Here is a 56,170-nt window from a genome sequence, read left to right as displayed (position 1 = left end):
CTGCCTGGCGCCGAGCGTGGGATCGGGTGATTCCGTTCTTCGCCTTTCCCTCACCGATCCGCCGTGTGATCTACACCACCAACGCGATCGAGAGCATCAACGCCCGGCTGCGCAAGATCATCAAGACACGCGGGCACTTTCCGAGCGACGAGGCGGCCACCAAGCTCATCTGGCTGGCCCTGCGCAACATCACGGCCGACTGGGGACGGGCAGCCAAGGACTGGAAGGCGGCAATGAATCAGTTCGCGATCCTCTACGAGGACCGCTTCACGGATCATCGCCTAAAATGAAAACCGCGTTTCCAACTCAGGAAGCAATTCAGAGCGCCTCACACACAGAAATTCTGACACTCCCGCGCAGCGTCATCCGCCGAATACCCGCCTCCATGAACGCCACCCGGCAGAAGACGCTTCGCTTATCCGCCCTCCCCCCACCCAACGGACAAATCCTTCCCCATGCGCACCGAAGGCAAGCTGAGCAAATGGAATGACGACCGCGGCTTCGGGTTCATTACCCCGAACGAAGGCGGGCCGGACGTCTTTATCCATATATCGGAATTCCCGCGCGATGGCGATCGCCCGAACATTGGCGAGCGGGTGAGCTTCGAGACGGATTTCAGCAAGGACGGCAAACCCCGCGCCGTCAATGTCCGCTGTCCGGATCGCGCGCCCGTGCGCCGGACCTCGCGTGAAGCCACGCGCGGGCATGGGCGGCCGGGCCTGTTCGGGAAGCTGATCCCGCTGATGCTGGTGATTGCCATCGGCGCGTATGGCTACAAGGCCTTTAGCCGTTACGACGGCTCGTTTTCGGCGGCGCCGGAACCTATCGCCACAACGGATACGCCCGCCGCGCCGGCAAGATTCCATTGCGATGGTCGAACGCACTGCTCGCAGATGACGTCTTGCGAAGAGGCGACCTTCTTTTTGCGCAATTGCCCGAACGTGAAAATGGATGGCAACCACGATGGCGTGCCGTGCGAAATGCAATGGTGCGGCTGATAGCCGAGCGCATTCCGCTTCGCCGCAACCGGGCGACGGACGCGGCGCAACGCTCGACACAGTCAGAAACATGCCCCGCCATGTCGAAATCGTGGCGCACCGGTCGACCACAAGACGGCAGCCCATGATGCTGCCGCTTGTTCAACCCCTCAGGAGCATGAACCATGACCCGGATGATCTTCGTAAATCTGCCCGTCACCGACCTTGCCGCGGCAATGGCCTTCTACACGGCACTCGGCTTCAAGAACAACCCGCAATTCACCGACGAGACCGCCGCCTGCATGGTGTGGAGTGAGACGATCAACGTCATGCTGCTCACGCACGAGAAATGGCGCACGTTCACCCAGCGCCCGATTCCGCCGGCGAGCTCAAGCGAGGTAATGCTCGCGATCTCCTGCGACAGTCGGGAGGCGGTAGACGCCATGAACGCAGCGGCGGCGGCCAACGGCGGTACGGCAGACATCAATCCGAAGCAGGATCTCGGCTTCATGTACAACCGCAATCTGGCGGACCCGGACGGTCACGTGTGGGAGGCGATGTGGATGGATATGAGCGCGATGCCGGCGGGCTGAACGGGAGCAAACGTAGCCCGGATGCAGCACAGCGAAATCCGGGAAACACCGCTTGTCGGAGGAAGCCGTGCCCCCACCACCGCCCATCCCGGATTCCAGCCTTTGGCCTGCATCCGGGCTACGCAAAAATATTCCATATTGATATTTTCGGGGCTGCGGCTATGCTTTCGCGATGGTTCTGTATCGTCGTAACTACGTTCCGGGCGGGTCGTTTTTCTTTACGGTGACGCTTCGCGATCGTCGGGTGGATACGCTGGTGCGCGAGATCGATGGATTGCGCGCGGCGTTCGTGCGCACCATGGCCGCGCGCCCGTTCACGCTGGATGCAATGGTGGTGCTGCCCGACCATCTGCATGCGGTGATGACGCTCCCCGACGGCGACACCGATTATTCCGGGCGGTGGCGGGCGATCAAATCGGAGTTTGTACGCGGCCTTCGAAAGCGCGGTCGCGCGATTGCCGAGAACGCACGCGGCGAGGCCATGCTGTGGCAGACCCGCTTCTGGGAGCACACCCTCCGGGATGAAGACGATCTGCGCCGCCATGTGGACTACATCCACTTCAATCCGGTGAAACACGGGCTGGTTAAGCGGCCGACCGACTGGCCGCATTCGTCGATCCATCGCTACATTGCCGACGGTCGCCTCTTGGCCGACTGGGGCACTGACAAAATCGGGCACGGCCCGTAGCCCGGATGCAGCGCAGCGGAATCCGGGATCACCGGTTGCTTCGCCACCGTGCGTCGATTCCTGACATCCTTGCCTGCTCGGCCGCCGATCCCGGATTCCGGCCTTCGGCCTGCATCCGGGCTACATCATCACAACCCTACTTCCCGTGATGCACAAACGGCGCATCCGCCCCCCACAACTGCATCACCCGCGCATCGCGGCCGCAGCTTTCGCGGTAGAAGTTGTAGGCGTCCACCTGTGATTTGGGGCCGCGGCGGGTGAATACCCAGCCGCCGCCCTTGTAATAGTCCTGGTGGTAGTCCTCGGCGACGGTGAAGGGCGCTGCGTCGAGGATAGGGGTGACGATGGGCTTACCGAGTTCTTTCTGGGCGGCGTCGAGCTCGGCCTTGGCGATGGCGCGCTGTTCGTCGTTGGCGACGAAGATGGCGGTGCGGTAGCTGCTGCCGCGGTCGCAGAACTGGCCGCCAGGGTCTGTGGGGTCGATGGAGCGGAAGAACAGGTGGATGAGCCGCTGGTAGCCGACCACGTCGGCGTCGTAGCTGATCTTGACCGCTTCGTAGTGACCGGTGGTGCCACCGGTGACCTGTTTGTAGGTGGGGTTGTCGGTGTGGCCGCCGGTGTAGCCGGACACGGCTTCGACCACGCCGGGCACGGACTCGAAGTCGGATTCGACACACCAGAAGCAGCCGCCGGCCACCACCATGGACTGGATGTCGCGGGCGTGGGCGGCGGCGGAAAGGCCGAGAGCAAGCGTCAGGCCGAGGGCCAGACGGAGCTTGCGGATTCGTGGGTTCGACATGGGCGTTCTCCTTGCCCTATGAGACCGTCCGGCCGCCCTCGACCTTACAGTGCCGCCTCAATTCCAGGTCCGCCAAGCACGTACCTCCCACCAGCCAGCGCCGCAGACTGATGCTTCCTCAACACAGCAGGGACACATCATGTTTTCGCTACAGGACAAGATCGCGATTGTGACGGGCGCCAGTTCGGGCATTGGCCGGGCGGCGGCGCTGGCGTTTGCCGGGGCCGGTGCGCGGGTGGTGGTGACGGCGCGGCGGATCGATGCGCTGGACGCGCTGGTGGACGAGATCGGCGCGGCCGGCGGCACGGCGTATGCGCTGGCCGGCGAGGCGGCGGACGCGGCGTTTGCGCAGCATCTGGTGGATGCCACGGTGGACCGCTTCGGCGGGCTGGACATCGCCTTCAACAACGCGGGCACACTGGGCGCCATGGGGCCGACGCCTGAGCTGCCGCTGGCCGGCTGGCACGAGACGCTGGCGGTGAACCTGTCGAGCGCCTTCTACGCGGCGCGGGCGCAGATCCCGGCGATGCGGCGGCGCGGGGGTGGCGCACTGATCTTTACCTCGTCGGTGGTGGGCAGCACGACGGCGTTCGCGGGCATGGCGGCCTATGCGGCGAGCAAGGCCGGGCTGGTGGGCCTGGTGAAGGCGCTGGCAGTGGAGTGCGGCCCTGACGCGATCCGCGCCAACGCGATCCTGCCCGGCGGCACGGACACGCCGATGGGGCGGACGGTGGCCAATTCGCCCGAGGCGCTGGCGCAGATGACCGGCTTGCATGCGCTGGGCCGGCTGGCGCAGCCGGGGGAGGTCGCCTCGGCGGCGCTGTACCTGGCCTCCGACGCGGCGGCCTTCGTCACCGGCTCGGCGATGTTTGTGGATGGCGGGGTGTCGGTGTTCCGCGGCTGAGCGTGGCGCGCGCCGACCCGGCGGCCGGCGCGCGCCAACGCCCTCACCACACCAGCCGCAGGCTGGCGTAGATCAACGGCTCGTGGCGATAGCGGCCTTCGTGGAACTCGGTGTAAATCTCGCCCAGGTTCTGCATCACCAGCGCGAATTCGTTCTCGGCCCCCGGCGGACCGAAGCGTTTGGCGAGGCGCAGGTCGATGCGGTCACGATTCGGCACGCGGTCGCCCTGGTTGAGCCAGTACATGTCGTCGTTGTGGTAGTAGCCGAGGCTGGCGCGCCAGCGCTCGGGCAGTTCCTTGATGAACAGCAGCGAGGTGGTCGCCTGCGGGGCACTCAGTTCGATGTCGCGGTCGACCAGGTCGTCGCTGGCGTTGAGGGTGATGTAGGCCTGCGAGAACACGACCCGCCCCCAGCCCTGCTTGCGCCAGTCGACGGTGTATTCGCCGCCCTTGGCGACGAAGCTGCCGAGGTTGAGGAAGCGCTTGGTCTTGGCGCTTTGATACGTCAGCGCGTTGGCGGCCGACCAGTCTGCCGGCGGGAAGACGCCGACATCGCTGCAGCGCTCCTTGGAGGGCACCGGCACGGCCGCCGTCGGCAGCCGACAGCTCTGGCTGTCGAGATAGCCCGAGTAGGCTTCTCGGAAGACGCGCACATCGACCGCCAGCCCTTTCATCGGCCGGGCGACCAAGCCGATCTCGAAAAAGCGCATCTCTTCCGGGTCCACCGGCTGCGCGGCGTTGTAGCCGATCTGCACCACCGCGCCGTCTTCGCGCAGCGTTTCGAGGCCGTGGGACTCGATCAGCGAAGGTGCCCGATAGGCCTTGCCGGCCGACACGCGCAGCGCGGCATCGGGGCTCACGGCCAGGTTGAGCGCCAGGCGCGGCGAGAACAGCTTGCCGCTGTAGTCGTGGTGCTCGTAGGTGCCGCCCAGGTTGAGCGCCAGCGCATCGGTGGCCTGCCAGGTGAGGTTGCCGAAGGTCTGCCAGTAGGTGGCGGTGAGCGCCGCATCGGTGTCGAAATAGGCGGCCGAGCGCACCCGCTCGTGGCGCACGCCGGCGCCGATCAGGGCCTGCACCGACGGCAGGATCTGACCGCTCAACTGCGCTTCGAGGTTGTGGGCGCTGACGTCGATGTCGCGGTCGGCATGGATGGTGCCGTCGCGGCCTTCACCGAGGCCGCGGACATCGATCTCCCACGCCCGGCGCGCCTGCTGGCCCTGGTAGAAGTACTGCAGCGACAGCTCGGAGGTGGTGCTGTAGCTGCGTGTCCAGGCGGCATGCACCGTCTGGTTGCGGATGTCGCCATCCTGCACCGGGTCGAGCTGGAAGTTACGCAGTCGCGTACCCATCTCCGGGTAGCCCCGTGTGTCCACGCCCTGGCTGACACCGAAGTTCAGGCTGAGGCGGTCCTGCGGATTGATCTGACTGACCAGTTGCAGGTTCAGAGCCTCGCGCGAGAACCCCTCCTGCAGCTCGTTTTCGCCATTGCTGCGGACAAAGGATTCGAAGGTCGTGGCGCTGCGGGTCGATGCCGACAGCCGCCAGGCCACGGGCGAATCCGCGGGCCCGTTGACGCGCACGCCGTGGTCGTAAAAGCCGTCCACGCCAAAACGCGAGATCACGCTGTAGCCGTCTTCAGTCATCGGCGAACGGGTGATGATGTTGACAACCCCCTGGAAGGCGTTGGCGCCATAGGCCCCGCCGTTGGCCGAGCGCACCACCTCGATGCGCTCGATGTCGTCGATGCGGATGGTGAGGTTGTCCCACTGGGTGTCGCCCCAGATCGGGTTGTTGACCGTGCGCCCGTCGATCATCACCTTGATGCGCCGGTCGTAGGCGTCGCCGATGCCGTGGTTGGCCACGGTGGGCGAGCCGCCGGGCCAGTCGGCCACCTGGAAGCCGGGCACCAGGCGCAGCAGGTCGTGGATCTCGGTAAAGCCCGAGGCCTCGATCATCTCGCGATCGATCAGCGTCACCGGTGCGGGCGCGAGCATGGGCGACTGGGCCAGGCGCGAAGCGGTCAGCACCAGCGGAATGTCGTCGAAGAAGGCGGCGCTGTCACTGGCGTGAAGCGCACCTCCGGGGACCGACGCAAGCGCGCCGAAAGTCATAAGCACGCGACAAAAAAACGTGTCGCACACGCAACGGCGATTCAAAGGGCCTCCCGAGGGGACTCATGGTGTTGTTTTTTCGGCCAAGGTTCTCACGCGCCTTCGGTATGGTCAATGGCAGCCATCAGCGCTGACGCCATCATCACGCCGACGAATAACGTCAGCGTCATTACAACTTTCGGCAGAACACGACACCATGAGGCCTTGTCGTGCTCTCCCGTATTGGGCACCCAGGCACTGCCACTGGTCGGTTCGTGCGTATCGGGCCGAGACCGGCGGCACGGCCAGGGCTGTGGGCACATGTCTGGCCGAGCGTTGTATTCCTCAAACCACGGCATGGCATTTCTCTGGTCGCCAAGGCGCACCCAGCCGGATCAACACGCCTTGGCCGTGCCGCCCACAGGGCAGAACGCGTCCATCGGACAAATTCCCCCACCGCTAGAACCACCCCTCGACCTTGTCGCGGCTGGGCACGCCGCCGGCGTGGACAACCTGACCGTCGATCACCACCCCGGGCGTGGACATCACGCCGTAGCCCATGATGGCCGGCAGATCCTCGACTTTTTCCATCGTGATATCGACGCCGTGCGCCTTGGCCACGGCCTCGATCAGGGCGACCGTGTTCTTGCAGTTGGCGCAGCCGGTGCCGAGCACTTTGACGTTTTTCATTTCACACTCCTTCGCATTCACAAGACCCAGTTGAAAACATAGCCGACGAGCAAAATGCCGGTGGCCACCACGCCGGCAAAGGTGGCGATCAGGCGCGGCTTGAGCGCCTTGCGCAGGATGATCATCTCCGGCGCCGACAGCGCGATCACGCTCATCATGAAGGCCAGCACGGTACCCAGCGCCGCGCCCTTGCCGATCAGCGCCTCGACGATGGGGATGATGCCGGCGGCGTTGGTGTACATCGGCACACCGAGAATCACCGCGGCCGGCACCGCCCACCAGGCGTCGCGCCCCATGAACGAGGCCATGAAGTCTTCCGGCACATAGCCGTGGATGCCGGCACCGAGCGCGATGCCGGCGAGGATGTAGGGCCACACCTTGCCGACGATGCTGCGCACATGGTCGCGCCCGGCCTCGAAGCGCGCCACCCAGCCCATCGACTCGCCGCTGAAGCTCGCCGTCTGGCCGTTCTGCAGCTTCTGCACCCAGTCTTCGAGATGGCGTTCCATGCCCAGCTGGCCGATCACCAGCCCGGCGAAGATCGCCACCGCCAAACCGAGCCCAAGGTAGAGCGCCGCCACCTGCCAGCCGAACATGCCGAACAGCAGCACCAGCGCGATTTCATTGACCATCGGCGCCGAGATCAGGAAGGAGAAGGTCACCCCGAGCGGCACGCCCGCCGACACGAAGCCGATGAACAGCGGCACCGCCGAGCAGGAGCAGAAGGGCGTGACGATGCCCAACGTGGCCGCCAGCACATTCCCGACACCGACCCGCTTGCCGGCCAGCAAGGCGCGCGTGCGCTCAGGCGCAAAGAAGGTCTGCACGATGCCCATCACGAAGACGATGCCGGTGAGCAGCAGCAAGACCTTGGGCGTGTCGTAGAGGAAGAAATGCACCGCCTCGCCCAGCCGCGTCTGGCGCGTGAGGCCGAGCAGGGCCAGCAGCGCGTCGGCGAAGGCGGTCAACTGGCTGTAGGCCAGCACCCACAGGGCGCTGGCCAGCATCACGGCCAGCGTCCAGTTCAGCAGTCGGGGCTGGGGTCGGGTCTGCGTGTGCATGAGCGATCTCCTGAGATTGCAAGATGCGCGCCGCCACCATCTTCCGGCACCGGCGGCATCTCCATCACCTCTCTCTTATATTGTGCGCTCCTGAAAATTCGCTCTATTGATCTGAAGCCAACTTTCGTCGCGTAGACTGGTCGCGGACATCTCGCTTCGACGCCCCCGGATCTCTCTCATGCGGACCTTCAACCTCGGCATCGCGGTCGGCCTGTTTTTCGGCCTGAATCTCGCCCTCACCCCCACGCTCGGCCCCACCGGCGGCGGGCTGGCGCTGGTGGCGACGATCGCCTGGCTGTGGATGACCGAGGCGCTGCATGTGAGCGTCACTGCCGTGCTGGTGCCGCTGCTGGCGGCGGTGAGCGGGGTGCTGCCCTTTCATGCCGCGCTGGCGCAGTTCGCCGACCCGGTGATCTTTCTCTTCCTCGGCGGCTTCGCGCTGGCCGCCGGCCTGCAGCAGCAGGGGCTGGACCGCTGGATGGCGGCGCAGGTCATCCGCCGCGCCGGCCACCGGCTCGACCGCGCCGCGCGCTGGCTGTTCGGACTCACCGCCTTTTTGTCGATGTGGATCAGCAACACCGCCACCGCAGCCATGATGCTGCCGCTGGCGCTCGGCCTGCTCGCCGCGCTGCCCATCGAACGCCACCGCCCGGCCTATCTCTACGTGCTGCTCGGTGTGGCGTTTTCGGCCAACATCGGCGGCATCGGCACCCTGGTGGGCAGCCCGCCCAACGCCATTGCCGCGGCCCAGGTGGGCCTGGGCTTTGCCGGCTGGCTAGTGTGGGGGCTGCCGCTGGTGCTGGTGCTGATGCCGCTGATGGAGATCGCGCTACGCGTCGCGCTCAAGCCCGATCTGTCGGTCGAGGTCGAGCTGCCGCCAGAGCAGGCCACCTGGCGCGCGCCGCAAAAGCGCATGCTGGCCGTGTTCGGCACCACGGTGCTGCTGTGGGTGTTCGGCACGCCGATCAACGCCTGGCTGGCCATGGGCCGCGGCTACGATGCCGCGGTGGCGGTGCTGGCACTGGTGATGCTGCATGCGCTGCGCCTCACCGAATGGAAAGCGGTCGAGCGCGGCACCGAATGGGGCGTTCTGCTCTTGTTCGGCGGCGGCCTCACGCTCAGCCGCGCGCTGTCGGAGAGCGGCGCGGCGGCCTGGCTGGCGGCGCAGCTGGGCGACCCGCTGGCCACCCTGCCCGCCTTCGCCTGCCTCGGCCTGATGATCCTCTTCGCCCTGCTCATCACCGAGCTGACCAGCAACACCGCCAGCGCCGCGCTGCTGGTGCCGCTGTTCATCGGTCTGGCGCCGCAGATCGACGCCACGCCGGTGGCGGTGCTGGTGGCGGTGGGCACCTCCTGCGCCTTCCTGTTGCCGGTGGCCACCCCGCCCAACGCCATCGTTTTCGGCAGCGGCCTGGTGCCGCAACGCCAGATGATCCGCGCCGGGCTGTGGGTGTCGGTGCTGGTCTATCCGGTGCTCGTGGCGGTGGGCGCGCTGGTGCTGTCAATGGTGTAGCCCGGGTAGAGCGAAGCGAAACCCGGGGTCGGTCATCACGCGCTGATTGCAGCCTCTTGCGGGATCAATCACTGCTCCCGGATTTCGCTTCGCTCTATCCAGGCTACGCGCTCTGTGGGTATCGGTGCCGGTGTATCCGGTGGGGCGATGGTGTTGTAGCCCGGATTCCGCGGCGCTGCATCCGGGCGACGCGTGCCTACGCCTTGCCGATCAGGGCCAGGTAGGCGCGGCGCGTGTCGGGGGAGACGGCCGCCAGCACCTGCTCGTAGGTGGTTTTGTGGCGAGCCAGCAGGCGGGCGGAGGCGACGGCCTTGCTGCGGCAGAACCAGTGGCAGGTATGCTGCATCAGGAACATTTCGGCGCTCAGGCGGAAGGCCTTGGCCTTGGGGTCGAGCCCGTCGGCGTTCTGGATGGCGCGGTCGATGCCGCGGGCGTGGATGGCGAAGGCCTCGCGCAGGGGGAAGCTGGCGGCGGGGAACAGCCGATCGGCAAAGGGAATGGCCAGCGGAAAGGTGCTCACGCGCGCGGCGGCGGGCTCGACGCGGCCGATGTCGGCGGCCAGGCGCTGGAACTGGGCGTTGAGGTCGACTTCCTTGGCCGCCATCAGCCCCCACACCTGTTCGCGGCGGACCGGGTCGTCCGCATCGAGCGCGCGCAGGTAGCCGTCCGACAGGCTCTCCATCAGGTGCTCGATCTGGTAGTTCTGCAGGTGGCTGCCGAGCAGGGCGATGCGCCGGCGCTGGTCCTGGGTCTTGAGGGCGAAGGCGCCCAGTGCAATGACGATGAGTAGCAGGTAGGTGTCCATGCCGGCATTGTCCGGGGCATTGGCGCCGCGGGCAATGCCGGCATCACGCGGCGTCGTAGCGGCCCATCATCGGCTTGACGCTGATGCCGTGGAGGATGATCGACAGCGTCACCACCACCAGCGTGAGGTGGATCAGTTCGAGCGCGAGCGCCTCCGGCAGCCCTTGCTGGATGGCGAACATCAGGTAGTAGAGCGAGCCGATGCCGCGCACCCCGAACCACGCCGCCATGCGCCGCAACGACCATGGCGTGCGCGTGCCCGCCAGCCCGATCCACACGCTGAGCGGCCGCGCCACCAGGAACAGGAAGGCGGTGAAGCCCACCGCCCGCCAGCTCCAGGACTCGACGAACAACATGCCGCCGATGAGCAGGATGAGCACCAGCTCGGAGAGCCGTTCGAGGTGCTCCTTGAAGATCAGCGATGCTTCGCTCAGCGGCGCGCCGGGCTGGCCGGCCGCCCGCTCGGCCAGCTTGCGCTCGGTCTGGCGCAGGGCGACGGCGGAGAAGAACACGGCCAGAAAGCCCCAGGCGTCCACCAGCACGCTCAAGCCATACACCGCGCCGATCAGGCCCAGACCGAGGAAATCGCCGAGCAGCTCGACATCCGGCCGCGCGCGGCGGAAGCGGTCGACCGCCAGCGCCAGCGTCGTGCCGCCGGCCACGCCGATGGCCACCCCCGCGCCGGTCGCCCACAGCACGTCGACCAGCACCCAGCGCACCCCAGCGTCGCCCAGCTCGTGCAAGCCGAGCAGGCCCAGCCCGAGCATCGCGAAGGGAAAGGCGCTACCGTCGTTCATGCCCGCTTCGCAGGTGAGCGTGAAGCGCAGGCGGTCGCGGTCGCCGGGGTGGCGCACCTGCACGTCGGTGGCCAGCACCGGGTCGGTCGGCGCCACGATGGCGCCGAGCAGGATCGCTGCGCCCAAGGGCAAGCCCAACGCCGTCACGCCGAAGCCGGCCACCAGCGCGACCGTGACGGTCATCGACACAAAGGCCAGCAGCATCGGCGTGCGCCAGCGGGCAAAGGAGAAGGGCACCGGCATTTTCACGCCGGCGGCAAACAGCGAGACCAGCGCGGCGGCTTCGGTGAGAAGCTCGAACAGCGCGGACTGCTTGAGGGGGTTGAAATGGAACAGCGCCAGCACGGACGGGCCGGCCACCAGGCCGACCGCGAGGTAGAGAAGTGCCGAGGTGGCGGGGAGGCGGCGCAGCACTGTCGCGCCCAGGCCCATCGTCAGCAGCAGGGCGCCCACCAGCAGGAACCAGTTGGCGTTGGTCATCGAAGTCATGACGTCTTATCAAATCCAGATCATGGGTTCATCATCCTATGTGAACCCACGCGTCACCGACATGCATGGCCGACGCCAACCGGCGACGGCAACCGGAAACCCCACGATGCGACTGCTGTTGATCTTCCTGCTCCCGCTGTGGCTGGCCGCCTGCACCACGCCCGCCCCGCCCCTGCCCGCCGACACCCGCGCGCCCGTGGCACCGCTGGCGGTCGCCACACCGGAAGCGGCGCACTACCGGGTGGCGGGCGAACGCTCCGCTGTGCGCTTCGTGGTCTACCGCGCCGGGCGGCTGGCGACGCTGGGGCATAACCATGTGATCGTGGCACGGCAGATCGAGGGCGAGATCGCGCTGGCGCCGGATCTCACCCGCACGCAGTTTTCACTGCGCCTGCCGGTGGCGGCCTTCGAGGTCGACCCGCCCGAGGCGCGGCGTGATGAGGGCGAGGACTTCGCGGTGCAACCCTCGGCCGAGGCGGTGGCCGGCACCCGGCGCAACATGCTGGGCGAGCGCGTGCTCGATGCCGAGCATCACCCCGAGGTGAGGATCGACGCGGTGGCCGTGCGCGGCGCCCTGCCCACGCCGACAGTGACGGTGCGCCTGACGCTGCGCGGCGTGGCGCGCGATGTGGACATGCCGGTGACGGTGGCGCGGGATGGCGACTCGTTCACCGCCACGGCGGATTTCGACATCCGCCAGACCGATTTCGGCATCACCCCGATGTCGGTGCTCGGCGGCGCCTTGCAGGTGGCCGATGCGGTGACGGTGCGCATGCGGATCGTGGCGACACGCCAGCCGTAGGGCGGAAAAGCGAAGCGCCTTCCGCCACATCGACGGTTGAGCCTTCACATTCGGCGGAAGGCGCTTCGCTTTTCCGCCCTACGGCGCCAGCCGGCGTGAGGCTTTGGGGTCGCGGAAGAGCAGCGGCGCGGCGGTGCCGGCGCCGGGCAGTTGGGCGCGCGCCACGGCGTCGAGCACCACCTGATGCTGCGGGGACTTGTCGCACACCGGGTCGGTGGCGGCGGGATCGCCAGCCAGCATGAAGGCCTGGCAGCGGCAGCCGCCGAGGTCTTTTTCCTTCTCGGGGCAGGCCTTGCAGGTATCGCTCATCCAGCCGTCGCCGCGGTAGCGGTTGAAGCCTTCGGAGTCGTACCAGATCTCGCCCACGCCCATCTCGCGCACGTTGGGAAAGCTCAGGCCGGGCAGCATTTTCGCGGTGTGGCAGGGCAGCGCGGTGCCGTCGGGGGTGACGGTGAGGAAGACATTGCCCCAGCCGTTCATGCACTTCTTGGGGCGGTTTTCGTAGTAGTCGGGCACCACGAAGAAGATGCGGATCTTGTCGCCGAGTTTGGCGCGGTATTCGTTGGTGATGCGCTCGGCGCGCTCGAGCTGTTCTCGCGAGGGCAGGAGTTGGTCGCGGTTGAGCTTGGCCCAGGCGTAGTACTGGCTGTTGGCCAGTTCCAGGTACTCGGCGCCCAGTTCGACCGCCATGTCGATGATCTGGCCGATGTGGTCGATGTTGAGGCGGTGGATCACGCAGTTCATCACCATCGGCCAGCCATTGCGCTTGATGCGCCCGGCCACCTGTTGCTTGAGGTCGAAGGTGCGGGTGTGCGAGAGGAAGTCGTTGAGTTCCTTCGTGGTGTCCTGGAAGGAGAGCTGGATGTGGTCCAGCCCGGCCGCCTTGAGCGCCTCGGCACGGTCCTCGGTGAGGCCCACGCCGGAGGTGAGCAGGTTGGTGTAGTAGCCGAGCCGGTGGGCTTCGGCGACGAGGATTTCGAGGTCGTCGCGCACCAGCGGCTCGCCGCCCGAAAAACCGCATTGCACGCTGCCCAGCGCACGCGCTTCGTTCAGCACGCGCAGCCAGCCTTCGGTGTCGAGTTCATCCTCGGCCCGGGTACGGGCGAAATCGACCGGGTTGTAGCAGAAGGCGCAGTGCAGCGGGCAGCGGTAGGTGAGCTCGGCGAGCAACCATAGCGGCGGGCCGGGGCGGTCGGTGGCGGTCATGGTGTCGTCCTTTGCCGTAGGGCGGAAGCGCCGCAACGCGGCATCATCCGCCGCTTCGACGTTGAGACGGATTGGCGGATGACGCTTCGCTCTTCCGCCCTACGGGTGTTCATGTGTCCGCCACCCACCGCTGTTGCCGCGCCATGTCGAGAAAGGCGCGCACCTCGGCCTCCAGCCCGGTCGCCTCGAAGGTGCGCTCCAGCTCGGCGACCAGCGCCGGCACGTCGCGGCTGCCGTCACAGCGCTTCAAAATCTCCGCCGCGCTGGCGTTGAGCTTGACCATCCCCTCCGGGTAGAGCAGCACCCAGGCCTGCTGCGCCTCTTCCCATTGCATGCGGAAGTGGGCGGACAGGCGGGGGTGGTCGGCGTCGGTGTTCATGCTTTCGGTCCGCGAATCTCGATCTCGCACGCCTGCAGCATGATCGCATCGGCCAGCGACCACAACACGTCGAGCTTGAACTGCAGGATGTCGAGCGCACGCTGCTGCAGGGCGCGGTTCTGGCCGAAGTAGTCGAGCGTGAAGCGCAGGCCGTGGGCCACGTCGCGCCGCGCCTGGGTGAGGCGGTTGCGGAAGTACTGCAGGCCGCCGGTTTCGATCCACGGATACTTGTCGGGCCAGGTGTCGAGGCGCTGCTGGTGGATGTGCGGGGCGAACAGCTCGGTGAGGCTGGAGGCCACGGCGTCCTGCCAGGGGCGCTGGCGGGCGAAGGTGACATAGGCGTCCACCGCGAAGCGCGCCGCCGGCGACACCAGCCGCTCGGAGACCACATCGTCGCGGCTCAGGCCGACCGCCTCGCCGAGCCGGATCCACGCCTCGATACCGCCGTCGTCCTGCACGCCGCCGATGGCGTAGCCGTCATGGTCGAGAATGCGCTGGATCCACTCGCGGCGGATGTCGCGGTCGGGGCAGTTGGCGAGGATGTTGGCGTCCTTCACCGGGATCGCCACCTGGTACAGATAGCGGTTGGCCACCCAGCGCTGCAGCTGCGCCTGGGTCAGCTTGCCCTCGGCCATCATCACGTGGAAGGGGTGGTAAATGTGGTAGCTGGTGCCCTTCTCGCGCAGCCGGGCTTCGAACTCGTCAGTGCTCCACGGCGCCTCGCCGGCAATGGCGGCCAGGTGCGGGGTGGGGATGTCGTCGTGCTTCATGCGGACTCCTCGGGCGCCTTACAGCGCGATCTCCATCCCGTCGAAGGCCACTTCGATGCCATGGCGCGCCAGCTCGGCGCGCTCGGCGCTGTCTTCGTTGAGGATGGGGTTGGTGTTGTTGATGTGGATGAGGATCTTGCGGGTGCTCGCCGGCAGGCGGTCGAGCCATTCGATCATGCCGTCGGGCCCGGACTGCGGCATGTGGCCCATGGCGCGCGAGGTCTTGGCCGAGGCGCCGAGGCGGATCATCTCGTCGTCGGTCCACAGCGTGCCGTCCACCAGCACCACGTCGGCCGCCTGCATGGCCGCCCACACCGCGTCTTCCATCTGCCCCAGGCCGGGCGCGTAGAACAGCCGGCGGCCGCTGCGGGTGTCGGTGATGGTCACGCCGATGTTGTCGCCCGGCTCGGGCCGGTCACGCCGCGGCGAATACGGCGGCGCGTTGCTGGTGAGCGGCAGCGCGGTGAAGCGCAGGCCGGCGATGGCGTCGATGGCGAAGTCCTGCCCGAGGGCGATTTCGTGCCAGTCGATGCCGCAATAGTGTTCGAGCACGCGAAACAGCGGGTTGCCGGTGCTCAGGTCGTCACGCACCGGGCGGGTGCACCACAGCGCATGCGGCTGGCGGTGTTCGCGCAGCATGTAGAGGCCGGTGGTGTGGTCGATCTGCGCGTCGATCAGCACGATGGCGGCAATGCCGGTGTCGCGCAGCGCCCGGCCCGGCTGCAGCACCGGGCAGCGCTGGATCTGCGTGAGGATGTCGGGCGAGGCGTTGAACAGCGCCCAGTGCTCCTCATCGCCGCTGACGATGATCGACGACTGGGTGCGCGCCGTGGCGCGGATCGTGCCGTTGCGCAGGCCCGCGCAGTTGGGGCAGTTGCAGTTCCACTGCGGAAAGCCACCGCCGGCGCCGGCGCCGAGAACGCGTAGTTTCATGATGTGTCACCGAAGGGACCGCGAGCGCTGCCCGCGGCCCCGGCCGGGCTCAGCGCGCGGCGATATACATGGTGATTTCGAAACCGAAGCGGAAGTCGGTGGCGGTCGGGGTTTCCCATTTCATGATGTGTCTCCTGAGGTTGTAGGCGTGTCGCGGCAACTTGGCGCCACGTGAGCCCAGCATGCCGGCCCGCGGCCATTGCCACATCCGTGGAATGTGGATCGGTGCCTACAGATTTTCATGAGGCGGACACCACACCGATGGCGGGTTGAAACCCGCCCTACAACAGTGAAGACAATCGCCGCGCCGCGCACTAGCATGAACGCCATGGCCCCCACACCCGATCCCTGGTCCGTCTTCGCCCTCGACGTCGGCGACGGCCACCGCCTGCATGTCGAGCAAAGCGGCGCGCCCGACGGCCTGCCGGTGGTGTGTCTGCACGGCGGGCCGGGCAGCGGCATGGCCGCCGCGCACCGGCAGTTCTTCGACGCCACGCGCTACCGCATCATCCAGTTCGACCAGCGCGGCTGCGGCCGCAGCACCCCGCGCGGCGCCCTGGCGCACAACACCACCGCGCATCTCGTGGCCGACATCGAGCGCATCCGCCAGCACCTGGGCATCGACCGCTGGCTGGTGTTCGGCGGCTCCTGGGGTGCCACGCTGGCGCTCGCCTATGCCGCCGCGCATCGCAGCGCCTGCCTCGGCGTGATCCTGCGCGGCGTCTTCCTCGCCTCGGCCGACGATCTGCGCCGCTTCTTCGACGAGGGCCAGCGCCACGCCCCCGCCATCCATGCCCGCCTCGCCGCCCTCGCCCCGCCAGGCGCGCGCGCCAAACTCGCCCATTGGGTGCCCACCGCCCTGCTCGCCGCCCGCCCCGCCGACCAGGCCGCCCTCGTCGGCGCCTGGATGGCCTGGGAGAACGCCCTCGACAACGGCCCCGCCGCCCCCTTCGCCCCGCCCACCGGCGAAGCGCTGGCCGCCGCCATCGACAAATACCGTGTGCAGGCGCACTACCTGCAGCACGGCTGTTTTCTGGAAGACGGCTGGTGGCGACACGCCGCTGCCGCGCTGGCCGGGCTGCCGGTAGCGATCCTGCACGGCACGCTGGACCGCATCTGCCACCCGGACAACGCCCGCGCGGTGCACGCCGCCTGCCCCGGCAGCACGCTGCAGCTGATCGACGGTTGCGGCCACAGCCCGTTTGCGCCGGCCATGGCGGCCGCGCTGGTCGAGACCACCGGGCGCTTCGCCGCTGGCCGGGGGGAGCCCCCTTCGAGCCTGCTCGCGATCAATCGATTGTCATGAATTGGGCGGATGAGAAAAAGCGACCCCCAATGACATCAGCAAAGGCTTAAAGACTCAGCCCTCAGCCCCCCGGCCGCACAAACCCCGCCCGCGCCACCTCGACCCGTTCGCGGGTCACGCAGCCTTCGACATGGTCGTTGATCAGCCCCATGGCTTGCAGGAAGGCATGCACGGTGGTGGGGCCGACGAAGCGCCAACCGCGTTTTTTGAGTGCCTTGGACAGCGCGATCGAGGCGTCGGAGGTGGAGGCGGTTTGGGGCTCGGCCAAGGTGGCAGGATCGGGTTCGAAGCGCCAAACGTAGGCGGCGAGCGAGCCTTCGTCGGCGACCAGTTCCTGCGCACGCCGAGCGTTGTTGATCACCGCTTCGATCTTGCCGCGATGGCGCACGATGCCTGCGTCGGCCAGCAGGCGGGCGACGTCGCTCTCCGTGTAGCCGGCGATGCGGTGGAAATCGAAGCCGTCGAAGGCGCGGCGGAAGTTGTCGCGCTTGGCGAGGATGGTGCGCCAGCTCAGGCCGGACTGGAAGCTCTCCAGGCACAGCTTTTCGAACAGGCGCCGGTCGTCATCCACCGGAAAGCCCCATTCGGTGTCGTGATAGGCGAAGAACTCGGGCGCAGCGCCGCACCAGCGGCAGCGCGGTTGGCCGTCGGGGCCGGGAATCGTCTTGCTCATCGTCGCTCTCGTCGTGTGAGGTCGTGTCGGGTCGTGGCCTCAGTCGAGCAGAAAGCCCAGCCGCGCATCCGCACGATTGGGCGCGATCTCGAGAATCTCGGCGCGCACCACGCCGGCGGCCACGAAGGGGTCCAGGCCCACGCGGGCGTCGAGGTCGGCGCGCGATACGCCATGGGCGAGCAATGCGCCGCCCGCGGCGGGTTTCAGGCTGCCCACCAGCAGCAGCACACCGTCGTCGATGCCCTGCTGAATCCAGGCATTGTGGGCGGCCATCAGCTCGGCGGCGCGGGCCTTGTTGTCGGAAAAGCGCAGCAGTACCACGAACATGGTCGGGCTCCTTTGACAGAGAGTGAAGGTCGCGCCGGGCCGCTCAGGCGCGCCCCAGCGTGGTATCGAGCCAGTCGCACAGGGCATCGACTTCCCGGCGAATGAAGGCTTCGTCATGAAAGGCGGCGGCGAGCGTGGCCACGCCCTGGCTGCGGGCGAGCACATGCAGGGCCAACGCGTCGGCCTCGGCGGCGTGGCCGAGCTGCTCGAACTGGCCGCGCAGCCATTCGCGAAACAGCGTGAAGATGTCCGCGGCCGCCGCCTGGGCCACGTGATCGAGCTTGGCCAGCTCGCCGCACAGCGTGCCCACCGGGCAGCCGTAGCGCATGATCTTGGCGCGGTTGGCGAGCAGGATGTGGATGAAGCTGCGAATGCGCGCCGCCGGCTGCGGGTCGGCCGCCTCCCACTGCGCCAGCATCCGGCGGGTGTTGGCCAGGCGCAGCGCGATCACCGCATCGAGGATCTCGTCCTTGGTCTTGAAGTGGTAGTAGAAATTGCCGCGCGAAATCTGCACCGCGCCGGCGATGTCGGCAAAGGAGGTGCGCGCGTAGCCGTGCTCATAGAACAGCCGGTCGGCGGCCTCGACGATCTGTTCGCGGGTGGAGGGAGATGTCATCGTGCGTGCATTAGGACGGTTGACCTAATGCACAGTAGGACATCCGTCCTAAGACGTCAAGCGCGCCACCAACTCAAACCGCCACCTTGCGCCGCGGCGCCCAGGCGCCCAACCCCGCGCCAGCAGACACCACCACAATGCCCACCCCGGCCAGCAGCGAGATCGGCTCGTCCAGCAAAACGTAGGCGCCGATGGCGGACACCGCCGGCACCAGTGCCAGCGCCATCGACGCGCGGCTGGCACCGAGCCGCGCAGTGGCATAGGCATACATGCCGGCGGCCAGCAGCGCCGCCACCATGCCCTGGTAGATGCCTTGCAGCACGAGGTCGCCCCAGCCGGCAGACTGGATCGTCTTGGGCAGCCAGAGAACATAAATCGGCAGGTAGATCGCTGCCGACATCCCGGCAATGCCGACCACCGCATTGCGCGCGCCCGGCTGCCAGCGCCGCACCAGCAGGCCGAATATTGCCCACGAGGCCGCCGCGCACAGAAACAGCACATCGCCCAGCCACTGCCCGCGCGCCAGCGGCGCGAACAGGCTCTCGGCGCTGATCAGCACCAGCCCCGTAGTCGTCAGCAACAACGACAGCACGATCTTGCGCGAGCGCTGCAGCCCGGTGGTCAGCGCCAGCAGCACCGCCGTCCAGAACGGAATGCCGCCATTGACGAACACCCCCGCATGCGTGCTCGGTGCGAAGACGAAGCCCGAGTAGGCAAACAGCGCATAGCCCAGGCCGCCGAAGAGCGCCAACGTGAAGTAGCGTGGATAGTGCGCCACCGGAATGTCGCGGATGAAAAACGGCAGCGTCAACGTGGCCGACACGGCGTAGCGCAAGGCCGCCATGTCGAAGGGCGTGAATGCGCCCGTGCTGCCGAAGCGCGACACGATGTTGAACCCCGACCAGCACAACACCACCACCACCGCTGCGGCCACGCCCTTCCAGGCATCGGCGGCGCTCACGGCGGGGTCGTCGGCCACACCGGGGCGATGTTCGGGCGGTTGTGCCGCCGCTTGCGCAGCCCGCGTCATGACTGGGCCTCCATGTCGTCAGCGACAGCCGCCGTGGGGTTCCAAACCGCGCACACGGCCAGGAAAAGGATCGACGACATCGCCAGCGTCGGATGACGCAAGCGCGGCCCGCAGGCGCGGACCGGGGCGGAGTTGCAGGGGAGCATGACGCGTCTCTGTGGTGTGCCCGAGCATCCGGGCGGTTCAACGACCCGGCCTGCGGCCATGCTCGAACAATGCGCGGCGCATCCGGGGACACCGCGAGTAGATCACGCCACCACGGGCCACGACAGGCTCAGTCTGGTCGACATTTAGGCAAAACAGTTCGGGCAGACACCCACGACATACGACGGACGGTGGAAGTCAAGACCTGGCCACAGCGCAGCCCCCCCGCCGACGACAGGCAGACAAAGCCGGCACGATTGCACCAGGGCCATCATGCCGTCATGAGCGGCGGGGCCGGCGCGAACCGAATAACCAGATCTTCGACATGGTCTTTGGCGACACCGTTCCTATACTGAATTTTCAACGCATCTGGCGAAGGCCTGGCGGGGTGGCGTGTCGCGAACAGGCCCCGCGTGCCGTGTGTCGTGCCGTTTCACGGAGGAGAACAATAATGAGTACATGCGCAACGGGTTTGTCGTGCGGCGCAACGATCGCGGCATTGGCGGTAGCCATGCCGATGCCGGCTTGGTCCGCGCCGCCCGCCGACTGGGCCAAGGTCCCGGTGCACACCGTCAAGCTGTTCTACCCGGGACAGGCCAGCTACGACTGGGTCAGGAGTCCAGCCCACCGACGTGCCGACAAGAGAGTCAAGGCGGGAGAACCCTGTATGTCGTGTCATGAAGGCGAGGAGGACGAACTCGGCAAGACGATCGTCAAGGGTGGACGACTGGAGCCCACACCGATCGCCGGCAAGGTCGGTTCGATCGATCTCAAGGTCCAGGCCGCCCACGACGCCAAAAACCTCTATCTCCGATTCGAGTGGAAAACGCAGATGGATCGCGCCGGGCAGATGCACGACTACATGCTGTACGACGGCGAGAAATGGGCCTTCGTCGGCGGGCCGCGCTCGAAAGACAAGGTACGCACCGGTGCCGAGCCGCCGCTGTATGAAGACCGCTTGGCGATCATGATCGACGACGGCAAGATTCCGCTGTTCAAGCATCAGGGCTGTTGGCTGAGTTGCCACAACGGCATGCGCGACATGCCCGACGAGGCCACCAAAGCGCAGGTACAAGCACATGCCTTGCTCGGTGGCGCGCTGAAACAGACCGACGTGCGCAAATACCTACCCAACACGCGTACCGCCGAGATGGCGGGATGGGACAAGACCAAGCCGGCCGAAGAGATCGCCAAACTCAAGGCCGCGGGCGAGTTCGTCGACCTGATGCAGTGGCGCGGCGCGCGCAGCAACCCGGTGGGCATGGCCGATGACGGCTATGTGCTCGAATATCGCCTGTTCGACGCCGGCAAGGGGCCATTCAGCTGGAACGTCGACCGCAAAACGATGACCCCGAAGTTCATGTTCGACGCGAGCAAGGTCGGGCTCAAGGCGATCACGATGGACGACATCGGCAGCGCCGCAAAACCGCACGCGATCATCCGTGAGGAAAACGCCGTTGCCTACGACCCGAAAGCGGGCTGGAAGAAAGGCGACGTCCTGCCCGGACGGATACTTTCCCGCGCCGACGCATCGGGGTCGGCGGCAGACAACGCCGACGCGTGGGGGACCTGGAAGGACGGAACGTGGACCCTGCTGTGGACCCGAAAGCTCGACACCGGCCATCCGGAGGACGACAAGATCCTCAAGGCGGGCGGCGTCTATACCGTGGGTTTTGCAGTGCATGACGACAACGTCACCACCCGCTTCCACCACGTTTCATTCCCGCTCACATTGAGCGTCGGCGCCGGAGGCACGATCCCGGCCGTGACGGTGCCGTGACCCGACAACAGCCCGGTTGCCGCGGCAGTGTCACCCGACACGACCCGCCGCGGCCGCGCCCTTTCAGGCATCAGCGGTGCTCACGGCGGGGTCGTCAGTCACGGCGCCTGCCCCAATGCCTGCGGCACGCAGACGAAGCCGGCGCCATTTGGCGACAGACGCTTCGCCTGTCGGCCTGTGCAAGTTCAGGGCTTTCTGGCGGGCGCGCTTGCCGCCGGGGCGAACAAATCCTCGCAATCGTCGCAGGCAAAGAACCACTGCGCACCATCACAACGAATGACACCCGTCGCCGCAGCGCTGATCTGCCAGTCGCACAGGCGCTTGCCCGCCTTCAAGGTGCCCTCGATCCGGCACGGTGCGACCGGGTAGTTGTCGCTCAACGTGCGCGCATCGAGTTGGCGGGCGCGTTTGAAAAAAGCGTGTGCTTCGCTATGCGTCAGGTCGACATCGGCGGTGGTGCATGCGGTCGGCTCGGAGGAGGTGAAGTCCTTGACGAAAACCGCCGACAGACCGGCCGTATCGAGCGGTGCCGAGGTGCTGGCGCAAGCGGCCGTGAGGAGGGCGACTACCAAGCCGGTTGTGAGCTTCATTGCCATTGCGCGCGTGCCGCCTCGCCGGGGTTTTTGTAGGACACCTGAGGGTGCTTGAACACATCGCCACTGTCGCGCGACAGGTGTGCGTAGAGCTGGTCGAGTAGCCACTGCAGGCTGTTGAGCTGTGCCGGCGTGAGCGGCTCATAGCTTGCGCTGTCGAGGTGGCGGCCCACCAGCTCGATCCCGATGGAATCACTATTGACCGGAAAGCGGTCGGGGTACGCCTTCTGCCGCTCGATCTGGTCGATGGCCTTGATACGCGCCGCCCAACCCAATGCCGTGGCCTTGGCGATGGCCGCGTCCTTGCACGCCGCGCCCTTGAGTTCGAGGCAACGCGACTTGATCAGCCGCCCAACGTGGTAGCACCGCATCTTGATGCTGGCCGTCTGTATGATCCGCCCATCCTTGGCGATCAAAAAATGCGCACCATTGCCACCGGCCGCGTAGGCGTTGAAGGTGGCTTGCGCCGACCCCGAATCGGTCTGGTGCACCACGATGGCGCGAATGCGCTGCAGCGCGCCATGCTCGATGTGCGAATAACGCTGGTGCTGCACTTTGGGCGAAACAAGCATTCCGGCGGCGTCGAATGACGACATGGGGCCTCCTGGGTGGCGCGATCAAGAGCGCCAAAAATTATGCCATTCAACTTTTTTCAAGCAAGCAAACTTTTCGTCATTTCGGCTGACAACACTCGATCACATGGCTCTCCACCGATTTCCTTCCGTTCTTGGGTAGCAAGACATGGTGTTTCAAGACTTGCCCCCCGAGTGCTAGCTGAAGCGTAGGCTTAGTGCGTCACAGCCCATATAATCGCCGGATGGAACGCATCCAATCGATCAATCTGGAACGCATCGGCTGGTGTCTTGCCGACCGTGGCATGACGCGGGACGAACTCGCCCGCGAGGTTGATATTGCGCCAGCGACGCTGACCAAGGTGCTAGATGGTGAGGCGGGGCTCACCTTTAACCAATTGCGCAAGCTGGCGGCCTTCTTTGGACGCGGCACGCTGTTCTTTCTGGCGCCGGGCCCGGTGGACGAAACCACGGCTCACACCCCTCAGTTCCGTACTCTCGCCAACCAGAAACCGGAGTTGTCGGCTCGCTTGAAACTGCTGATTGAGCGGGTCGAGCACCAACGCACCATTTATATGGCCCTGCGGGAGGAACTCGATCCAGAGGACGTTGTTCGTTTCTCGCCACCCAAATTTGTCGGGCTCAGCGTTGCTGAGGCGGCTCAAACCGTGCGCCAATGGCTTGGATTGGCCGACCGGAATGATTTCAACAGCTACCGCGCGGCCCTCGAAGCGCGTGGTTTGCTGGTGTTTCAGAGCAACGGCTACCAAGGCCAATGGCAAATCGCCAAGGAAAGTCCGATTCTGGGATTCTCTTTGTATGACCCGACCTGTCCGGTGATTTTCGTCAAAAAGCAGGACTCGGACGCGCGGCAGACTTTCACGCTGATGCATGAGCTAGGGCACCTGCTGCTACACAAAACGAGTTCGATCGACGACGAGAGCGATCTTCACTCGCATGCTGGTGCGGAGCAGGAGGCCAACGCCTTTGCGGGTCACCTGCTCGTCCCGGAAGCGTTTTTGTTGAGCATCCGCGACGATGAACGCCCAGATGAAGTCGCGATGTTGGACGACTGGCTCGCACCTCAGCGCAAGGCTTGGGGCGTGAGCGGAGAGGTGATCCTGCGCCGTCTCGTCGACGTCGGGCGGTTGCCAAAAGCTCAATACGCGGCCTATCGGCAATGGTGGGCAACGCGCGAACTACCGCCTAAGACAGGGGGCAGCCGCGCGTATCGCAATCGTGAGCCCAAGCACATTTTTGGCGACGGCTATGTGCGCACTGTACTCGATGCCCTCAATTCGCGCCGCATCTCGCTGACCAAGGCGAGCACCTACCTCGACAATCTGAAGATTAGCGACCTGCACGAGTTGGAACGGCACTATGCAGGTATTTGACGCGTCGTCCATGATCCACGCGTGGGATAACTATCCCATTGCGCAGTTTCCGGCGCTTTGGAACTGGATGGCGGATCGAGTAGCACAGGGCGTGATCCAGATGTCTGAAGTGGCAGTCGAGGAAGTTGGGCATAAAGTGCCGGAATGCGTGAACTGGCTCAAGGAGGCTGGTCTGCAAAAACTGCCAGTAACCGAAGCGATCCTTCTTGAGGCCATGCGGATCAAGGATCTGTTGGAAATCGAAGAAGATCGGTATGGCAGCGGAGTCGATGAGAACGATCTCATCATCATCGCCACAGCCAAGATCCACGACGTCGAACTCGTCACGAACGAGGCCGTCCAGGCAGTCCTAGCCGCACATAAACGCAAATACAAGATTCCCGCCGTTTGCAAGATGGATACCGTCAAGGTTCCCTCGCTCGACTACCTCCTGTATCTCAAGCGCTCAGAAGCCGTTTTTAACGGATAGACGTAAGCAGCCCCCTGCGGAACTCTGGACAAATTTCGCGGGATTTCTGACCGAGCGTTCGCGTATTGCCACGCGTGCCACTGATAAGATGGCGCATTGACACTGGCATAGTCGCTGACAGGCACATTTCCGCGCATGAGCAGAACCATAGCAGCCCCAACCCCGGATCACATGAGCTCTCGCGAGTTCGATGCGGCGTTCCTGCGCAAAGCCTTGGCCCCGATGCAACCGTACGATTTTCTCTGCCTGGGTTTCGCGGATCTCAGTGAGGGCGGTGTCGACATCCGTCGAGCCGCGCTTCTGGAAGGCGGCGTCCATGAGAGCAGCAATCAATTGATTGGTCAGTGCGCACTGCTGTTGTGCACTTGGCGAACGATCGGCCACCCCTTGGTAATCGATATCGGTCCATGCGCCTGTGTGGGTTCGCGCTTGCTCAATCGCACGCCGCCACCGCGCATCCTGGCGCTCGACGGCCACACCCTCGTCGGCGACCAGATCGCCTTTCTCGTCGTCAGCAGCCCATCCTGGCAGCTCCAGGAGGTCGACAAAGCCTTGCTTCACAGCACTTTGGACAGTGTGCTGACCCGAAGCCGGAAAGCCACCGACGCCAACGATCCGGCCACAACATGGCGCGATGCGCCGGTGGCGTTTACGCCACGGGAGATCGAGGTTGTCGCGCTGGTCGCCAAGGGGCTCACGAACAAGGAAATTGCCCGCGAGCTTGGACTGTCGCCCAACACCGTGCGCAATCACCTGAGCAATTTGTCGGCCAAGACCGGATGCCGCAGGCGCGCCCAACTGGCCACGCTGTCCGTCCGTTTTCAACTGGCCACCGGCGATCCGCCAGACTCAGGGGCCCAGAACTGAAAAGGGGATCACCCATTCAACCGACGCTCTCGATCGCTTGAAAAACAGCCCCAGACCCGCCGTTCGGTCGCCATCGAAATGATCCACACGGACACGCCATTGCTGGTTGTTTCTCATCAACCAGCCGATCTGGGCCGAATGCCACCGCCCTCCCCCTTCGCCCTCGACAATCCCGAAGTAGCGCAGATGCAGGCGATCCTGCATCAAGCGGGTCTCCGCCAACATCGACGCGCTATAGCGCCAACGCGGGCCTGCGCCGTCGCCGCGATCATTGCGTTCGGCAAACACTTGGGGACTGAGCATGAGGCTGCCTCGCAACCAGTCGAGCCCGATCAGCGCACGCGCTTGTGGCAACCCCAGGTCGGCGCCCTTGAGATCGTAGGCCATCCTGGCTGCCTCGCCACGCAACACCAGCGCACCGACCGGCACGTCGAACGACGCGCCGAGCATGACGACGCGCGCGGCATTCCAGCCGGCATCAAGCACTTGGGCAGGCAAGGGCTGACGCCATAAGCCGTGGTAGGCCATCACCGTGTACTCGGCGGCGTCGGCTCGCCCGCTCCAGCGCAGCGCGACACTGAGCGGACTCATCCCTTCACCCGACGCCTTTCGCGGGCGGTGGGGCAAATCGTCGCCGGGCGGCCGAAAGCGGTCCAGATGGCGGTCGGCGGACAACCACAGCCCGAGTTCGCCGTTCCCCGTGTCGTATTCGATCTCGCTCCCCCAGGCGCCGACCCGGGCGTGTTCGGCGTCTTCGTGGAACTGGTCGGGCGAATCCACCGGTACCAGTATGTCGAGCACCCGAAAGCCATCCGCACGGCCGCGAACGATCATGAGCCGCCCCAATGAGACGCGCCACCGCTCATCTCGCCAGGTCCACGACAACTCCCGGAGCACCGACGTTTGGTGGGCATGACCATCCATCCATTGCCGGGACAGCTCAGCTTGACCAGCCAGCACCCCGCCGAACAGATCGGTGCGTCCCTCCAAACGCCCCGTCAGCGCCCCACCTTGGTTGTCGTCGCGCGACGCGTAGTGGTCCACCCGCGTGCGCAACTCACCGTGAAGGTTCGTCTGCGCCAAAACGTTCGCACTGGCAAGGACAAGGGCAAGCACCCATCGCTTCGGCCTTTGCCGCCGCATCACTCACCCGCCCCGCAAGAATCGCTTGGTGGTGTATTCGACGTCCAGATCCAGGTCGAGCTGACGGCTTTCGATCAGCATGCGCGTGACCTGCCCGTTGTCGAGATTGCGCATCTCGTACTCACTGGGTCGCCAGTAGTCACCCAGCTTCTCCAGCCCACGCGTTTCCAGCCGTTTTCCCTTTATACCCCCCTTGGCGTGGTACTCGATCAGCACCGGATACAGGCTTTGCGCTTCGAGCCAGTAGGTTTTGCCGGTATAACCCGAGGCGTCCTGCTCCAGCGCGGTCGAGGGCCGCGCCTCCACCACTCGGCACTGCAACGCGCCACACGGCGCGTCGCGCGGGGCCGAAAACGCGTAGTGCTCGATCTTGTAGTCCTCGAAATCCTCGTGGGTGAACTCCGTACCCAGAAACCAGTTGCTTTTTTCTGCGCCGGCAAGGCGCCGCAAACGGCGGTTGGCCGGCATGTAGAGCCAAAGATCGTTCGCCGATTCGCCCCGATCGACCACCAGCAACCCGGTGCCCTGCAACGATGCCGGCCGTTCAAAGCGGATCAAGGTCCGCTCGACCGGTGCGCCGTCCTCGTCGGCGCGGCGGAAGTAGAGACTCATCCGCCGTTCCTGCACGACACTGCCATCGGCCGCTTCAAGAATCATGCGATAGACAGACCGCTCCGTCCGACTCTTGGTCTGCTGTTCGGACTGGCGCATCAACGCCAAGCCGGCTTCGTCGGCAACGAAGGTGTCGGCCGATCGGGCCGCCGGTGATGCACTGGCAAGGATCAGGGCCAGCATCAGCGGCCACCGAACCGGGCTCATCCGAACTTCCTCCGGCGAGTCACACCCACCGGGTCGAGCGCACGGACCGCTCTGATCACCGGCAGTGCGGCAAGCGGCAACACCAGCAAGGCCGGCGCGACCACGACGAGCACGTCGAAAAGGCGCACATAGGTATCGACCGCCAGCCAGGCCTTGCCCAGCAGACCGTTCAAGCCCCAGGCCATCAGCATCGCAATGGGCACTGACAACGCGACACCGACCGCCCCGATGAGGAACACTTCACGTCGGATCATCGTGGACACGGCGCCCCGGCTGAAACCGAGAATCTGCAACAGCGCAAAATCACTCTGCCGGGCGGCGAACGCAAACACCACGCTGACCAGCAGCGCGAGCACCGCGACGATGAGCGAGAACACGGTCGCCAGATGCAGGATGCCGGCAATCTCCTTGAGGTGCTTGACGAACTCGGCAATGACCCGCTGCTTGTCCATGACCCGCGCGACCCAGTCGATGTCGAACAGACTCGCGGAAGTCAGCGTGCGTTCGCCTGCCGCCGAGATCATGGCGCCCGTGTTCTGGTCATCCAGGTCAAGCCACCGGCGCACGCTGGACACCGGGCCATAGGCTTCGCTGGGCATCACGCCCGACACCACGCCGATCAGTCGCGGCGAGAAGTCGTCGCGCACGCCGCTCACGCGAACCGGCTCACCCAACGCCAGCCCGAGCTTCTCGACCACCCGACGCTCGAGCAGTACGACGTCTTCATCCTCCGGCGCCAGCCAGCGTCCGGCGACAATCGTCGGGTGGCGCATCGAGTCGGCGCTCACCCCCGTGACCAGCGCGCTTTCGCGCAAGCCCCGCCCGTCGACGCGGACCATGCCGCGCGCAAAGCCCTCGACTCGCGCATCTCCAAGCGATCGGGCCAGCGCGGGCAGTTCATCGTCCCAGGCCGGCGCCGAGATCATGGCGCCCGTGTTCTGGTCATCCAGGTCAAGCCACCGGCGCACGCTGGACACCGGGCCATAGGCTTCGCTGGGCATCACGCCCGACACCACGCCGATCAGTCGCGGCGAGAAGTCATCGCGCACGCCACTCACGCGAACCGGCTCACCCAACTTCAGTCCGAGCTTCTCGACCACCCGGCGCTCGAGCAGTACGACGTCGTCATCCTGCGGCGCCAGCCAGCGCCCGGCGACAATCGTCGGGTGGCGCATCGAGTCGGCGCTCACCCCCGTGACCAGCGCGCTTTCGCGCAAGCCGCGCCCGTCGACGCGGACCATGCCACGCACAAAACCCTCGACTCGCGCATCTCCAAGCGATCGGGCCAGCGCGGGCAGTTCATCGTCCCAGGCCGGCGAGATGAAGTCGACGGTGTAGTGCCAGCGGTCCGAAACCAAGCCGTTGACGATGGTCTGCTCGAACGAATGCAACGCCACGAAGAAGGAGGTGGCGGGCGCCAATGCCAGAGCGATCACCGCCATCGTCCCGAACGCCGTACGGCGGCTGCGCAGCAATGCGCGCAGGGGATATCGCCACAACAGCGCCTTGATCGGCACATCGGCGCGCGATGGTGGCGGCAGCACGTCGGTCTCGCGCATGGCATCGACCGGCTGCGCCTGGCGAATCCGCCACAAGGACCAGATCCCCACCAGCACAAACATGCCAGCACCGGCGAGCGCGGCGGTGAGGTAAACCGGCAAATCGAGCACCAGATCGGGCAGCGGCATGCCGATCGCGTGGGCGTACTCCATGCCGAAGCCTTTCATCATCAGCCACCCGACCCCGGCGCCCACCAGCAGGCCGGCGACAAGCACGGCCGCCAGCGGGCGCGCCCAGGCGATCATCAAGGATCGCCGCGAATACCCCAGCGCGAGCAGCACGCCAAGACTGCTGCGGTGTGTCGTGACCCACTGGCGCAGGACGAAAGCCAGCACGAGCGCGCAAGCCAACGCCAGAATGGCGCAGATGGCCGGTGTGAAGATCTTGAACGCGTCGAGATCCATCTTCAGATACAGATGACCGAACTGCTTCGACAGCGGCACCGACGCCTCGATGCTCAACTTGCGGCGCGCGTCCTTCTCGATCTTGTCGACCACCCAGGCGTCCAGGTCGCGACCCGGCACCTCGGAAGCGAAGATCACGCTGTTGAGCAGCCGAAACCCCATGCGTGCGCGCACGAGTTGCTCGCTGACCTGCAGCACCGCCAGCGACCCCTTCGACGGCATGAAGAAACCCGGCGCAGCGCCGTCGATCAGATGTTCGGGAAACACGGCCACGCCGCGCACGGTCAGGGGGATGCGGTCGTGCCCGACCTTGACCATGATTTCATCGCCTGGCCCGAGGTCGTGATGCCCGGCGAAATTCCGATCGATCAAGGCGCCGCGCGTGTCGTCCGCGGCGGGCACCCGGCCATCGATCAGTTGCGGTCGATTGATCGACTGACGATCCGGGTCGACCGCGATGACGAGCGCCGAGATGCGCGTCGCCTCATCCTTTTCATAGCTGCCGGCCAACAGCAGCCGAGGCTCCCACGCGCCCACGCCGTCGATGGACGAAAAATCGGGGACATTGGCGGCATCTTCCGGCACGAAGCGAATCTCGTGGGCCGCGATGTTCGATGCGCGGTACAACAGGTCGCGGTGCTCGAACAAACCGTTGATCGCCGAATAGACCCCGGCGAACACGCCGACGGCCACGCCGAGCGTGACCACGGTAGCCAGCAGGCGCCCCCGGATCGACCGAAGTTCACGCCAAAGGTAAATGCGCACGAAGCCATGGCTCACGACGCCGCTCCTTGCGTAAGGCGCCCGTCGACCATGTGCAGCACGCGATCGAATCGGGCGGCCAGCTTCTCGTTGTGCGTCACCACCAGCAGTGCGGTACCGCGGGTCCGCGTCAGCTCAACCAGTTGCTCGATCACCCGGTCGCCGGTCGCCGCGTCGAGATTCCCCGTCGGCTCGTCGCCCAGCAGCACAGCCGGCCGCTTGATCAAGGCGCGGGCAATCGCCACCCGTTGCTGCTCCCCGCCCGACAACTGCCCCGGATAGGCATCGGCCCGGCCGCGCAAACCCAGTTCATCGAGCTGCTGCCGGGCATGGTCCGGATCGGCGGGTAGCCCGGCGGCTTCGGCGCCGGCCAGCACGTTTTCGAGTGCGGTCAGGGAGGAGATCAGGTTATAGAACTGAAACACCACGCCCACAGAGACGCGTCGATACGCATCCAGGCCCGATTTGTCGCCCGCCTCGATGACCTGGTCGCCCACCTGCAAACGCCCGGCATCCGGCACATCGAGACCTGCCAGCACGTTCAGCAAGCTGGTCTTGCCGGCCCCGGACGGCCCGAGCAGCGCAACGGCCTGGCCTCGGTACAACTCGACAGTGACATTGTCCAGCAGACAGCGGCGTGCATCGCCCTCGCCAATGTGGCGAACGATACCCGTCGCGCGAATCGCACAATCGGTGACAGTCGGTTCCGTGGGTTTCATGGCCGCTCCTCAAACGATGGTCGAGGCCACACGTTCAAGCTGCCACTGAACGCGAACCTGAACATCGATCGCCCCTTCCAGGGACGAACACACGGTGCAGTATTTTCGAAACGACATCTCGCATCGCTGCTTCATGGTGTCGCTTTGGGACTGCGTCAAGGTCGGCGTCAGCGTGACATCGATGCGCCGGATGCGCGGCAGATCCTCTTCGTTGGGCGCCACCACGGACACGGCATCCACCGCCATGGCACGCAGGGGCATGGCGGCGTGGCGGCAGATTTCGGTCAGGCTCGCAGCCAGGCAGTGCCCGACCGCGCTGGCCAACAAAGCCGGCGTGGAAGGCGCTGCCGCCTCACCGATCGGGTCGGGTTCATCCGACGCAAATGGCGCACCGTGAAGGCGATCGCCTTCATAGGCCTGAGAGATGAAGCGGAACCCCTCCTGCAGTTCCATCTTTACGCCGAAGTGGCGCTCTTCCTGATTGCGCATGTGCATGGGCGACTCCTGTGATCTAGACGGCTTGAGCCGTCGCGGGCTGAAAAAGGTCGAAGCGTCGGCGCAACACGCGGCCGACGAGCGAAATGAGCTGACAGACGACAACAAAGCAGGCCGCCACCATCGCGTACCAGAACAACAAGCGGGAGGGCTCCCGCTCGGTGGCGATCATGGCCAGATGAAGCACGTCGCTGACCCCGACGATGTAGAGGATGGAGGTGTCCTTGAACAGCGAGGTGGCGAAGCTGGTCACCGAGCCGATGCTTCGTCGCAGCATCTGCGGCAGAACCAGCGAAGCCATCAAGTGAAGGCTGCCCATACCCACCCCCCGGGCGGCTTCCAGTTCAGCCGGCGGCACGGCACGCGCACCGGTCAGCAGCATGTCGGACAGACTGACGGCGGCATAGACGGTGAGCGCCACCAAAGCCGCCATCAACGGCCCCGAGGGTTGCCCGCGGATCAACGGCCACAGCAAGTTGCACCAGAACGCGATCAAGAGCACCGGCAACGCACGAACGATGTTCGCGAGCATCGACAGGGGGCGGGCGATGATCCGCGGGCCGCCAAAGCGCGCAAGTGCGAGAGGAATGGCAAGGACATAGCCCGCGGCGAACGCCACGGCGAACACCGTGCAATTGGCCATCAAGCCACCGACAGCAGAGGGGGCACCGTCCCCACCCGTGAGCATCACTTCGACAAAACCGGTCGTGCTCACCGGAACGCCTCCTGGGCGCCACGCGTGCCACCGATGCGCCGCGTCAGCGACGCCAGGCCCCACCCCAGCGTCAGATAGATCCCGCTGACGACCAAGGTCGCCTCGATGCCACGGAAGGTGATCGATTCGATCTGCTGGGCGGCCCACATCATTTCCGGCACCCCGATCGCCATGCACAGTGCGGTGTTCTTGATCACATGCACACTGCGGTTGAGCAGTGCCGGCATGGCGAAGCGCACGGCCTGCGGCAGGACGCACTCGACCACGGTCTGGCGCTCGGACAAGCCGCAGGCGAGCGCGGCCTGCCGCTCGTCCCTGGAGACCGCCCGGATGCCGTCGAGCAAGGCGTCGGCCACATAGGTCGTGTTGTCGATGAGCAAGGCGCCGACAGCACATGCGAAACCGAACTGCAACAGACTCAAATCCCAAGGAATCCCGTTGCTGCCGAACAGGGCTGGCACCCCGGCGTAGAACAGTAGCAGCCAGAACAGGCACGGGATGTTCCGCGCCATCTGCCCCCATGCCCGACCGGTTGCGCCAACGATTCCGGGCAAGGCCTGCAGCGTCGCGAGCAGGGCGCCCACCAGCAAGGAGCCCACCATGGCCAGCACACCGATCAGCAAGGTCCAGCCCAAACCCGCGGCCAGCCAATGGACGTACTGCGCCTGGGCGAGGATCGACCAATCGAAGTCGTAATGCAGCGTCATAAAGACACCCGGGGCGCCAGAGCCGCGGGCCGCGGTGCATCGCAGCAGATCAAGTCACGGACCCGGCGCAACAACGCCGCGCCGCTGCAATCGCATCGCGACACTTCGTGCAGTGCAGCGCGGCTGAGCACCGCCACCCGATCGGCAACACGGTCGGCGAAGTCGCAATCGTGGGTGACCATGAACACGGTCACCCCCTTGTCCGCGACGCTGCGGATCAGCGCCCCGACCTCGTCGCGCAAATGCCAGTCCAACGCCGAGGTCGGTTCGTCCAGCAACAACACCGATGGCTCCAAGGCCATGCTGCGGGCCACCGCCACCCGCTGCCGCTCGCCGCCGGACAGGGTGTGCGGCAAGGCCACGGCGCGCTGTGCCAGCCCCACCTCATCCAGCGCATCCTCGGCGCGTTCGACCGCTTCACGGCGCGACAAGCCGCGCACCCGTCGCAACGGCATGGCGATGTTCTCCACCGCGCTCAGATGAGAGAACAGCGGCGCACTTTGCAGCACCATGCCCACCCGACTGCGCAAATTTGCCAGGTCGATGCTGCCGTGAAGAACCGACTCGCCATCGATACGGATGTCACCCGCATCGACCGATTCGATTCGGTTGATGGTCCGCAACAGCGTGGACTTGCCCGAACCGCTCTTGCCGCAGACCGCGACCACCTCGCCGGCCACCGCACCGAAATTGACATCGTCGAACAGGCACTGGCGCCCGAAGGCTTTGGTGACGGCACGAAGTTCCACTCGCATCATGGCCCTACTCCGGCCAAACGAAGCGGGTGTCGCCATACACATCGCCCGGTAGGCGGGGGCGCGCGTCGTGCGCCATCGGGTATCGCCCCTTGGCACCGAACCAGCGCTCGTAAATGGTGCCGTACTCGCCGCCGGCAATCATGTCCTGCAATGCGAAGCTGACCGCGTCGCGCCACTTACTGTCGTTGGGGGGGGACGCCGATTGAGTACAGACCGGGGCTGTAGCCCTTGCCGACCATCCCCAGGTCGTCCGACTCGCCGCCGGAGAGGGCGGCGATGATCGGACTGTCCTGCGAAAACGCGTCCGCCTTGCCTTGGCGTACGGCCAACATGCAATCAGCATTGCGCTGCAGCGACAACATGTCGGGTTTGGCACCCCCCAGCTTCTCGATGACCGCAGGCGCCGCGGTGAACGCATTCGAGCCCTGATTGACGCACACCGTCTTGCCGCCCAGTTGACCAGCGTCGGTAAAGCGGCCCTTTTTCGCGACAAAGACCTTCGCCGTCCACAGGTAGGGCGGCTCGGCGAAATCGATCTGCTGATCGCGGCTGCGCGTGTGGCTCAGATTCGATATCGTCATGTCGATCTGACCGTTCGCCAGATAGGCAATGCGCGTCTTGTTGTTCACCTGGACGCGTTCAACCCGGGCCCCCATCTTCCTGGCCAACGCATCGGCCAGGTCCACATCGAACCCGACCCACTGCCCGGTCTCGTCCATGTAATTCATCGGCGGAGAATCGTTGCCAATGCCGATTCTCACCACCCCAGCGTCCTTGACCTGGTCGAGGACCGACCCGGCGGCCGCCGCGGAACCGGGCCCGAGCAGGATCAAACCGCTCAACACACTAGCGTACGGAAAGACTCTGATTCGACACTGCATTCTCATCACTCCTGACTTCAATGAACTGACTCATGACGGCGAGCGAATCGGCATGGCGCCGGGAGAACTCACGCAAGATGTCCGATGCCGCCACAAACCGGTCCTGGCATTGCTGTACCGAGTCCACCGTGGCGTGATCGAAGGCAAGATGCCCCGCCGACTCGAGTGCATGCATCCAGCCGCGCTGGAAAGACCAGACATGCGCACCGATTTCCAGATTGATCTGCGCGAAGCTCAGATACGCCCGTTGTCGAAGGTCGATGGCCCGCAGGTCCACATCCTCGAACCGGGGGTAGAAATGCACCCGTTGCGGGCGCACCACGGCCACCCACATCTGCCACAACTGCCGCATGCTCGGACAGCTGCTTGCCTCGGAAACCACGTTGACCACGCTCGCATCGGGCACGTGTTTCAGGCAAGCCAGAAAACTCGCTTGCCATGCGTCCTGATGCAGCAGATTCAGGGGCGCCTCGGGCGCCACGGTATGAATGTCGGCGTGGTACTTGCCGCACATCAAGCGCTCCAGCCCCATCCACTGTTGGTAGAGGCCGTAGCGCTTGCCGCTGTAGCGCCCACGCCGCGCATCGCCGATCAGGACCGACGGGCGAAGAATGAGCCAAGGGACGCCGACGCCGGCAATCACGTGCTCGGCGCGACGCTTCGAGCAGGTATAGGGCGTCGGATCGCTGGGCGGCTCATCGAGCAGCGCCTCCCTGATCTGGCCCTCACGATAGCCGCCGGCGTAGGCGGTGGAGATGTACACGAATCGCGCCACCCCGACCGCCAGCGCCGCCTCGCCGAGCATGCGGGTGTAGTCGACGTTGACCTGCTGCAGCGCGCGCTCATCGTAGTAGTCGATGCATCCGGCGCAATGGACCACCTCCTCCACGCGCCTATCGCGCATCAGTGCGGCCAGCATTGCCACGTTCATGTCGTCGATCTCGGGCCAATCGAGCCACTCGATACGCTCCTGAAGATGCGGATCTGCGCCCAAGGCAAGCAGTTCGAGCGCAAGGGCAGAGCGCACCTCGTCCTTTCGCGACGGATCGCGCAAAGGCACCAGTACCGCGGGCACGCCGCCCGCGAGCAAAGCAGCGGCCGTCAATGTGCCGACATAGCCGCCCGCCCCCGTGACCAGGGTGCGTCGATCCAAGGGACGAGGGGTGTCATTGAGCCGTTGCATCACACCAGTTCCGTGCGCTCGCGAAGATTGCGCACCCGCTGCGCAAGTTGATCGGGGGTGGGAATGCCGCCATAGAAGACAATCTGGCGATCCACCATCACGACCGGAAAGATGCCCATACCGTGCTGCGAAAACAGGGCAACCACCTGTTCGACAGCCCGACGAGCCGGCGCATCCAGGTGCGCAGGCATCCCCATGGCGAACTTTTGCGCCTCGGTGGCCGAAACGAGCAATGGCACACGCTCGTCACCCAACAGCTTGAGCCCCTGGGCAACCGCAGCGAGTACCTCCTCGTCCCCACCGGCCGCCCCCGGCGTGCAGCAGGCGACGGAGATGACGGCGGTCGTGCCGGGCTGAAGCGCGCGCTCGATGGGCTCGATGCCGGACGGGCTCGCCGTATCGGCGGCGCAGCAGGAAAACCATTTGAACATGTGAAACTCCTTTGTCAGTTCAACCTAGAAACCGTAGTTGGACGCGCCCGAGTGTGCCTCTGGCGGCGGGAGGGACTGCCCCACGCTCACTGCGTTCGCTGCCCCCGAGGGGCTGCGCCCGCCCTTGGGGCGGCCCGGCGAGCGGGCGGGCAAGGCGCGACGACGCACAGCCTGCACGCTGCAAGGAGGAGCAACGCGGCCAGGCGGCCCGCCAGGGGTGCCATCGGGTGCGTAGCGCTCTCACCCGCTGGGTGATCGGCCTCGAAGCCGAAAAGATTCGCATGTTCAATACCTTGCTCATGGGCACAAGCGGTCAACTGCGGTTTCTAGGTTCAGCCTTGCAAGGCGTGCGGCAGCAGAAACTGGAGCCCCAATCCGAGGACGGTGGCGACGCCGATCATTCCGATCACATAGGCCACGATGAGCGGCCAGCGGAACAAACGGCCCAGCATGATCAACTCGGGGGCGCTAGTCCCGACGCCGGCGACGATCAGCGCCACCAACGCACCGACGGGCATGCCCTTGGCCACCAGGGCAAGCCCCATCGGTACCACCATCGATGGCGACAGGTAGAACGGCACGGCCAGTGCGGCCAGCGCAGGAATCAGGATCTCGACCGGGAAGCGCCCCGCCAACTCGCCGATCCAACCGTCGGGCACCACGCCATAGAGCAGGCCGCCCGCGAGAATGCCGAGCACCAGCCAAGGCGAGGCGCGGCGCAACTCCCACCAGGCGGAGATGGCACTGAACACCGCCTTGACCTTGAAGGGCATCCTCCCTGCACCGCTCATGAGCGACTCGCCGGAAATACCGACGGCTGCCCCCTGCCCGCCGACGATCGTCACGTAGCGGCCGAGACCCGCCCCCCCGGCAATTAGTCCCAGCGCGATGGACAGCGCCGCAGCCAACACGGTAAAGACGAGCGCGCCCCACAGATCGCCGCGGATCAGGAACAGCATCAGGACGCCTTCGTTGATCACCGGAGAGGCAACCAGGAAAGTCATGGCCGCCGTGAAGGCCACGCCCGCTCTGAGCAAACCGATGAGCACCGGCACGGTGGAACAGGAGCAAAACGGCGTCACCGCCCCGGCAAACGCGGCCCACGCCGCCCCGCGCACAGGGCCCTGGGCGGCCAGACGCCCCATCACCTTTTGCCCCGTGCCGTATTGCTGCATGAGCAGGACCAGAAACGTGACGGCAAAGTACAGCGCCAGCAGCAAAGTCCCTTCCAGGAAGATGAAGCGCAGTGCTTGATCCAGACCGCTCATCGCCAGGCTCCCAGCGTCAGCCGACGGTGCTCAGCAGCAGCGTGCCGCGTCGGTAGCGCCGCAGGCCGCCCCGTCGTCGGTCGCACGCAGGCGCAGATCCGCGCTCGGCACAGCGCCGTAGCTCGACATGCTGGCAATCAGAGGGGTGGTCACACGCACGTCGAATCCGACCCGATCGAGCGACTCCATATAGGTGTCGAGTGCCTCGACGCGAAGCGCCTCGATGTCGGTGCGGATGCTATCGAGCCCGATCCCCCCACAATCGACTTGCAGTTCGTCGCACAAGGAATGGCAACTTGTGCTGACCATGGAAAACAGCTCGGGCATGACGCGGTGATGCGCCCATATCAGCGCGTCGTGCACCGCCTCACGATCCGCCTCCAACATCCCCGCGAGCCGATCGATGCCCATCTGCAGATGCAACTCCTCGTCCTTGAGGATGGCGGCGGCGGTCTCGCGCGTCACCGGATCGGTATCACGCTGAAGCATCCGATACAGCACGATGGCCATGGTCTCGGTCATGATGTCCTGGATGATCAGACAGGCCGCCAGATCCCGCTTGGCCACGGCCGCCGAGAAGTGCTTCCGGATCGCCAGCCATTGCGGCTCGACGATGCGGTCCTTGACCTCGTAGTCGAGGCGCTTGCCCAGCGAGGAGAGCATGCGGATGTGCTTGGCCTCTTCGAATGCCTGCTTGACCGTATCGATCTTTGCATCGGTCGATGGCATCAGCGGGACCATCTCGGAGTAGTTCTCGACCGCCATGATTTCGCCGGCCACCGTGTTCGACGTGATGTAGGCCATCAGATCGAAGTAGCGTTTGTCCGGACTGGCGGGTGTCGGAACGGCTTCTGAGGTGGGCATCGTGGCGGTCGATTGCATGTCGCGTCTCCGGATGAGGGTGTGAGCTCATGCTAGAGGAGACCTTGCCGATGGCATATGGCACAAATGTACCAACCCGCCCCACGGGGTGCGCTCCAGCACCGCTCGACACGCACCCGACGGACGCGACGCGGCTGCGTCAAGCACTCGGCACGTCACCAGCCGCCGCGGATTGTTGAGCTTCGCTACGCTCAACCTAAGCTAGGCAGCCCGCCTGGATACGGTTGCCCGAGACAAGCATCGCTGCACAGCGAAAATCGGTGTCAACGGTGGCGGACCACGCTCCGCCTCAAAAGCGCGCACGAAAATGCCACTCCCCCAGCGCACTATCGTTGCGGATGGCCTGGCGGGTTGCGTCGTCGATGCACGGGTCATCCACGTCGTAGAGTCCGCACATCCGTAGCGCACGCCGCACATCAATCGTCTGACCGAGAAACTCATACACCACCCGCGCGCAGCAGGGCATGCGTTCGCCGCTGCCGGAGACGCCGAGCTTGAGGCCGGTGAGGCGGGTGACGCGGTTCTTGAAGGAAGGGAAGAGGATCGTCTGTGTCATTTCCAGGCCGGTGAGCGATTCGTAGTCGGCGAGGAAGATGCGATCGGTGAGGAAGTGGGCCATGCCGAGGTAGATGCCGTGATAGGCCTTTTCGTGCGGGTGTTCGACGAGGCGTTCGGTGCGCTGGTAGTAGACGCGGCCGTCGCGTTGTTCCAGGCACACCAGGGTGCGCAGGATCTTGCCGGGGCAGGCCATCGACAGGTAGGTCTCGAAGTAGTAGCCGAGGTATTTGTCGAGCCCGGCGGTGCCGATGGCCTTGAGGTGGGCGAGGTGCGGGGCTTCGGGTGCGGTGGGCTCGGGCGCGGGGGTGTGGCGCGGGCGCACTTGCACCAGGCGTTCGAACTGGGCGCTGGGCAGCAGGATCTCGTGTTCTTCGACACCGAAGAATTCGCAGAAGCGCCGCAGGGTGTTGGCCGAGGGGCGGTAGCGGCCGCTGAGGTAGCGGTTGAACTGGGGGCGGTTCACGTTGAGCCGCCGGCACACTTCGGCAATGGATTTGTAATAGCTGCACAGCAGGCGCAGGTTGCGCGCGAAATCATCGTGCATGAGAGGCTCCCGGGGGCGGATACGTGCCCGTCATCGACTGCATCTGGCGCAGTATGGCGCAGTTTTCGCGCCAATGCGCAACGCATCGATCCACTCCGTCAAATTGTCGTGTGGCCCATCGCTTGTTGAAATGGGCTTGCCGTCCGGCATGAAAAACACAACAGCGGCTGCAGCCGCAGATGGAGACTGCCATGTACTCATCCCTATTCCCTTGCCCGTGCACGACCGCCCGCCGGCTCATCGCTTGCGGAGGGCTGCGTCATGCTTGATCTGCTCAACGACCTCTTGTGGGGCAAAGTGCTGATCGTGGTGCTGATCGGCCTCGGCCTGTGGTTCACCATCGGTTCGCGCTTCGTGCAGTTCCGCTATTTCGGCCGCATGTTCCGCATCCTCGGGGCCAACCAGGCGTTTTCGAAGGACAAGCACGGGCATCTGAGTTCGTTCCAGGCGCTGATGCTGTCGGTGGCCGGCCGCGTGGGCGGCGGCAACATTGCCGGCGTGGCGGTGGCGATCACGCTCGGCGGGCCGGGCGCGATCTTCTGGATGTGGGTGGTGGGCCTGATCGGCATGGCCACCAGCTACTTTGAATGCACGCTGGCGCAGGCCTACAAGAAGGCCGAGCCCGACGGCACCTACCGCGGCGGCCCGGCGCACTACATCGCCCGCGGCATGGGCGCCAAGTGGGGCTGGCTGGCGGCGGTGTATTCGGTGCTGCTGCTGTTGACCTTCGGTTTCGGCTTCACGGCGCTGCAGTCGTATGCGGTGGCCACCTCGTTCGAAGACGCCTTCGGCATCCCGGTGCTGGCCACCGGTGCGGTGCTGGCGGTGGTGATCGGGGTGATCCTGTTCGGCGGCGTCAAGCGCATTGCCAAGGTGGCCGAGGTGTTGGTGCCGGTGATGGCGGTGGGCTACCTGCTGATCGCGGTGGCGGTGATCGTGCTCAACATCGAGCAGATCCCGGGCGTGATCGCGCTCATCGTGAAGAGCGCCTTCGGCCTGGAGCCGGCCATCGGCGGCGGTATCGGCGCGGCCATTTTGATGGGCGTGAAGCGCGGCCTGTTCTCCAACGAGGCCGGCCTGGGCAGCGCGCCCAACGTGGCGGCCGTGGCCTATGTGCCGCACCCGGCCAACCAAGGCATCGTGCAGGCGTTTTCGGTGTTCATCGACACGCTGATCCTGTGCTCCTGCACCGCCTTCATCATCCTGCTGGGCACGGTGTATGAGCCGGGCGCGGCCACCGACATCGGCGGCGTGGCGCTCACGCAGGCCTCGCTGGCCAGCCATGTGGGCGAGTGGGGGCGCATCTTCGTGAGCATCGCGCTGATGCTGTTCGGCTTCACCACCATCATCTACAACTGCTACCTGGGCGAGAACAGCCTGAGCTACTTCAGCGACCAGAACCGCCCGCTGACCACCACCTACCGCCTGGTGGCCGTCAGCCTGTGCGGCTGGGGCGCCACCACCGACCTGGGCACGGTGTTCGCCTTTGCCGATGTGACCATGGGCTTCCTCGCCCTGGCCAACCTGCTGGCGCTGGCGATGCTGTTCAAGCCGGGCCTGCGCATCATGCGCGACTACGACGAGCAGATCGCCGCGGGCATCGAAGAGCCGGTGTTCGACGCCAAGCGCTTCGCCGACCTGGACCTCGACCCCGACGCCTGGGTGATCGAGCCCGAAGACCTCGAGCGCAACACCAAGGCCCGCCTGCAGCCGGCCTGAGTTTCACCCCTGACACCCCGGGGCCGCACCGGCCCCGGGGCCCCTCTCCGACCCCACGGATAGAACCCCCATGACAACCCGCATCGAACACGACCTGCTTGGCGACATGGCCTTGCCGGCCGACACCTGGTATGGCGTCCAGACCCAGCGCGCGGTCGACAACTTCGCGCTGACCGGCGTGCCGATCAGCCACTTTCCGCACTTCATCCAGGCGCTGGCGATGGTCAAGGCCGCGGCGGCTCGCGCCAACCGCGACCTCGGCCTGCTCGCCCCGCACAAGGCAGCGGCGATCATCGCCGCCTGCGAGGAGATCATCGACGGCCGGCTGCATGCCGCCTTCGTGGTCGACCTGATCCAGGGCGGCGCCGGCACCTCGACCAACATGAACGCCAACGAGGTGATCGCCAACCTGGCGCTGGAGCAGCTCGGCCACCCCAAGGGCGCCTACGAATATCTGCACCCCAACGACGACGTGAACAAGTCGCAGTCCACCAACGACGCCTACCCCACCGCGGTGTGTGTCGGCCTGCAACTGGCCACCGAGCCGCTGATCGCCGCCATCGCCAGCCTCAAGGCCGCGCTCGAAGCCAAGGGCCGCGAGTTTGCCGACGTGCTGAAGATGGGCCGCACCCAGCTGCAAGACGCCGTGCCGATGACGCTCGGCCAGGAGTTCGACGCCTTTGCGGTCACGCTCGGCGAAGACATCGAGCGGCTCAACGACGTGTGCCGCCTGCTGTGCGAGGTGAACCTCGGCGGCACGGCCATCGGCACCGGCATCAACACCCACCCCGACTACGCCGTGCTGGCGGTGCGCCATCTGGCCGAGATCTCCGGCAAGCCGATCGTGCCGGCGGCGAATCTGGTCGAGGCCACCTCCGACATGGGCGCCTTCGTGCTGTTCTCGGGCGTGCTCAAGCGCCTGGCGGTCAAGCTCTCCAAGATCGCCAACGACCTGCGCCTGCTCTCCAGCGGCCCGCGCACCGGCCTGGGCGAGATCCACCTGCCGCCCATGCAGCCGGGCTCGTCGATCATGCCGGGCAAGGTCAATCCGGTGATCCCCGAGGCGGTCAACCAGGTGGCCTACCAGGTCATCGGCAACGACCTGGCCGTCACCATGGCCGCCGAGGCCGGCCAGCTGCAGCTCAACGCCATGGAGCCGCTGATCGTCTACAACCTGCTGGGTTCGCTCAAGATGCTCGGCGCCGCCTGCGACATGTTCGAGACGCGTTGCATCCGCGGCATCCGCGCCGACCGCGCGCAGTGCCAGGCGCATGTGGACCGCAGCATCGGCGTGATCACCGCGCTGGTGCCGCACATCGGCTATGCCAACGCCTCGCGCATTGCCGCGCTGGCGCTCAACAGCGGCGCCACGGTGCGCGAGCTGGTGATCGGCGAAGGCCTGCTCAGCGCCATGCAGCTCGACCTGCTGCTCAGCCCGCAGACCATGCTCGCGCCGCAGCGCGCCGCCTGATGAACGCGCGCGTGCTGATCCTCCACACCGGGGGCACCATCGGCATGACCGGCTCGCCCGACGGCCTGCGGCCGATGGCCGGCTTCGGCGCGGCGCTCGGCGCACAGTTGCGGGCGACGGGCGCGCCGGATTGCGACATCGTCGAGCTGGCGCCGCTGATCGACAGCGCCAACCTGCAACCGGCGCACTGGCGCCACATCGCCGAGGCGCTGCTCAGCCGCTGGGCGGACTACGCCGGCTTCGTGGTGTTGCACGGCACCGACACCATGGCCTGGAGCGCCTCGGCGCTGTCCTTCATGCTGCGCGGCGCGGACAAGCCGGTGATCTTCACCGGTGCCCAGATCCCGCTGCTGCAGCCGCGCAGCGATGCCGCCGGCAACCTACGCGCCGCGCTGGAGATCGCCGCCGGCGGCGCGGTGCGCGAGGTCGGCCTGCTGTTCGGCCAGCGCCTGCTGCGCGGCAACCGCAGCCGCAAGCTGAAAAGCGTCGCCTTCGACGCCTTCGACTCGCCCAACTGCCTGCCGTTGGCCGACATCGGCATCGACATCACCGTCCACCGCGAGCGCCTGCTGGCGCCGGCCGAACGCCGCTTCACGCTGCCGGCGTTCGATGCCGAGGCGGTGGCGGTGCTACCGGTGTGGCCGGGGCTGCCGGCACGGGTGGTCGACGCCCTGCTCGAATCCCCCGCCGTGCGCGGCCTGATCCTTGCCAGCTACGGCGTGGGCAACGTGCCCGACGCCGACGCCGCGCTGATCGACACGCTGGCGCGCGCCGTGGATCGCGGCGTGGTGGTGCTCAACACCAGCCAGTGCCCGACCGGCCCGGTGGCCCAGGGCGCCTACGCCACCGGCGCGGTGCTCAACCGCATCGGCGTGGTGCCGGGCGGCGACATGACGCCCGAGGCCGCCTTTGCCAAGCTGCATGTGCTGCTGGCCGAAGGCGGTGACGCCGCGGCCGTGCGCGCGCAAATCGGCCGGCCACTGTGCGGGGAGATGTCGTAGGGCCAAGGCCGGATGAATCCGGCCCTACAAAGGCCATCGACACGCGCGCGCTCGTAGGGCCGGATTCATCCGGCCACACCGCCACGCCTACAACACCACCGTCGCCAGCCCGAGAAAGGCAAAGAAGCCGATCACATCGGTGACGGTGGTGAGAATCACGCCGCCGGCCAGCGCCGGGTCGATGCCCAGGCGGTCGAGCACCAGCGGCACGGCCAGGCCGGCGAGGGCGGCAAACAGCAGGTTGATGAGGATCGCCGCGCCGATCACCCCGCCGATCTGCCAGTCGCCGAACCACACCACCGCCAGCGCAGCCACCACCAGCGCCCAGGCCACGCCGTTGAGCGCGGCAATGCCCATCTCCTTGCTCAGCAGCGCGCGCGCATTGCCGCCCGCCACCTGGCCGAGCGCCATGCCGCGGATCACCAGGGTCAGCGTCTGGCTGCCGGCGATGCCGCCCATGCTGGCGACGATCGGCATCAGCACCGCCAGCGCCACGACCCGCTCCAGCGTGGTCTGGAACAGGCCGATCACCCACGCCGCGAGAAAGGCGGTGAGCAGGTTGATGCCCAGCCACACGGCGCGCCGCCGCGAGCTGGTGAGCACCGGGGCGAAGATGTCGGCCTCCTGGTCGAGACCGGCCATGTGCATCATGGCGCGCTCGGAGCTCTCGCGGATCTGGTCGACCACGTCATCGACCGTGATGCGCCCCAGCAGCATGCGCTGTGCGTCGACCACCGGCGCCGAGAGCAGGTCGAGATCCTGGAACAGGTGGGCGACCTCGTCGTCGGGCATGTCGACCGGGATCGCCGGCGTTTCGGTGTCCATGATGTCGGCCACCCGCCGCTCGGGCTGTACGGTGACCAGCGTGCTCAGCAACAGCACGCCCTGGTAGATGCCCTTGCGGTCGACCACCATCAGCTTGTCGGTCTGCACCGGCAGGGTTTTGAGCAGGCGCAGGTAACCTAGCACGGTCTGCACCTTCACGTCGGGGCGCACGGCGATGTGGTCGGTGTTCATCAGGCCGCCGGCCGAATCCTCCGGGTAGGAGAGCATCGACTCGAGCTTCTCGCGGTGGCGCGCGTCGGTGGCCTGCAGCAACTGGCGGCCGCTGTCTTCGGGCAGGGTCTGGATGAGGTCGACCAGGTCGTCGAGATCGAGCCGGCGCGCGGCCACCACCAGGTCTTCCGGGTCCATCTCCTGCGCCAGCGAGGCACAGCTTTCATCATGCAGATAGCTCAGCACCTTGCCGGCACGCTCGGTCTCGACCATGCTCCAGGCGTCGCTGCGCTCCTCGGGCGGCAGCGCTTCGAGCAGCCCGGCGACCTTGGCCGGATGCATACCGTTCAGGATCTTGCCGACCCGCTTGAGCTTGCCCTGCGCGAGTGCCTCGCGCACCTCGCGCATCTGTGTGCTGGCACGCTGTGCCTCGCTGGCGGCCACCCCACCGGCCTCGTCCTCTAGCAGCGGCTCGCCCGATTCGCGGGGCAGCCGGCGCGCCAGCGCCGGGCTCAGGTGGGCCAGGATCCGGCCTTCGTTGGCCGCATCGACCTGCTGCCACACGGCCAGGCGCTGTTCGTCATCGAGCGTTTCGATCAAGCTGGCGATCTTGGCCGGATGCATGTGGCGCAGCCGCTTGCGCACCCGTTTGTACTTGCCGGTCTCGAGGGCCTCGATGATCTGGGCGATCTCCGTGCGCACACTGTCCATTGCCTGATCGGTCATACCTGTCGCCCTCTATTCGCGAATGCCATCCTCGACGCCACGATGGCGTACCGCGTCATTCTGACATGTCGGGGTGACAGCACCGCTCGCCCCGGCCTGGCCCCAAAGCCCGCTAGAATCGCCTCTCCACCCGCCCGATGGCTCGCCGATGCCCGCCCCGCCGCTGTTCGAAATGCCCAGCCCCTTCATCACCGAAGCGGGTCGCGTGCTGCTGCACGAGCCCGCCGACGCCGATGCCGAGGCCCTGCGCGAGCGGCTGCTGGCCGAAGACTACGACCGCCCCTTCGTCATCGACGACGGCGAGCATCGCAGCCTGTACTTCACCCTGCGCCTGATCCAGAGCAGCATGCGCACGCGCACGCCCGATGCGCTGGCGCTGCGCTACACGCAGATGATGATGCTCTTCGTGCTGTTTCTGCCGCGGCCGCAACGCCTCGCGCTGATCGGCCTGGGCGGCGGCTCGCTGCTCAAGTGCTGCCATCGGCACTTGCCGTCGAGCCACTTCACCGCCATCGAGATGGACGCCGACGTGATCGCCTTCCGCGAGCTCTTCGCGCTGCCGCCGGACGGCGAGCGCGTGTCGATCGTGCACGGCGACGGTGCCGTCTGGCTGGCCGAGGCTCCGCCGGGCCTCGACGTGCTGCTGGTCGACGCCTTCACCGGCGCCGGCCTGGCGCCGAGCCTGGCCGGCGCTGCATTCTTCGAGCAGGCCGCCGACACCCTGGCCGAGCGCGGCCTCCTGGTGCTCAACCTGGCCGGCGAGGTGCGCGCCTACGCCGACCTGGTCGGCATCGCCCGCAGCGTGTTCGACGACCGGGTGATCCTGCTGCCGGTCCCGGACGACGGCAACCATCTGCTGTTCGCCTTCAAAGACCCGGCCTTCCGACCCGACTGGCGCCGCCTGCGCCAATTGGCCGTGCAGGCGCAGCCGCGCTTCGGGCTCGACCTGCCGGCCTTCGCCGAACGGCTCGAACGCGCCGCCAAGCATCGCCTGGCCGAGCGCCTGTTCGACCCCGCGCGCTGAACACGCCCGGGCCGTCGCCAGGCGCCGGCTTCGGTTAACATTGCCGCCTTGTCGATTTTTTGTTCACTCTTTGATCGGAGCACGCGCCCATGGCCGGTCCGTCCGCCCTGCCTGACCACCGTTTGCGGACCGTCTGCAACGCCGCCGAATTCGCCTTCGACACCACCGACCAGATCACCGGTCTGCCCGACGCCACCGTCTCGCTCGGCCAGGGCCGCGCCGAAGAGGCGCTGCGCTTTGCGCTGGCCATGCACCAGCCGGGCTACCATGTCTTCGTGCTCGGCGCGCACGGCAGCGGCCGCCATGCCATCGTCAACCGCCTGCTCAAGGAGCACGCCGCCACCCGCGCCGTGCCGCCCGACCTGTGCTACCTGCACAACTTCGACGACCCGCAGCGCCCCCGCCTGCTCACCCTGCCGGCCGGCCGCGGCGGCGCGCTGCGTGCCGACATGCAGACCCTGATCCGCGAACTCGGCCCGGCCATCGACGACGCGCTCGACAGCGAAACCCACGAGAGCCGCGTGACGGCGCTGCAGGAGGCGCACAAGGCACGTGAGGAAGGCGCGCTGCGCGAGCTGGGCGAGCAATGCCATGCCGACGGGCTGGCCTTTTTGCGCACCGCCGAGGGCTTCGTGTTTGCGCCGACGGTCGACGGCGAGCCGATGACGCCGGAGATCTTCGAGGCCCAGCCCAAGGAGGCACAGGCGGCCGTCGAGAAGAAGGTGGGCGAGTGGAGCGACCGCTTGGCCGACCTGCTCGACGAGTTCCCCAGCTGGCGCCAGGAGTTGCGCGACGCCATCGACCGCGCCGAACGCGAGGTGCTCGGCCCGGCCGTGGCGCTGCTGCTGCGCCCGCTGCGCGAGAAGTACGGCGACCTGCCGCAAGTGCTCGAATTCTTCGACGCCGTGCGCAAGGATCTGCTCGACTCGGGCGCCAACTGGATCAGCCCCGGCGAGGAAGAGGAAGACTCCCCGGCCGAAGACGGCAGCCGTTTCCACCGCTACCAGATCAAGCTGCTGGTCGACCATGCCGCCACCGAGGGCGCGCCGGTGGTGCACGAAACCAACGCTGGCTTCGGCAACCTGATCGGGCGCATCGAGCATGTCACCCAGATGGGCAACGTGGTGACGCACTACAACCTGATCCGCGCCGGCGCCCTGCATCGCGCCAGCGGCGGCTACCTGATCCTCGACGCCGACCGCATGTTCGCCCAGCCCTATGCCTGGGAGGGGCTCAAGCGCGCGCTACGCAGCGGCGAGATCCGCATCGAGCCGCCGGCCGAGGCGCAGAGCTGGACCGGCACGCTGAGCCTGGAGCCGGAGCCCGCGCCCTGTGCGCTCAAGGTGGTGATGATCGGCGACCGCGAAACCTTTTATCTGCTGACCGACCACGACCCGGAATTCGCCGAACTGTTCAAGGTGGCCGCCGACTTCGACGACGACCTGCCGCGCACGCCCGACAACGAACAGCGCTACGCCCGGCTGCTGGCCACGCTGGCGCGCAATGCCGAGCTGCTGCCGCTCGACCGCGGCGCCATGGCGCGGCTGGTCGAAGAAGGCGCGCGCCTGGCCGAGGCGGCCGACCGCCTCACCCTGCACACCCGGCTGATCTCCGACATCATGCGCGAGGCCGACCACTACGCCCGCCACGCCACCGCGCCGGCGATCGGGCGCGAGCACATCGACACCGCGCTGGCCGCCAGCGCCCGGCGCATGGCGCGCTACCCCGAGCAGGTGCGCCAGTCCATCCTCGAAGGCACCACGCTGATCTCCACCGCCGGCGAGCGCGCCGGCCAGGTCAATGGCCTGGTGGTGGTCGAGCTGGCCGGCCAGCATTTCGGCCACCCGGTGCGCATCACCGCCACCGCCCGCGTCGGCGAAGGCGACGTGGTCGACATCGAACGCGAAACCGACCTGGGCGGCGCCATCCACTCCAAGGGCGTGCTGATTCTCACCGCCTTCCTGGCCGCCCGCTATGCCCGCCACCAACCGCTGTCGCTGGCCGCCAGCCTGGTGTTCGAACAGTCCTACGCGCCGGTCGAGGGCGATTCGGCCTCGCTCGGCGAGCTGTGCGCGCTGCTCTCCTCACTGGCCCAGGTGCCGATCCGCCAGAGCCTGGCCGTCACCGGCTCGGTCAACCAGTTCGGCGAGGTGCAGGCCATCGGCGGGGTGAACGAGAAGATCGAGGGCTACTACGACCTGTGCGCCGCGCAGGGGCTGACCGGCGAACAGGGGGTGGTGATCCCCACGCCCAACGTGCGCCACCTGATGCTGCGCGAAGACGTGGTAGCCGCCGCGCGCGAGGGCCGCTTCCATGTGTATGCGGTGAGCACGGTGGACCAGGCCATGGAGATCCTCACCGGCATGGCCGCCGGCGCACCCGACGCCAAGGGCGCCATGCCACGCCACAGCATCAACTACAAAGTGGCCGCCACACTCGCCGACATGGCCGCCCGCCGCCATGCCAGCCCGGACGAGAACAGCCGCATCTCGCGCAATCGGGGACGGGGCGTGGCGCGCCAGCGCGACAGCGAGTAGCGCCGGAGTCGTCCGTCCAACGGTGGTGGCGGAAGAGCAGCGGCGGGTTGAAACCCGCCCTACTGCGGCCATCGTTCCCCCCTACCCGATGACGCCCCCGTTGTAGAACCCCGCCCGACGACGACGCCCGTAGGGTCGGATTCATCCGACCACCGCCGCCCCGCTGTCCACCAAAACCCCAAAACACCCCCACCGTAAACAGCCTCTGCCCTGCCACCTTTCCAAGCCCCGGAAAGGCGCAGGGCAGAGCACCGACTTGCTCAAACAGCCAGACCCGACACCCGCCGGGCCTGGCCGCCCACACTTACTGCCAATTCGCCGCAATCACCCCACTCAAGGCTTCCTGGTAGTTCTGCGGCAACGTCGTCTGCCCCGCACCCGGCGGCGCAAAAGCCGCCATGGCGCTGACGAGGTTTTCGACCTGGCTGTCGAGCAGGACTTCTCCTGCAGCCGTTTCGAACTCGTCCAAACGATACGCACCACCGGAGTACCAGTTGGCAACCCGAACACTGTCAGACGCCCCGATCACACTGACTTCCAGATCGTTGCCCAACTTGCGGAACCACAATTGATCAGCAGCGATGCCCGCATCAAACTTGAGCGCGTCTTTGCTGCCAGCCGCCGTGTCGTAGTTGTACAGGGTGTCCTGACCGTCACCACGACCAAACACGTAAGTGTCCGAACCGGCGTCGCCCGACAGGTAGTCGTTGCCGGCACCACCGACGAGCACGTCGTTGTCGTTGCCACCGTACAGATAGTCGTTGTCGGCACCACCAACCAGCATGTCGCTACCGTTCCCGCCATACAGGTAGTCATTGCCGACACCACCGTCGAGGTTATCGTTGCCGTCCTCGCCTTGCAGTGTGTCTCCACCGGCACCACCAGCCAGCGCATCATTGCCCGCTTTGCCATACAACAGGTCGTTGCCGTCCTGGCCGTCGAGCACATCGTCCGTCGCGTAGCCGTACAGGGTGTCGTTGCCAGTCGTGGCCTGCAGGACCAACGTCTTGACCGTGGCCACGTCCCAGATCGTGCCGTTCTCGAAGCGGATCTGGTCGATGACGTAGGGGCCGGCGGCGTCCTGGTTGAAGTACGACTGCACCGTGAGCTTGTCGGTCGTGCCAATGATCGACAGCACCAGACTGTCGCCCGTACGGCTCAGACTCACTTCCGAAGGCAGCAGGCCACCCGATAGGGCGATGGTGTCGACGCCTGCGCCGGCGTCGTAGTTGTACACCGTGTCCAGACCGTCACCGCGACCGAACACATAAGTGTCCGAACCGGCATCGCCCGACAGGTAGTCGTTGCCCGCACCACCGGTGAGCACGTCGTTGTCGTTGCCGCCGTACAGATAGTCGTTGTCGGCACCACCGTTCAGTGTGTCGCTGCCGTTGCCGCCGTACAGGTAGTCGTTGCCGACACCACCGTCCAGGCTGTCGTCGCCGTCTTCACCGTGTACCTGGTCTGCTCCGGCACCGCCGTTCAGCGTGTCGTTGCCGGCCTTGCCATACAGATAGTCGTTCCCGTCCTGTCCGTCGAGCGCGTCGTCGGTCGCGTAGCCGTACAGCGTGTCGTTGCCCGCCGTGGCCTGCTGCACCAGCGTCTTGACCGCAGCCACATCCCAGATCGTGCCGTTTTCGAAGCGGATCTGGTCAACGACGTACGGGCCGGCGGCGTCCTGGTTGAAGTACGACTGCACCGTGAGCTTGTCGGTCGTGCCAATGATCGACAGCACCAGACTGTCGCCCGTACGGCTCAGACTTACTTCCGAAGGCAGCAGGCCACCCGATAGGGCGATGGTGTCGACGCCTGCGTCGGCGTCGTAGTTGTACACCGAGTCCTGCCCGTCGCCCCGACCGAACACATAGGTGTCCGAACCGGCATCGCCCGACAGGTAGTCATTGCCCGCACCACCGGTGAGCACGTCGTCGTCGTTGCCGCCGTACAGATAGTCGTTGTCGGCACCACCGTTCAGTGTGTCGCTGCCGTTGCCGCCGTACAGGTAGTCGTTGCCGACACCACCGTCCAGGCTGTCGTCGCCGTCTTCACCGTGTACCTGGTCTGCTCCGGCACCGCCGTTCAGCGTGTCGTTGCCGGCCTTGCCATACAGATAGTCGTTCCCGTCCTGTCCGTCGAGCGCGTCGTCGGTCGCATAGCCGTACAGCGTGTCATTGCCCGCTGTGGCCTGCTGTACCAGCGTCTTGACCGCAGCCACATCCCAGATCGTGCCGTTCTCGAAACGGATCTGGTCGACGACGTACGGGCCGGCGGCGTCCTGGTTGAAGTACGACTGCACCGTGAGCTTGTCGGTCGTGCCGGTGATCGACAGCACCAGATTGTCGCCCGAGCGGCTCAGGCTCACTTCGGGGGGCAGCAAGCCGCCTGTCAGCAAAACGACATCGACATCATTTGCTGATGAAGAATAGTTGCTCACCGTGTCCTGACCGTCACCGCGACTGAATACGTAGGTGTCAGAGCCGGCATCGCCCGACAGGTAGTCATTCCCAGCCCCACCCGTGAGCACATCGTCGTCGTTGCCGCCGTACAAGTAGTCGTTGTCGGCACCGCCAATGAGATTGTCATTGCCGTTGCCGCCGGTCAGATGATCTGCCCCAGCACCGCCGTCGAGCGAGTCACTGCCATTACCACCAGTCAGGTAGTCGTTGCCCGCACCACCATCGAGAATGTCGTCGCCATCCTCGCCTTGGAGGCTGTCGTTGCCGGCTCCACCGATCAGCGTATCGTTACCCGCTTTTCCATACAGAGAGTCATTGCCATCTAGACCGTCAAGTACATCATCGCCGACTGACCCATACATTTGATCATCGCCAAGCGTGCCTTGTGACACCAGCAACTTGACCTTCGTTACATCCCAGATCGTGCCATTCTCGAAGCGGATCTGATCGACTACGTACGGGCCGGCGGCATCCAGGTTGAAGTACGACTGCACAGTAAGTTTGTCGGTCGTGCCGATGATCGACACCACTAGGTTGTCGCCAGAGCGGCTCAGGGTCACCTCCTCGGGCAGCAATCCACCCGACAAGGCAATCACATCCACACTGCCAGCGGCCGTATCGTAGTTGTACACCGTATCCTGACCATCGCCTCGGCCAAACACGTAGGTGTCCGAGCCGGCATCGCCCGACAGGTAGTCGTTGCCAGCACCACCCGTGAGCACATCGTCGTCGTTGCCGCCGTACAAGGTATCGTTATCGGAACCGCCAACGAGCGTGTCATTGCCGTTGCCGCCATACAAGTAGTCGTTGCCGGCACCACCGTCCAGGCTGTCGTCGCCGTCCTCACCGTGCAGTTGGTCGGACCCTGCACCACCGTTCAGCGTGTCGTTGCCCGCCTTGCCGTACAGATAGTCGTTGCCATCCTGGCCATCGAGCGCGTCGTCCGTGGCGTAGCCATACAGATAGTCGTTGCCCGCTGTGGCCTGCTGCACCAGCGTCTTGACCGCGGCCACATCCCAGATCGTGCCGTTCTCGAAGCGAATCTGGTCAACGACGTACGGGCCGGCGGCGTCCTGGTTGAAGTACGACTGCACCGTGAGCTTGTCGGTCGTGCCAATGATCGACAGCACCAGACTGTCTCCCGTACGGCTCAGACTCACTTCCGAAGGCAGCAGGCCACCCGATAGGGCGATGGTGTCGACGCCTGCGCCGGCGTCGTAGTTGTACACCGAGTCCTGCCCGTCGCCCCGACCGAACACATAGGTGTCCGAACCGGCATCGCCCGACAGGTAGTCATTGCCCGCACCACCGGTGAGCACGTCGTCGTCGTTGCCGCCGTACAGATAGTCGTTGTCGGCACCACCGTTCAGTGTGTCGCTGCCGTTGCCGCCGTACAGGTAGTCGTTACCGACACCACCGTCCAGGCTGTCGTCGCCGTCTTCACCGTGTACCTGGTCGGCTCCGGCACCGCCGTTCAGCGTGTCGTTGCCCGCCTTGCCGTACAGATAGTCGTTGCCATCCTGGCCATCGAGCACGTCGTCCGTGGCGTAGCCATACAGATAGTCGTTGCCCGCTGTGGCCTGCTGCACCAGCGTCTTGACCGCGGCCACATCCCAGATCGTGCCGTTCTCGAAGCGGATCTGATCGACGACGTACGGGCCGGCGGCGTCCTGGTTGAAGTACGACTGCACCGTGAGCTTGTCGGTCGTGCCAACAATCGACACGATCAGGTTGTCGCTCATCCGGCTCAGACTCACTTCCTCGGGCAGCAAGCCGCCCGACAGGACAATGGTGTCGACGCCTGCGCCAGTGTCGTAGTTGTACACCGTGTCCTGACCGTCACCGCGACCGAACACGTAGGTGTCAGAGCCGGCGTCGCCCGACAGGTAGTCGTTACCGGCACCACCGGTGAGCACGTCGTCGTCGTTGCCGCCGTACATGTGGTCATTGTCGGCACCGCCAACCAGCGTGTCACGGCCGTCACCACCGTTCAGATGGTCGACTCCGACACCACCGTCGAGCATGTCGTTGCCATTGCCGCCGCTCAGATAGTCGTTGCCATCACCACCGTCGAGAATGTCGTCGCCGTCCTCACCGTACAACTGGTCATTGCCCGCGTTTCCGTTGAGTGAGTCATTGCCCGCCTTTCCATACAGCATGTCACTGCCATCCAGGCCATCGATCACGTCGTCCGTGGCATAGCCGTACAGAGAATCGTTGCCCGCCGTGGCCTGCAGCACCAGCGTCTTCACCGTGGCTACGTCCCAGATCGTGCCATTCTCGAAACGGATCTGGTCGACGGTGTAGTTGCCGTTTGCATCCTGGTTGAAATAGGACTGCACCGTAAGCCTGTCGGTCGTGCCGATGATAGACACCACCAGGTTGTCGCCCGAGCGGCTCAGTATCACCTCCTCGGGCTGCAACCCACCCGACAGGGCGATGGTGTCGACGCTCGCACCGGTGTCGTAGTTGCTCACCGTGTCCTGTCCGTCACCTCGACCGAACACATATGTATCCGAGCCGCCCTCACCATAGAGGTAGTCGTTGCCCGCACCTCCAACAAGCACGTCGTCGTCGTTGCCGCCATACAAGTAGTCGTTGTCGGCTCCGCCAAGCAGTGTGTCGCGGCCGCCACCACCGTTTAGATGGTCAGCCCCGACACCGCCATCAAGCGCGTCATCGCCATTGCCGCCGTTCAAATAGTCGTTGCCATCACCTCCGTCGAGAATGTCGTCGCCGTCCTCACCGTACAACTGGTCGTTGCCCGCGCTTCCGTTGAGTGAGTCATTGCCCGCCTTTCCATACAGCATGTCATTGCCATCTAGGCCATCGATCACGTCGTCCGTGGCATAGCCATACAGAGAATCGTTGCCCGCCGTGGCCTGCAGCACCAGCGTCTTCACCGTGGCTACGTCCCAGATCGTGCCATTCTCGAAACGGATCTGGTCGACGATGCAGTTGCCGTTTGCATCCTGGTTGAAGTACGACTGCACCGTAAGCTTGTCGGTCGTGCCGATGATCGACACGATCAGGTTGTCGGCTGAGCGGGTCAGGCTCACTTCCGACGGATCCAGCCCACCCGACAGAGCAATCACATCGACGCTGCCAGCCGCCGCGTCGTAGTTGCTCACTGTGTCTTGTCCGTCCCCCCGGCCAAAAACATATGTGTCGGAACCCGCGTCGCCCACCAAGTAATCATTTCCGGCACCGCCGATCAGGACGTCGTCACCTTCGCCTCCATAGAGGTTGTCGGCACCTTGACCACCATACAAAAGATCGCGCCCCCCCTTGCCATACAAATGGTTGTTTCCATTTCCACCCAAGACAACGCCATTCGCGTCCGAATCCGTGTTCGAGAACGCGGTGACGCCCTCCATCGATACGTTCATCAACGCATGCACATTCTCAATCCCCGGGGTCGATGCATGCGCACGCAGCGCTTCCTCCAGCATGCGATAGCCTTGCCACGTACCGGTCGATAGCATCGGGGCTACGTACCTGTTCACCTCGATCAGATCAGCAATGCCCTCCACGGGCGAACTCGCAATCCTGGCCGCAAGCGCAGCGCTCAGCGCGCTGGTGTCGAGCGAAATTCCGTTCTCGTCGATTCGCAGTTCGATACTGTCGACGTAAGGCTTCATGCCCGTCTGCAACGCCAGGGCGGAATACACCGACTCGTGCAGCGCGTTCCAACTTTGCTGCAACAGCCCCTGCCGGTTGGGACCGGTCGACACGGTCATCGACCCATTCAAGGTCTGGTATGTCTCGCCATTGAACGCTTCGAGAATCGTGAGCCGCCCCTTCCAAACGGCCTCCTGCTCGCTGCCCGCCGGCATGCCATAGAGACTGTAGTTCACGTTGTGGCCGTCCGCCGCCCACGCCGCAGTCGTCGTCATCGTGGTGGTCTGCGCCCACGCGAGCAACAGCGGCTCCATGAGTGCGTGTCGAGCGAGTACATTGGTTGCGTTCTGGAACTGCCTTACCAGATCAGCAAGTTCGGGCGACAAGGCCGCCGCCTCCTGTAGATCCCTCACGGCACCCGAGCCGCCCATGTTGGGCAATGACAGCAGTTCCTCGGGGATGTCGATGGCGTCGGCGAACTCACGATAGAACGGATCCTGGGCGAACCAGGCGTCGGTGTACTCCCGCGCCTCTCCGTTGATCGTGAATTGCCCCGAACCGACCAAGGTGTTGCCGTTCTGACTTGTAATCGTGTTCGTCTTTGTCAGATCGATTTCCGAGATGCCGAGACTGTCCAGGCTGTGTAACTCGCCGTCATCAGAGATCCCGTCCGCGTCCGTATCGACCCACACCCGCAGCGTGTTCCACGCCGCGTCAGCAGCGTCTATCGCGCCATCGGCGTTGCTGTCCAGGTCGGCCAGCGCGGCGAACCCTTCGGCGGCCTTTTCGCCGGACGACAGCAAGGTATTGTTCCCGAACAGCTCCCGGCCCGAGTCGATCGCCCCGTTGCCGTCGCGGTCCAAGACAAGCAGACCGTCTCCCCCGCCGACCCAGCCGCCGGAGGTCTTGATGCCGTCGGCGTCGTGGTCGAAGTACGCACCATCTTCTATTGAGGTCGTCGAAAAGCCGTCACCGTTCAGGTCGAGGATGAGGGGGGAAGAGCTGGCTTGGGAGGACTTCCATGGGGTGTTAATCTGTTGCGCCTTGTTTTGCAGACGAGGGTGAAGTGGCGGCAACTCGCGCTCAAATATCTGCCTAACCCCTGCAGGGATTAGGTTTTCCTGCTGGTAGATATACGCTGCGGCAGAGATCAACACAGCCACAGCCCTTGCCTGAGGGGATGCAAGGGCTGCCAAGGCAGCAACGTTGGTCACCGCATTCAACAATGACCCGGTTAGAGCCTCGTAGTCACCATTGGCATAGGCTTCTGAAGCAGCCCAAAGATTTGCCTGCAAGCCAGTCAGATTAGATGCAATGGCGGTGGCCCCCCAGCCACGAATGCCGGCAATTGAGCCCGCCAGAGTCAAATAATTGGACGCAGTCGAGGCGTTCCACCCCGATCCATTTGCTAGCGCTGAACCAGCACTCCAAGCGCTGGCACTTGAAGTAACAAACTCTCCCAACGAAACGACATTTGGCATCACCTGCCCCACTCAACAATAAAGAAAAAGAAATAGAACGACGC

At 65.6% G+C, this 56,170-nt stretch carries 52 protein-coding genes (1 of these 52 running past the window's edge); 17 read left to right on the top strand and 35 right to left on the bottom strand.

Annotated elements, in window-relative coordinates; all coding sequences use genetic code 11:
• The 4 genes from I8J34_RS14760 to I8J34_RS24685 form a co-directional block, all read left to right on the top strand.
• Nucleotides 1–290: transposase (locus I8J34_RS14760; RefSeq protein ID WP_214362383.1), on the top strand; the 290-nt coding region annotated here is incomplete at its 5' end.
• A 165-nt stretch (nucleotides 291–455) separates the two neighbouring features.
• Nucleotides 456–998 carry a cold shock domain-containing protein gene (locus I8J34_RS14755; protein ID WP_214362382.1) on the top strand — a complete coding sequence of 181 codons (543 nt, stop codon included), beginning with the start codon at nucleotides 456–458 and terminating at the stop codon, nucleotides 996–998.
• Between the two features lie 164 nt (nucleotides 999–1,162).
• Entirely contained in the window at nucleotides 1,163–1,570 is a 408-nt protein-coding gene (locus tag I8J34_RS14750) for a VOC family protein (protein WP_214362381.1), read from the top strand.
• Nucleotides 1,571–1,742: 172 nt separating this feature from the next.
• Nucleotides 1,743–2,258 carry an REP-associated tyrosine transposase gene (locus I8J34_RS24685; protein WP_230411850.1) on the top strand — a complete coding sequence of 172 codons (516 nt, stop codon included), beginning with the start codon at nucleotides 1,743–1,745 and terminating at the stop codon, nucleotides 2,256–2,258.
• A 136-nt stretch (nucleotides 2,259–2,394) separates the two neighbouring features.
• Here I8J34_RS24685 and msrA read toward each other — a convergent pair whose 3' ends face one another.
• Nucleotides 2,395–3,057 (bottom strand): peptide-methionine (S)-S-oxide reductase MsrA, encoded by a 663-nt coding sequence (msrA, locus tag I8J34_RS14740; RefSeq protein WP_214362380.1) that lies wholly within the window; start codon nucleotides 3,055–3,057, stop codon nucleotides 2,395–2,397.
• Nucleotides 3,058–3,196: 139 nt separating this feature from the next.
• Here msrA and I8J34_RS14735 point away from each other — a divergent pair, with 139 nt between their 5' ends.
• Nucleotides 3,197–3,961 (top strand): SDR family oxidoreductase, encoded by a 765-nt coding sequence (locus I8J34_RS14735; protein WP_214362379.1) that lies wholly within the window; start codon nucleotides 3,197–3,199, stop codon nucleotides 3,959–3,961.
• Between the two features lie 43 nt (nucleotides 3,962–4,004).
• Here I8J34_RS14735 and I8J34_RS14730 read toward each other — a convergent pair whose 3' ends face one another.
• The 3 genes from I8J34_RS14730 to I8J34_RS14720 all read right to left on the bottom strand — a co-directional run bounded on the left by I8J34_RS14730 (nucleotide 4,005) and on the right by I8J34_RS14720 (nucleotide 7,801).
• The gene (locus tag I8J34_RS14730) at nucleotides 4,005–6,071 is read right to left on the bottom strand and encodes a TonB-dependent receptor plug domain-containing protein (RefSeq protein ID WP_214362390.1); all 2,067 of its coding nucleotides are present in this window, start codon (nucleotides 6,069–6,071) and stop codon (nucleotides 4,005–4,007) included.
• 438 nt (nucleotides 6,072–6,509) lie between these two features.
• Nucleotides 6,510–6,740: a thioredoxin family protein gene (locus tag I8J34_RS14725; RefSeq protein ID WP_214362378.1), complete on the bottom strand. Its 231-nt coding sequence runs from the start codon at nucleotides 6,738–6,740 to the stop codon at nucleotides 6,510–6,512.
• 17 nt (nucleotides 6,741–6,757) lie between these two features.
• A complete protein-coding gene (locus tag I8J34_RS14720; protein WP_214362377.1) occupies nucleotides 6,758–7,801 on the bottom strand; it encodes a permease in 1,044 nt (347 codons plus the stop codon).
• Between the two features lie 178 nt (nucleotides 7,802–7,979).
• Between I8J34_RS14720 and I8J34_RS14715 the strand changes: the two genes are divergently transcribed.
• Nucleotides 7,980–9,314, top strand: coding sequence for an SLC13 family permease (locus I8J34_RS14715; protein WP_214362376.1), 1,335 nt, complete (start codon nucleotides 7,980–7,982; stop codon nucleotides 9,312–9,314).
• 196 nt (nucleotides 9,315–9,510) lie between these two features.
• On the opposite strand, the gene I8J34_RS14710 is transcribed toward I8J34_RS14715, so the two are convergent.
• Nucleotides 9,511–10,119, bottom strand: coding sequence for a hypothetical protein (locus I8J34_RS14710; protein WP_214362375.1), 609 nt, complete (start codon nucleotides 10,117–10,119; stop codon nucleotides 9,511–9,513).
• Between the two features lie 43 nt (nucleotides 10,120–10,162).
• Nucleotides 10,163–11,404: a cation:proton antiporter gene (locus tag I8J34_RS14705; protein WP_230411849.1), complete on the bottom strand. Its 1,242-nt coding sequence runs from the start codon at nucleotides 11,402–11,404 to the stop codon at nucleotides 10,163–10,165.
• Nucleotides 11,405–11,510: 106 nt separating this feature from the next.
• Here I8J34_RS14705 and I8J34_RS14700 point away from each other — a divergent pair, with 106 nt between their 5' ends.
• Nucleotides 11,511–12,206, top strand: coding sequence for a YceI family protein (locus tag I8J34_RS14700; protein WP_214362374.1), 696 nt, complete (start codon nucleotides 11,511–11,513; stop codon nucleotides 12,204–12,206).
• A 78-nt stretch (nucleotides 12,207–12,284) separates the two neighbouring features.
• Here I8J34_RS14700 and pqqE read toward each other — a convergent pair whose 3' ends face one another.
• The 5 genes from pqqE to pqqA form a co-directional block, all read right to left on the bottom strand.
• Nucleotides 12,285–13,412 (bottom strand): pyrroloquinoline quinone biosynthesis protein PqqE, encoded by a 1,128-nt coding sequence (gene pqqE, locus I8J34_RS14695; RefSeq protein ID WP_214362373.1) that lies wholly within the window; start codon nucleotides 13,410–13,412, stop codon nucleotides 12,285–12,287.
• A gap of 109 nt (nucleotides 13,413–13,521) precedes the next feature.
• A complete protein-coding gene (gene pqqD / locus I8J34_RS14690) occupies nucleotides 13,522–13,791 on the bottom strand; it encodes a pyrroloquinoline quinone biosynthesis peptide chaperone PqqD (protein ID WP_214362372.1) in 270 nt (89 codons plus the stop codon).
• On the bottom strand, nucleotides 13,788–14,561 hold the full coding sequence (gene pqqC, locus I8J34_RS14685) for a pyrroloquinoline-quinone synthase PqqC (protein WP_214362371.1): 774 nt from the start codon (nucleotides 14,559–14,561) through the stop codon (nucleotides 13,788–13,790). The genes pqqD and pqqC overlap by 4 nt, the downstream gene beginning before the upstream one ends.
• A gap of 18 nt (nucleotides 14,562–14,579) precedes the next feature.
• Nucleotides 14,580–15,494 carry a pyrroloquinoline quinone biosynthesis protein PqqB gene (pqqB, locus tag I8J34_RS14680; RefSeq protein WP_214362370.1) on the bottom strand — a complete coding sequence of 305 codons (915 nt, stop codon included), beginning with the start codon at nucleotides 15,492–15,494 and terminating at the stop codon, nucleotides 14,580–14,582.
• A gap of 49 nt (nucleotides 15,495–15,543) precedes the next feature.
• Entirely contained in the window at nucleotides 15,544–15,618 is a 75-nt protein-coding gene (gene pqqA / locus I8J34_RS14675; protein WP_214362388.1) for a pyrroloquinoline quinone precursor peptide PqqA, read from the bottom strand.
• A gap of 204 nt (nucleotides 15,619–15,822) precedes the next feature.
• On the opposite strand from pqqA, the gene I8J34_RS14670 reads away from it, so the two are divergent.
• Nucleotides 15,823–16,800, top strand: a complete 978-nt coding sequence (locus I8J34_RS14670) for an alpha/beta fold hydrolase (RefSeq protein WP_214362369.1) — start codon at nucleotides 15,823–15,825, stop codon at nucleotides 16,798–16,800.
• Nucleotides 16,801–16,861: 61 nt separating this feature from the next.
• On the opposite strand, the gene I8J34_RS14665 is transcribed toward I8J34_RS14670, so the two are convergent.
• From I8J34_RS14665 to I8J34_RS14650, 4 genes are all read right to left on the bottom strand, one after another.
• Nucleotides 16,862–17,473: a DNA-3-methyladenine glycosylase I gene (locus tag I8J34_RS14665; protein WP_214362368.1), complete on the bottom strand. Its 612-nt coding sequence runs from the start codon at nucleotides 17,471–17,473 to the stop codon at nucleotides 16,862–16,864.
• 39 nt (nucleotides 17,474–17,512) lie between these two features.
• Nucleotides 17,513–17,800: a YciI family protein gene (locus tag I8J34_RS14660; RefSeq protein ID WP_214362367.1), complete on the bottom strand. Its 288-nt coding sequence runs from the start codon at nucleotides 17,798–17,800 to the stop codon at nucleotides 17,513–17,515.
• A gap of 43 nt (nucleotides 17,801–17,843) precedes the next feature.
• Entirely contained in the window at nucleotides 17,844–18,416 is a 573-nt protein-coding gene (locus I8J34_RS14655; protein WP_214362366.1) for a TetR/AcrR family transcriptional regulator, read from the bottom strand.
• A 73-nt stretch (nucleotides 18,417–18,489) separates the two neighbouring features.
• Nucleotides 18,490–19,446 carry a DMT family transporter gene (locus I8J34_RS14650; RefSeq protein ID WP_214362365.1) on the bottom strand — a complete coding sequence of 319 codons (957 nt, stop codon included), beginning with the start codon at nucleotides 19,444–19,446 and terminating at the stop codon, nucleotides 18,490–18,492.
• 655 nt (nucleotides 19,447–20,101) lie between these two features.
• Between I8J34_RS14650 and I8J34_RS14645 the strand changes: the two genes are divergently transcribed.
• Nucleotides 20,102–21,370, top strand: a complete 1,269-nt coding sequence (locus I8J34_RS14645) for an ethylbenzene dehydrogenase-related protein (protein ID WP_214362364.1) — start codon at nucleotides 20,102–20,104, stop codon at nucleotides 21,368–21,370.
• A 185-nt stretch (nucleotides 21,371–21,555) separates the two neighbouring features.
• Here the strand turns inward: I8J34_RS14645 and I8J34_RS14640 are convergent, their stop codons facing one another.
• On the bottom strand, nucleotides 21,556–21,966 hold the full coding sequence (locus I8J34_RS14640) for a hypothetical protein (RefSeq protein WP_214362363.1): 411 nt from the start codon (nucleotides 21,964–21,966) through the stop codon (nucleotides 21,556–21,558).
• Nucleotides 21,957–22,559, bottom strand: a complete 603-nt coding sequence (locus tag I8J34_RS14635; protein WP_214362362.1) for a peptidoglycan recognition protein family protein — start codon at nucleotides 22,557–22,559, stop codon at nucleotides 21,957–21,959. The genes I8J34_RS14640 and I8J34_RS14635 overlap by 10 nt, the downstream gene beginning before the upstream one ends.
• 221 nt (nucleotides 22,560–22,780) lie before the next feature.
• On the opposite strand from I8J34_RS14635, the gene I8J34_RS14630 reads away from it, so the two are divergent.
• From I8J34_RS14630 to I8J34_RS14620, 3 genes are all read left to right on the top strand, one after another.
• Entirely contained in the window at nucleotides 22,781–23,929 is a 1,149-nt protein-coding gene (locus I8J34_RS14630) for an ImmA/IrrE family metallo-endopeptidase (RefSeq protein ID WP_214362361.1), read from the top strand.
• Nucleotides 23,916–24,398, top strand: a complete 483-nt coding sequence (locus I8J34_RS14625) for a DUF4411 family protein (RefSeq protein WP_214362360.1) — start codon at nucleotides 23,916–23,918, stop codon at nucleotides 24,396–24,398. The genes I8J34_RS14630 and I8J34_RS14625 overlap by 14 nt, the downstream gene beginning before the upstream one ends.
• A gap of 171 nt (nucleotides 24,399–24,569) precedes the next feature.
• Nucleotides 24,570–25,265, top strand: a complete 696-nt coding sequence (locus tag I8J34_RS14620) for a response regulator transcription factor (protein ID WP_230411848.1) — start codon at nucleotides 24,570–24,572, stop codon at nucleotides 25,263–25,265.
• On the opposite strand, the gene I8J34_RS14615 is transcribed toward I8J34_RS14620, so the two are convergent.
• The 15 genes from I8J34_RS14615 to I8J34_RS14545 form a co-directional block, all read right to left on the bottom strand.
• Complete coding sequence (locus I8J34_RS14615; protein ID WP_214362359.1) at nucleotides 25,248–26,381, bottom strand: hypothetical protein; 1,134 nt, start codon at nucleotides 26,379–26,381, stop codon at nucleotides 25,248–25,250. The genes I8J34_RS14620 and I8J34_RS14615 overlap by 18 nt on opposite strands.
• Before the next feature lie 30 nt (nucleotides 26,382–26,411).
• Nucleotides 26,412–27,203, bottom strand: coding sequence for an outer membrane lipoprotein-sorting protein (locus I8J34_RS14610; protein ID WP_214362358.1), 792 nt, complete (start codon nucleotides 27,201–27,203; stop codon nucleotides 26,412–26,414).
• Between the two features lie 20 nt (nucleotides 27,204–27,223).
• Entirely contained in the window at nucleotides 27,224–29,971 is a 2,748-nt protein-coding gene (locus I8J34_RS14605) for an ABC transporter permease (RefSeq protein ID WP_214362357.1), read from the bottom strand.
• A complete protein-coding gene (locus I8J34_RS14600; protein WP_214362356.1) occupies nucleotides 29,968–30,672 on the bottom strand; it encodes an ABC transporter ATP-binding protein in 705 nt (234 codons plus the stop codon). The genes I8J34_RS14605 and I8J34_RS14600 overlap by 4 nt, the downstream gene beginning before the upstream one ends.
• 9 nt (nucleotides 30,673–30,681) lie before the next feature.
• Complete coding sequence (locus tag I8J34_RS14595; protein ID WP_214362355.1) at nucleotides 30,682–31,167, bottom strand: OsmC family protein; 486 nt, start codon at nucleotides 31,165–31,167, stop codon at nucleotides 30,682–30,684.
• A gap of 16 nt (nucleotides 31,168–31,183) precedes the next feature.
• On the bottom strand, nucleotides 31,184–31,882 hold the full coding sequence (locus I8J34_RS14590) for an ABC transporter permease subunit (protein WP_214362354.1): 699 nt from the start codon (nucleotides 31,880–31,882) through the stop codon (nucleotides 31,184–31,186).
• Nucleotides 31,879–32,589: an amino acid ABC transporter permease gene (locus I8J34_RS14585; protein WP_214362353.1), complete on the bottom strand. Its 711-nt coding sequence runs from the start codon at nucleotides 32,587–32,589 to the stop codon at nucleotides 31,879–31,881. Before I8J34_RS14585 ends, I8J34_RS14590 begins: the two co-directional genes overlap by 4 nt.
• On the bottom strand, nucleotides 32,586–33,383 hold the full coding sequence (locus I8J34_RS14580) for an amino acid ABC transporter ATP-binding protein (RefSeq protein ID WP_214362352.1): 798 nt from the start codon (nucleotides 33,381–33,383) through the stop codon (nucleotides 32,586–32,588). The genes I8J34_RS14585 and I8J34_RS14580 overlap by 4 nt, the downstream gene beginning before the upstream one ends.
• On the bottom strand, nucleotides 33,352–33,498 hold the full coding sequence (locus tag I8J34_RS14575) for a hypothetical protein (RefSeq protein ID WP_214362351.1): 147 nt from the start codon (nucleotides 33,496–33,498) through the stop codon (nucleotides 33,352–33,354). Before I8J34_RS14575 ends, I8J34_RS14580 begins: the two co-directional genes overlap by 32 nt.
• A gap of 25 nt (nucleotides 33,499–33,523) precedes the next feature.
• Nucleotides 33,524–34,189 carry a transporter substrate-binding domain-containing protein gene (locus tag I8J34_RS14570; RefSeq protein ID WP_214362350.1) on the bottom strand — a complete coding sequence of 222 codons (666 nt, stop codon included), beginning with the start codon at nucleotides 34,187–34,189 and terminating at the stop codon, nucleotides 33,524–33,526.
• A 4-nt stretch (nucleotides 34,190–34,193) separates the two neighbouring features.
• The gene (locus tag I8J34_RS14565; protein ID WP_214362349.1) at nucleotides 34,194–35,411 is read right to left on the bottom strand and encodes an NAD-dependent epimerase/dehydratase family protein; all 1,218 of its coding nucleotides are present in this window, start codon (nucleotides 35,409–35,411) and stop codon (nucleotides 34,194–34,196) included.
• Complete coding sequence (locus tag I8J34_RS14560) at nucleotides 35,411–35,842, bottom strand: hypothetical protein (RefSeq protein WP_214362348.1); 432 nt, start codon at nucleotides 35,840–35,842, stop codon at nucleotides 35,411–35,413. Before I8J34_RS14560 ends, I8J34_RS14565 begins: the two co-directional genes overlap by 1 nt.
• 332 nt (nucleotides 35,843–36,174) lie before the next feature.
• On the bottom strand, nucleotides 36,175–37,110 hold the full coding sequence (locus tag I8J34_RS14555) for a permease (RefSeq protein WP_214362347.1): 936 nt from the start codon (nucleotides 37,108–37,110) through the stop codon (nucleotides 36,175–36,177).
• A gap of 30 nt (nucleotides 37,111–37,140) precedes the next feature.
• Entirely contained in the window at nucleotides 37,141–37,992 is an 852-nt protein-coding gene (locus tag I8J34_RS14550) for a ferritin-like fold-containing protein (RefSeq protein WP_214362346.1), read from the bottom strand.
• Nucleotides 37,993–38,281: 289 nt separating this feature from the next.
• Entirely contained in the window at nucleotides 38,282–39,094 is an 813-nt protein-coding gene (locus I8J34_RS14545; RefSeq protein WP_214362345.1) for a helix-turn-helix domain-containing protein, read from the bottom strand.
• A gap of 261 nt (nucleotides 39,095–39,355) precedes the next feature.
• Between I8J34_RS14545 and I8J34_RS14540 the strand changes: the two genes are divergently transcribed.
• The 3 genes from I8J34_RS14540 (at nucleotide 39,356) to I8J34_RS14530 (ending at nucleotide 43,285) form a co-directional block, all read left to right on the top strand.
• Nucleotides 39,356–40,813 carry an alanine/glycine:cation symporter family protein gene (locus I8J34_RS14540; protein WP_214362344.1) on the top strand — a complete coding sequence of 486 codons (1,458 nt, stop codon included), beginning with the start codon at nucleotides 39,356–39,358 and terminating at the stop codon, nucleotides 40,811–40,813.
• Nucleotides 40,814–40,883: 70 nt separating this feature from the next.
• Nucleotides 40,884–42,284, top strand: a complete 1,401-nt coding sequence (locus tag I8J34_RS14535; protein WP_214362343.1) for an aspartate ammonia-lyase — start codon at nucleotides 40,884–40,886, stop codon at nucleotides 42,282–42,284.
• A gap of 11 nt (nucleotides 42,285–42,295) precedes the next feature.
• A complete protein-coding gene (locus I8J34_RS14530) occupies nucleotides 42,296–43,285 on the top strand; it encodes a type I asparaginase (protein WP_230411847.1) in 990 nt (329 codons plus the stop codon).
• 87 nt (nucleotides 43,286–43,372) lie between these two features.
• Here the strand turns inward: I8J34_RS14530 and mgtE are convergent, their stop codons facing one another.
• On the bottom strand, nucleotides 43,373–45,007 hold the full coding sequence (mgtE, locus tag I8J34_RS14525) for a magnesium transporter (RefSeq protein WP_214362341.1): 1,635 nt from the start codon (nucleotides 45,005–45,007) through the stop codon (nucleotides 43,373–43,375).
• Between the two features lie 148 nt (nucleotides 45,008–45,155).
• Between mgtE and I8J34_RS14520 the strand changes: the two genes are divergently transcribed.
• On the top strand, nucleotides 45,156–46,031 hold the full coding sequence (locus I8J34_RS14520; RefSeq protein ID WP_214362340.1) for a spermine/spermidine synthase domain-containing protein: 876 nt from the start codon (nucleotides 45,156–45,158) through the stop codon (nucleotides 46,029–46,031).
• Nucleotides 46,032–46,120: 89 nt separating this feature from the next.
• Nucleotides 46,121–48,568, top strand: coding sequence for a Lon protease family protein (locus I8J34_RS14515; RefSeq protein ID WP_214362339.1), 2,448 nt, complete (start codon nucleotides 46,121–46,123; stop codon nucleotides 48,566–48,568).
• A gap of 304 nt (nucleotides 48,569–48,872) precedes the next feature.
• Here the strand turns inward: I8J34_RS14515 and I8J34_RS14510 are convergent, their stop codons facing one another.
• Both I8J34_RS14510 and I8J34_RS14505 read right to left on the bottom strand, forming a co-directional pair.
• Nucleotides 48,873–56,012, bottom strand: a complete 7,140-nt coding sequence (locus tag I8J34_RS14510; RefSeq protein WP_214362338.1) for a calcium-binding protein — start codon at nucleotides 56,010–56,012, stop codon at nucleotides 48,873–48,875.
• Nucleotides 56,013–56,125: 113 nt separating this feature from the next.
• Nucleotides 56,126–56,170 carry the 3' portion of a hypothetical protein gene (locus I8J34_RS14505; protein WP_214362337.1) on the bottom strand. The gene runs 246 nt beyond the window's last position, so the window shows 45 of its 291 coding nt (coding positions 247–291); its start codon lies beyond the right edge, outside the window; its stop codon occupies nucleotides 56,126–56,128.

The organism is Denitromonas iodatirespirans (assembly GCF_018524365.1).
Classification (GTDB): domain Bacteria; phylum Pseudomonadota; class Gammaproteobacteria; order Burkholderiales; family Rhodocyclaceae; genus Nitrogeniibacter; species Nitrogeniibacter iodatirespirans.
The sequence above is the reverse complement of the archived record's forward strand: the minus strand, read 5'-3'. Positions and strand labels throughout refer to the sequence as shown.

What these genes read in the sequence shown, in the direction of transcription:
- pqqE (WP_214362373.1), bottom strand. Translation starts at nt 13,412, where the DNA reads ATGACCGCCACCGACCGCCCCGGCCCGCCGCTATGGTTGCTCGCCGAG.
- I8J34_RS14665 (WP_214362368.1), bottom strand. Translation starts at nt 17,473, where the DNA reads ATGAGCAAGACGATTCCCGGCCCCGACGGCCAACCGCGCTGCCGCTGG.
- I8J34_RS14650 (WP_214362365.1), bottom strand. Translation starts at nt 19,446, where the DNA reads ATGACGCGGGCTGCGCAAGCGGCGGCACAACCGCCCGAACATCGCCCC.
- I8J34_RS14725 (WP_214362378.1), bottom strand. Translation starts at nt 6,740, where the DNA reads ATGAAAAACGTCAAAGTGCTCGGCACCGGCTGCGCCAACTGCAAGAAC.
- I8J34_RS14580 (WP_214362352.1), bottom strand. Translation starts at nt 33,383, where the DNA reads ATGGCGACACCCGCTTCGTTTGGCCGGAGTAGGGCCATGATGCGAGTG.
- pqqC (WP_214362371.1), bottom strand. Translation starts at nt 14,561, where the DNA reads ATGAAGCACGACGACATCCCCACCCCGCACCTGGCCGCCATTGCCGGC.
- I8J34_RS14535 (WP_214362343.1), top strand. Translation starts at nt 40,884, where the DNA reads ATGACAACCCGCATCGAACACGACCTGCTTGGCGACATGGCCTTGCCG.
- I8J34_RS14710 (WP_214362375.1), bottom strand. Translation starts at nt 10,119, where the DNA reads ATGGACACCTACCTGCTACTCATCGTCATTGCACTGGGCGCCTTCGCC.
- I8J34_RS14600 (WP_214362356.1), bottom strand. Translation starts at nt 30,672, where the DNA reads ATGAAACCCACGGAACCGACTGTCACCGATTGTGCGATTCGCGCGACG.
- I8J34_RS14520 (WP_214362340.1), top strand. Translation starts at nt 45,156, where the DNA reads ATGCCCGCCCCGCCGCTGTTCGAAATGCCCAGCCCCTTCATCACCGAA.
- I8J34_RS14730 (WP_214362390.1), bottom strand. Translation starts at nt 6,071, where the DNA reads ATGACTTTCGGCGCGCTTGCGTCGGTCCCCGGAGGTGCGCTTCACGCC.
- I8J34_RS14640 (WP_214362363.1), bottom strand. Translation starts at nt 21,966, where the DNA reads ATGGCAATGAAGCTCACAACCGGCTTGGTAGTCGCCCTCCTCACGGCC.
- I8J34_RS14700 (WP_214362374.1), top strand. Translation starts at nt 11,511, where the DNA reads ATGCGACTGCTGTTGATCTTCCTGCTCCCGCTGTGGCTGGCCGCCTGC.
- msrA (WP_214362380.1), bottom strand. Translation starts at nt 3,057, where the DNA reads ATGTCGAACCCACGAATCCGCAAGCTCCGTCTGGCCCTCGGCCTGACG.
- I8J34_RS14715 (WP_214362376.1), top strand. Translation starts at nt 7,980, where the DNA reads ATGCGGACCTTCAACCTCGGCATCGCGGTCGGCCTGTTTTTCGGCCTG.
- I8J34_RS14630 (WP_214362361.1), top strand. Translation starts at nt 22,781, where the DNA reads ATGGAACGCATCCAATCGATCAATCTGGAACGCATCGGCTGGTGTCTT.
- I8J34_RS14515 (WP_214362339.1), top strand. Translation starts at nt 46,121, where the DNA reads ATGGCCGGTCCGTCCGCCCTGCCTGACCACCGTTTGCGGACCGTCTGC.
- I8J34_RS14625 (WP_214362360.1), top strand. Translation starts at nt 23,916, where the DNA reads ATGCAGGTATTTGACGCGTCGTCCATGATCCACGCGTGGGATAACTAT.
- I8J34_RS14545 (WP_214362345.1), bottom strand. Translation starts at nt 39,094, where the DNA reads ATGCACGATGATTTCGCGCGCAACCTGCGCCTGCTGTGCAGCTATTAC.
- I8J34_RS14755 (WP_214362382.1), top strand. Translation starts at nt 456, where the DNA reads ATGCGCACCGAAGGCAAGCTGAGCAAATGGAATGACGACCGCGGCTTC.
- pqqD (WP_214362372.1), bottom strand. Translation starts at nt 13,791, where the DNA reads ATGAACACCGACGCCGACCACCCCCGCCTGTCCGCCCACTTCCGCATG.
- I8J34_RS14660 (WP_214362367.1), bottom strand. Translation starts at nt 17,800, where the DNA reads ATGTTCGTGGTACTGCTGCGCTTTTCCGACAACAAGGCCCGCGCCGCC.
- I8J34_RS14655 (WP_214362366.1), bottom strand. Translation starts at nt 18,416, where the DNA reads ATGACATCTCCCTCCACCCGCGAACAGATCGTCGAGGCCGCCGACCGG.
- I8J34_RS14540 (WP_214362344.1), top strand. Translation starts at nt 39,356, where the DNA reads ATGCTTGATCTGCTCAACGACCTCTTGTGGGGCAAAGTGCTGATCGTG.
- mgtE (WP_214362341.1), bottom strand. Translation starts at nt 45,007, where the DNA reads ATGACCGATCAGGCAATGGACAGTGTGCGCACGGAGATCGCCCAGATC.
- I8J34_RS14705 (WP_230411849.1), bottom strand. Translation starts at nt 11,404, where the DNA reads ATGACTTCGATGACCAACGCCAACTGGTTCCTGCTGGTGGGCGCCCTG.
- I8J34_RS14635 (WP_214362362.1), bottom strand. Translation starts at nt 22,559, where the DNA reads ATGTCGTCATTCGACGCCGCCGGAATGCTTGTTTCGCCCAAAGTGCAG.
- I8J34_RS14720 (WP_214362377.1), bottom strand. Translation starts at nt 7,801, where the DNA reads ATGCACACGCAGACCCGACCCCAGCCCCGACTGCTGAACTGGACGCTG.
- I8J34_RS14670 (WP_214362369.1), top strand. Translation starts at nt 15,823, where the DNA reads ATGGCCCCCACACCCGATCCCTGGTCCGTCTTCGCCCTCGACGTCGGC.
- I8J34_RS24685 (WP_230411850.1), top strand. Translation starts at nt 1,743, where the DNA reads ATGGTTCTGTATCGTCGTAACTACGTTCCGGGCGGGTCGTTTTTCTTT.
- pqqB (WP_214362370.1), bottom strand. Translation starts at nt 15,494, where the DNA reads ATGAAACTACGCGTTCTCGGCGCCGGCGCCGGCGGTGGCTTTCCGCAG.
- I8J34_RS14550 (WP_214362346.1), bottom strand. Translation starts at nt 37,992, where the DNA reads ATGCAATCGACCGCCACGATGCCCACCTCAGAAGCCGTTCCGACACCC.
- I8J34_RS14555 (WP_214362347.1), bottom strand. Translation starts at nt 37,110, where the DNA reads ATGAGCGGTCTGGATCAAGCACTGCGCTTCATCTTCCTGGAAGGGACT.
- I8J34_RS14560 (WP_214362348.1), bottom strand. Translation starts at nt 35,842, where the DNA reads ATGTTCAAATGGTTTTCCTGCTGCGCCGCCGATACGGCGAGCCCGTCC.
- I8J34_RS14595 (WP_214362355.1), bottom strand. Translation starts at nt 31,167, where the DNA reads ATGCACATGCGCAATCAGGAAGAGCGCCACTTCGGCGTAAAGATGGAA.
- I8J34_RS14620 (WP_230411848.1), top strand. Translation starts at nt 24,570, where the DNA reads ATGAGCTCTCGCGAGTTCGATGCGGCGTTCCTGCGCAAAGCCTTGGCC.
- I8J34_RS14645 (WP_214362364.1), top strand. Translation starts at nt 20,102, where the DNA reads ATGCCGATGCCGGCTTGGTCCGCGCCGCCCGCCGACTGGGCCAAGGTC.
- I8J34_RS14750 (WP_214362381.1), top strand. Translation starts at nt 1,163, where the DNA reads ATGACCCGGATGATCTTCGTAAATCTGCCCGTCACCGACCTTGCCGCG.
- I8J34_RS14565 (WP_214362349.1), bottom strand. Translation starts at nt 35,411, where the DNA reads ATGCAACGGCTCAATGACACCCCTCGTCCCTTGGATCGACGCACCCTG.
- I8J34_RS14585 (WP_214362353.1), bottom strand. Translation starts at nt 32,589, where the DNA reads ATGACGCTGCATTACGACTTCGATTGGTCGATCCTCGCCCAGGCGCAG.
- I8J34_RS14610 (WP_214362358.1), bottom strand. Translation starts at nt 27,203, where the DNA reads ATGCTGGCCCTGATCCTTGCCAGTGCATCACCGGCGGCCCGATCGGCC.
- I8J34_RS14735 (WP_214362379.1), top strand. Translation starts at nt 3,197, where the DNA reads ATGTTTTCGCTACAGGACAAGATCGCGATTGTGACGGGCGCCAGTTCG.